Below are 41,120 nucleotides of genomic sequence, written 5' to 3' on the forward strand. Positions count from 1 at the left end.
GGCCCGGAGGTGGGCAACCCGCCGCCCAGCCCGCCGCCGCTCCCGGGCAGGGCGCCCCCGCCGCGGGTGCCTGGCCCAGCGCCGCCGCTCCCGGCCAGGGTGCCGCCGGGGCCTGGCCGAGCGCGGCCGCTCCCGGTCAGGGCATCCCCGCCGCGGCGCCCGCCCCCGCGCCCGCGCAGGCGGCCCCCGTACAGGCGGCCCCGCCGTCCCCCGGGATGGCGGCCGGAGCCGGCCAGGTCCAGGCGATGTGGCCGAGCGTCCTGGAGGCAGTCAAGAACCGCCGCCGCTTCACCTGGATCCTGCTCAGCCAGAACGCCCAGGTCACCGGGTTCGACGGGACCACCCTCCAGCTCGGCTTCCCCAATGTCGGAGCCCGCGACAACTTCGCGAGCAGCGGCAGTGAGGACGTGCTCAAGTCGGTCCTGGCCGAGCAGTTCCAGGTCAACTGGAAGATCGACGCCGTGGTGGGCGGGGGTGGCGGAGGCCAGCCCGCGCCCCAGGCCCCCTACTCGGCCCCGCCGGCGCCCGCCTACAACCCGCCGCCCGCCGCCGCTCCGGTCCAGCCCCAGGCCCCGGCGCAGGGGCACGGGCAGGGACAGGCCGCCGCCCCGCAGCAGCAGTACCAGCCGCCCCAGCAGCCCGCCCCCGCGCAGCAGCCTCCCGCGCAGCAGGCGCCCCCGCCGGTCGCCCCGGAGGACGACTTCGCGGAGGACGACGACCCGGACCTCGTCGAGAGCGCGCTGACCGGACACGACCTCATCGTGCGCGAGCTCGGAGCCACGGTTGTGGAGGAATACACGAACGAGTAGGGCCGTCTCATTGGGTGGCCGCACGAAAGGGAATCCGGAGCGCGGGCTACGCTTCATGGCGTGAAGGTCCTCGTCATCGGCGGCGGCGCCCGCGAACACGCCCTGTGCCGCTCTCTGTCCCTCGACCCCGACGTCTCCGCGCTGTACTGCGCCCCCGGTAACGCGGGGATCGCGGATGTGGCAGAGCTGCGGGACGTCGACCCCCTCGACGGCGACGCCGTCGCGCGCCTGTCCACCGAGCTCGGCGCCGACCTGGTCGTCGTCGGCCCGGAGGCGCCGCTGGTCGCCGGAGTCGGCGACGCCGTCCGCGCGGTCGGCATCCCCGTCTTCGGCCCGTCCGGAGAGGCCGCGCAGCTCGAAGGCTCCAAGGCCTTCGCCAAGGACGTGATGGCCGCCGCCGGCGTCCCGACCGCGCGCAGCTACGTGTGCACCACCCCGGAGGAGGTGGACGCGGCCCTCGACGCCTTCGGCGCCCCGTACGTCGTCAAGGACGACGGCCTCGCCGCCGGCAAGGGCGTCGTGGTCACCGAGGACCGGGCCGCCGCCCGCGAGCACGCCCTCGCCTGCGACCGCGTGGTCATCGAGGAGTACCTCGACGGCCCCGAGGTCTCCCTCTTCGCCATCACCGACGGCGTCACCGTGCTCCCGCTCCAGCCGGCGCAGGACTTCAAGCGCGCGCTCGACGGCGACGAGGGCCCCAACACCGGCGGCATGGGCGCGTACTCCCCGCTGCCCTGGGCCGACCCGAAGCTGGTCGACGAGGTCATGGAGAGCGTGCTCCAGCCGACCGTCGACGAGCTCCGCCGCCGCGGCACCCCCTTCTCCGGCCTGCTGTACGCCGGTCTCGCGATCACCGGCCGCGGCGTACGGGTCATCGAGTTCAACGCCCGCTTCGGCGACCCCGAGACCCAGGTGGTGCTGGCCCGGCTGCGCACCCCGCTCGCGAGCGTGCTGCTGAACGCCGCCAACGGCACCCTGGCCGCCGAGCCCCCGCTCAACTGGCGCGAGGACGCCGCCGTCACGGTGGTCATCGCCTCGCACAACTACCCGGGGAGCCCCCGCACCGGGGACCCGATCGAGGGCCTCGACGAGGTCGCCGCCGAGGACGGGCCCGACGCGTACGTGCTGCACGCCGGCACCCGCCGCGAGGGCGACGCGGTGGTCAGCGCGGGCGGCCGCGTCCTGTCGGTGACGGCGACCGGTTCCGATCTGGCGCAGGCCCGCGAGAAGGCGTATAAAGCCGTCGCGCGGATCCGGCTGGACGGCTCGCAGCACCGTACGGACATCGCCGCCAAGGCGGCCCAGGCCGGCTGAACACCGCTGACCAGCGGCTCCACGGACCCGCGGGCCCGGTGCGCACACCCTGCGCCCGGGCCCGCGGGCGCGTTCGCGTGCGAGTGCATCCAGCCGCGTTCGAACGCACCCAGCTTTACCCAAAGCCATTCCATCGGGTGATCTCACCCGGTCTGCCTGACGCCCGGCCAGACCCCAACTAGGGTGCGATGCCAAGCATTCCGGCACTTGGCCCACCGGCATTGCGATGTCAGTGGCGGGTGTCACAGTGGGGGAGTGAGCAACGCCGCCGCAGGGCAGAGGGGGTGAGGTCCGGCCGTGTCCGGAACCGGTTCGATCATGGAAGTGGGCGTGCCGTCCGCGCGTTCCCGAGCCCTGGCCGTGCTGCGCGTGCGCAGCAGGGCCCTGGCCCTCGGGCTGCTGCCCGCCGCCCTCGCGGTGGTGCTGGTGAGCGCCCGTATGACGGGCCGGCTGGCCGGTGACCCCTGGCCCGTGGTGACCCTCGTCGTCTGTGCGGTCGCCGCTCTGGTGCTGCTCGTCGGCGGGACCTTCGCCGCGGTGGTGCTGAGGGCGAGCCCCGCCGTGACGCCCACGGTGCCGCTCTCGGAGGACTCCGCCCCCGATCTCTACCGGCTCGTGCGGGACCTGGCCGACCGGATGGACGTCCCGGCGCCCTCCGCGATAGCCCTGACCCCGGACTGCGACAGCTGGCTGGAGGACCGCTCGCACGCGGCCCACCGCCGCGATCGCGCTCGCGCTCGCGCATCCGCCGGTACGGCCGACCGCACATCCGCCGGCACAGCCGGTCCTGCCGGCCCGGAGACCGAGCCGGGCGCCGCCCCCGTGCTGGTGATCGGCTCGCCCTTCCTGTGGTGGATGCGGGTCGCCGAACTACGGGCCGTCCTCGCGCCGGTCGTCGCCGGCACGGGACCTTCCGCGCACCCCGACATAGCCGACGCCCGCGGCTTCGTTCGCGGGCTGGACGCCGCGGTGGACGTGGGCAATCGGCCCGGCCTCGGCTGGATCGCCGCGCCGGCCCGGCTGCTGCTGCGGCTGTGCCGGGTGGACGCGGCCGAGATGGAGCGCGGGGTGGCCGCGGCCGCCTCCGAGCGTGCACAGGGTGTGGACTACGGGCTGCGCATCGTCGCCCAGGAGCAGGTCGGCCTCGCCTACGCGGGCTGGGACCGGCTGTTGACCCGGGTCGCGCTGCCCGCCTGGCGTATGGGTCGCTGGCCGGCGCACCTCGACGCCGGGGTGGTCTCCGCGCTCACCGAACTGTCCCGGCGGGACCGGCTGGCCGACGGGTTCACCTCGCGGCTCGGCGAGCGCCCCGCCTGCGATCTGCTGGAGCGCCCCGGGGTCGTCGACGAGGCGGCCTCCCTGCTGGCCGCGCGGCTCTTCCACGGCGGTCCGGCCGAGGCGGGACCCGACTGGTCCCCGGTGGACTGGGCGGCGTATCCGGAGGAGGTCGTGGACCGCAAGTGGCGCACGGAGGCGGCCCGCCTGCACGCCGCGCTCGACGCCCTGACCGTCCCGGCGGGTCTGCGGGCCGGTTCCCCCGGAGCCGCGGGCTCCACCGCCGTCGCGGCCCCCGGCTCCCCGGCGCCCGCCACGGTGGACGGCTTCGCCGGGCCCACGCTGGACCGGGTGCTGGGCTACCTCACGGACCCCGCCGGAGCGGGCGCGGCCGGCGAGACGCTGGCCGGACGGCTCAGCGGGGACCTGGCCCGCGAGGAACGGGCCACCGGTGCCGCGCGGCCCCCGGCCGCGAAGGCGCAGGGCGCGGACTCCGTACCGCTCTTCCCGCTCCAGCCGCCGCGCAGCGCGCGGGACCTGCTGGCCGATCACGTCACGGCGATGGTGTGCTGCGCCGCCGTGGACTCGGCGGGCGCCGCGCCCGGCCTCGACTGGCTGGACGGACCGGTGCTCCTGGTCGGCGGCGCCCGCCGCTCCGACCTGGCGCCGCTCGTGCTGTGCCTGGTCGAGGACGGGGACCCGGAGCCCCTGCGGGACTGGCTCGCGGAGCTCGGTGTCCGTCCCGAGAAGCCCGTCCGCCTCGTCTGACGCCCTCCCCCATCGGATGACGGATCGCACGCACAACCGGATCCCAATGTTCCGGTCACGTCAATTCGCGACGAACGGTGACGGACTGAGTGCGTTATGTGATGTGCTGGGACCGGCTCGATGCATGCCCGTACGGGGGAGCGAGGGAGGGGAGCGATTCATGGGTGCGGACCAGATCCGGCGCTGGGAGTCAGGTGCGCTCGCGCACGCGGTGACCGACCCCTTCGGACAGGGCCCCCTGCCCTGGTTCCGGGGGAGCGAGCTCTACTTCGACGACACCGGCCAGGTCGTCCCCTGGTACGTGGACCCGGCCGCCGCGGCCGCCGGCACCGGCCAGATCCCCCGAGCCCGCGGCGCCGGCGGCCCCCGTACCGCCGACGACGTGCACCGTCAGATCAAGGGCTTCGCCTCCACCGGCGCCGTGGCCCCCGGCGAGGCCATCGACTTCCACATCACCGTGGACCCGCCCCAGCAGTTCTCGGTCGACGTCTACCGGATCGGTCACTACGGCGGCGACGGCGCCTCCAAGATCACCACCAGTCCCCGGCTCTCCGGAATCGTCCAGCCGGCCCCCCTGACGGCCGACCGGACCGTCTCCTGCCACCACTGGTGGCTGTCCTGGCGCCTCCAGGTGCCCTCCTACTGGAGCATCGGCGCGTACGTGGCCGTCCTGACCACCGCCGACGGCTACCGCTCCCACATCCCCTTCACGGTCCGCGACGACCACCCCGCGGACCTGCTGCTCCTGCTCCCCGACATCACCTGGCAGGCCTACAACCTCTACCCGGAGGACGGCCGCACCGGCGCCAGCCTCTACCACGCGTGGGACGACGAGGGCCGCCTCCTCGGCGAGCAGGACGCGGCCATCACCGTGTCCTTCGACCGCCCCTACGCGGGCGCGGGCCTGCCCCTCCACGTCGGCCACGCCTACGACTTCATCCGCTGGGCCGAGCGCTACGGCTACGACCTCGCCTACGCCGACACCCGCGACCTGCACGCCGGCCGCGTCGATCCCACCCGCTACCGCGGCCTGGTCTTCCCCGGCCACGACGAGTACTGGTCGGGCCCGATGCGCCGCACCGTCGAACGCGCCCGCGACAACGGCACCTCGCTCGTCTTCCTCTCCGCCAACACCATGTACTGGCAGGTCGAACTCGCCCCGTCCCCCTCCGGGGTCGACGACCGGCTCCTCACGTGCCGAAAACGCCGCGGCCCCGGCCGCCCCAGCCTCTGGCGCGAAGTGGACCGCCCGGAGCAGCAGTTGCTCGGCATCCAGTACGCGGGGCGGGTCCCCGAGCCCGCGCCCCTGATCGTGCGCAACGCCACGCACTGGCTGTGGGACTCCACCGGCGCCGGAGAGAACGACGAGCTGCCCGGCCTGGTCGCCGGCGAGGCGGACCGCTACTTCCCGCGCACCCAGCTCCCCGAGCACCAGGACCGGATCCTGCTCGCGCACTCCCCGTACCTCGACACCGAGGGCCACCGCCGCCACCAGGAGACCTCCCTCTACCGGGCCCCCAGCGGCGCGCTGGTCTTCGCCTCCGGCACCTTCGCCTGGTCCCCGGCCCTGGACCGCCCCGGCCACGTGGACGAGCGGGTGCAGCGCGCCACCGCCAACCTCCTCGACCGCATCTGCAAGAGGGACTGACCAGGGAGGTCACGGCACCCCCTGGCCGGAGCGCGGGTCCCGGTACGCCAGAATGGTCCCGCGCTCGTACAGAACCACAGGGAGACCCCGTGTCCGGATTCGTCGAAAAGCCCGAGCCGGTTCAGGTGCCCGGCCTCGTCCACCTCCACACCGGGAAGGTGCGCGAGCTCTACCGCGACGAGGACGGCCGTCTCGTCATGGTCGCCAGTGACCGCCTGTCCGCCTTCGACTGGGTACTGCCGACCGAGATCCCGGACAAGGGCCGCGTGCTCACCCAGCTGTCCCTGTGGTGGTTCGACCAGCTCGCGGACCTCGTCCCGAACCACGTCATCTCCACCGACCTGCCCGCCGGCGCCCCCGCCGACTGGGCCGGCCGCACCCTGATCTGCAAGAACCTGAACATGATCCCGGTCGAGTGCGTGGCCCGCGGCTACCTCACCGGCTCCGGCCTCGCCGAGTACAAGCAGACCCGTACGGTCTGCGGGCTCGCGCTCCCCGAGGGGCTGGTCGACGGCTCCGAGCTGCCCGGCCCGATCTTCACCCCGGCCGCCAAGGCCGAGGTCGGCGAGCACGACGAGAACGTCTCGTACGAGGAGGTCGCGCGCACCGCCGGCGCCGAGACGGCCGCGCTGCTGCGCCAGGCCACCCTCGCCGTATACGGCCGGGCCCGGGACATCGCCCGCGAGCGCGGGATCATCCTGGCCGACACCAAGTTCGAGTTCGGCTTCGACCCGGAGGACGGCACCCTCGTCGCCGGCGACGAGGTGCTGACCCCGGACTCCTCCCGTTTCTGGCCCGCGGACCAGTGGGAGCCGGGCCGCTCGCAGCCCTCCTTCGACAAGCAGTACGTCCGCGACTGGCTGGCCTCCGACGCCTCCGGCTGGGACCCGAAGAGCGAGCTGCCGCCGCCGGCCCTCCCGACGCAGGTCGTCGCGCAGACCCGCGCCAAGTACATCGAGGCGTACGAGCGCCTGACCGGCCAGACCTGGTCCTGACGACGAAGAAGGCCCCGATCGATGATCGGGGCCTTCTTCGTTCTGAGCGGACAACGCGACTCGAACGCGCGACATCCACCTTGGCAAGGTGGTGCTCTACCAACTGAGCTATGTCCGCACTGCGCCGTGGCGCGAGAGCAACTATACCCAACCTCGCTCGCGTGCGAGACGCACCGCCGTGTGACGGTTCTCGGCGCCGAGTTTCGTGGCCGCCGAGGACAGGTAGTTCCGTACGGTCCCCTGGGACAGCGAGGCCCGCTCCGCGATCTCCGCGATCGGCGCCCCGTCCGCCGCGAACTCCAGCACCTCCGCCTCCCGCGCGGTCAGCGGAGAGTCCCCCGCGCTGATCGCGTCGGCCGCCAACTCCGGGTCCACATAACGCCCTCCGGCGTGCACGGTCCGGATCAACTCCGCCAGCCGCTCCGCCGAAACCGTCTTCGGGGTGAAGGCCCGCACCCCCGCCGCGAGGGCCCGCTTCAGGTGCCCCGGACGGCCGTGGCTGGTCACGATCATGGTCTTGCAGTCGGGGAGTTCGGTCCGCAGGGTTGTGGCGACACTCACACCGTCCGCCCCCGGCATCTGCAGGTCGAGCACCGCCACGTCGGGCCGGTGCGCCCGCGCCATGGCGAGCGCCTCGGGCCCGGAAGCCGCCTCCGCGACGACCATCAGGTCGCATTCCAGCGAGAGCAGCGCCGCCAGCGCGCCCCGGATCAGGTGCTCGTCGTCGGCGAGCAGTACGCGTACGGGGCTCACGCCCGCACCTCCAGTCGTTCGTCGCGCGGGCCCGGGATCTCGGCGCGCAGCCGGAACCGGCCGCCGTCCACCGGCCCCGCCCGCAGGGTCCCGTCCAGGGCCGCGAGCCGCTCGCGCAGCCCGGCCAGCCCCGATCCGGGGGGTCCCGCGGGCACCTCGGGCGCACCGTCGTTCTCCACCACCAGCGTCACGGAGCCCTCCGCGGGCGCGGTGAGCCGGATCAGGCAGCTCTGCGCGTCCCCGTGCCGCAGTACGTTCGTCGTCGCCTCCCGCACCACCCAGCCGAGTGCGGACTGCACCTCGGCGGGCAGCGTGCGGCCGGCCTCGAAGTCGACCCGGCAGTCCATTCCGGCAGCGGCCAGCACCCCGCGGGCGCCCTCCAGCTCCACGGCGAGGTCCGCCTCGCGGTAGCCGCGTACGACGTCCCGGACCTCGCGCTGCGATTCCCGCGCGATCCGCTGCACCTCGATCATCTGGTCCACCGCCTCGGGCCGTTCGCGCCGGGCCAGTTGCACCGCCAGCTCGCTCTTGAGGGCGATCACCGCCAGGTTCCGGCCCATCACGTCGTGCAGGTCCCGCCCGAACCGCAAGCGTTCCTCGGCCACCGCGAGCCGCGCCTGGGCCTCGCGGGCGTGGTCGAGCTCGTAGACCGTCCGCAGCAGCCAGGCCGAGAACCCGCAGGTGGCGCTGAAGAACAGGCAGCCCAGCAGCACCCCGAGGGAGTACCCCAGCGCGTATCCGGCCTTCATGCCCAGGGCGAGTACGGCCGCCCCCGTCGCGGCCGCCGCGGCCGGGGCGACGTAGCGCATGTTCCGCACCGACCGCATGCACAGCACCAGCGATCCGGCGGTGAAGCAGGTGAGCCCCGCCACCAGCGTCGGCGCGATCGCCGGCTCGTCGATCTTCCCGGTCGCCTTCAGCGTGAGGACGACCAGGACGGCCGCGGCCGTCAGGGCGGCCGTGGTCACCGCGAGCCGAGTGGGGCGGTCGCGCCGCCCCACCACCCAGCTGAGCGCCTTGGAGGAGAGCACCCCGCACAGCACCGCATGGGCGCACAGCATCAGGAAGAGCGAGAGGGGCAGAGCCAGGGCGGAGGGGTTCTCGGCGGCGGAGGCCAGGGGAGCCACTCCGAACGACGTGATCTCGATGAGCACGAAGAGGTGGAACGACCACCGCGTGTACAGCTCGACCTTCCCCGCACTCCCGCGGTTCTTCCACCAGCCCGTCAGCTTCGACACGGTCCCGGTCCCCCAACTCGCTCTAACGGCGCGGTTCCCAGCGGAACCACCGCTGGACAGCAAACAGGGTGATCATGATCCAGGCCAGCTCGGAGACCGCGCTTCCCAGCAGGTCCCCGCCGGCCGCGCCGCCGCTCCAGCCGGCCCGCACCAGCTCCATCACCCCGCTCAGCGGCAGCAGTTCGCACACCCGGGCCACGGAGTCCGGCAGCGAGTCCACCGGCACGAACAGTCCCGAGCCGAGCGCGGTCACCAGGAACAGCGGCAGCGTGGTGAGGCCCGCGCTCTCCACGGTGCGGGTGAAGGAGCTGGTCAGCGCCGCCATCGCGGCCAGGATCACGATGCCTCCGAGGACGGCCGCCACGAGCAGCAGCGGATTGCGGGGCATCCGCACGTCCAGGGCGATCGCCCCGGCCACCGCGAGGACGACCACCTGGCAGAGCGCCAGCACGGCGGCGGGCAGCGCGGTCCCGGCCAGGATCTCCAGGTCGTTCGCCTCGCCGGTACGGAGCCGCTTGAGCACGAGCTCCTCGCGCCGTGCCACGTAGGCCGAGACCAGGCTCATGTACACGACGAGGGCCAGCACCAGGCCGATCCCGCCGGTCAGCGTGGCTTCGCCGAGGGCCGCCGCCCCGTCGATGCCGGTCAGGGAGGAACGCAGGATGAAGACCATCACCAGCGGCATCAGCAGGGCCATGGTCAGCGTGGCCCGGTTGCGCACGAGCAGGGTGAGCTCGCTGCGGCCGAGCGCGAGGAGCCGCCGGGGGTTCATGCGCAGGCCCGTGGCCTTCGCGGGGTGCAGGCGCAGGTGCAGGGTGTGCATGTTCATCGGGTTCCCGCCTTCTCACGTCGGTTCTGCGCGATCTCCAGGAAGGCCTCCTCCAGGGAGGCGGACCGGGCGTCGAGCCCGGCCAGTTCCACGCCGGATTCCCGGGCCCAGCCCAGGAGTTCGGTGAGGTCCGCCTGGAGCCGGTCGGTACGGATCTCCACGCACGGCCCGTCGGCGGCCGCGCGCAGCGCCAGGGGCAGGGAGGCCGCGGGCACCCCGTCCGGCAGGGTGAAGCGGATCCGCGAGGGCCGGGTCGCCGTCACCTCGTCGGGGCGGCCCGACAGGACGATCTCCCCCTCGTGCAGGATCGCCAGCCGGTCTGCGAGCTCCTCGGCCTCCTCCAGGTAGTGCGTGGTCAGCAGCACCGTGGTGCCCTGCGCCCGGAGCTCCCGTACCAACGCCCAGGTGGCCCGGCGCCCTTCGGGGTCCATGCCGGTGGTCGGCTCGTCCAGGAACAGCACCTCGGGCCGGCCCAGCAGGGCCGTCGCCAGGTCGAGCCGCCGCCGCTCGCCCCCGGACAGCTGCTTGACCCGTACGGAGGACCGCGCGGTCAGCCCGACCATGTCCAGCACCTCCGCCGCGGGACGGGCGCCCGTGGTGACCCCGCCCCACATCCGCAGGGTCTCGGCGACCGACAGGTCGGAGGGGAAACCACCCTCCTGGAGCATGACCCCGGTGCGCGGACGGACCTCGGCCCGCCGGGTGTACGGGTCGAGCCCGAAGACGCGGACCCGCCCGCCGGTCGGCGCGGCCAGTCCCTCCAGGAGTTCCACGGTGGAGGTCTTGCCCGCGCCGTTGGTGCCGAGCAGGGCGAAGACCTCGCCCCGCGCCACGGAGAAGGAGACGCCTCGTACGGCCTCGAAGCCTCCGGCGTAGCCCCGCCGCAGGTCCTGGGCGTCGATCACGGTGTCAGTCATGACTCAAGGCTCGCGGCGCCCGGGCCGGGTCGGCAGTGCGCGCTGTCACGACCCGCGATGACATTTGTCAGGGTGATCGTGGTCGCCGTCATGCGCGGGGGAATACGAAGAAGGCCCCGATCGCAATGATCGGGGCCTTCTGCATACAGAGCGGACGACGCGACTCGAACGCGCGACATCCACCTTGGCAAGGTGGTGCTCTACCAACTGAGCTACGTCCGCATGCAGTGCACTGCCGGGGCAGTACGTGCATCACTCTACCCGATCCACCGTGGTGGTCGGAAAGCGATACAGAGCGGGTGACAGGGATCGCACACTGCGCCTTCCCCCTGGAAGAGGGATGTTCTGCTACTGAACTACACCCGCACGACCTTCGGGGCCCGGCCTCTCGGCCTCGCCCCTCGGCGTGATCCAGACTCTAGCGGACCCATGGGGGTGGATGGCAAATCGGCTCTCAGTGGGCGGCGTTGTACGCCTCGTAGATCTTCTTGGGGATGCGGCCGCGCGGCGGTACCTCGAACTGGTTGGACCGGGCCCAGGCCCGGACGACCGCCGGGTCGGGGGCGACGGACGTGTGCTTGAACACCTTCCCCGAGCGGGACTGGCGGCGGCCGGCGGCCACGAACGGGGCCAAGCTCTTCCGCAGTTTCTTTGCGTTCGCCACATTGAGGTCGATCTCGTAGGACTTTCCGTCCAGAGCGAACACGACCGTCTCCGCCGCTTCTCCGCCGTCGATGTCATCGGAGAGCGTGACCACTACGCGCTGCGCCACGGATATCGGTCCCTTCGGTGCGACGCCGCCACCCGCTGACGTGCGGCGATGTCGCCTGTGTGGATGTTTCGGGGCAATGCATCTTTCAACCGGAATCCCGGGTGATTCCTTTGTACCCCGATTCCCATTGCATTGCGAAGCCCAGTTAATTCTCTCCGCGTGTCCCGCCGCAATGCCGGGCACGTGTTTTTCCGGGGGATTTTGCGAAGCGTTGGTGAAGCCGAAACTGGCCGGTGATCACGGCCTCTGGATATCTACCCGCGTAGAAATTTTGGCCGGGTACGCTGATGGAACCGCCTTCGCACCAACCACAACACGGGAGTGCCAGTGGCACGCGTCGTAGTCGACGTCATGCTCAAGCCGGAGATCCTCGACCCCCAGGGCCAGGCGGTGCAGCGTGCACTGCCGCGCCTGGGCTTCGCGGGGATCGCCGACGTCCGCCAGGGGAAGCGCTTCGAACTGGAGGTGGAGGGCCCGGTCGACCAGGCCGCCCTCGACCGCATCCACAAGATGGCCGAAACGTTCCTCGCCAACACCGTCATCGAAGACTTCACCGTGAAGGTCGAGGCCTGACGGTGACCACTCGCATCGGTGTCGTCACGTTCCCCGGAACGCTCGACGACCGTGACTCGCTGCGCGCCGTCCGCCTCGCGGGGGCCGAGCCGGTCTCGCTTTGGCACCGCGACAAGGACCTGCACCAGGTCGACGCGGTCGTCCTCGCGGGCGGCTTCTCCTACGGGGACTACCTGCGCGCCGGAGCCATCTCCCGCTTCTCGCCGGTGATGGAGACCATCATCGAGCAGGCCAAGGGCGGCATGCCCGTCCTCGGCATCTGCAACGGCTTCCAGGTCCTCACCGAGGCCCACCTGCTGCCGGGGGCGATGCTCCGCAACAACCACCTCCACTTCATCTGCCGCGACCAGAAGCTGCGGGTGGAGAACGCGGAAACCGCGTGGACCGGCGACTACACCGCCGGCCAGGAGATCTCCGTACCGCTCAAGAACATGGACGGCCGGTACGTCGCCGACGAGCGCGTGCTCGACGAACTGGAGGCCGAGGGCCGCGTGGCCTTCCGCTACGTCGACGTCAACCCGAACGGTTCGCTGCGCGACATCGCCGGCATCACCAACGCCGCGGGCAACGTCGTCGGCCTCATGCCCCACCCCGAGCACGCGGTCGAGCCGCTGATCGGTACGGGCCGCACCGACGGCCTCCCGTTCTTCACGTCGGTCCTGAAGAAGCTGGTCAGCGCATGAGCCTCGACACCGTCAAGAACGCCACCGAGACCCCGGACGCCTCCCAGCCGTGGAAGGAGCTCGGCCTCAAGGAGGACGAGTACGCCCGGATCCGGGAGATCCTCGGCCGCCGGCCCACCGGCGCCGAGCTCGCCATGTACTCGGTCATGTGGTCCGAGCACTGCTCGTACAAGAGCAGCAAGGTCCACCTCGCCCAGTTCGGCAAGAAGGCCCCCAAGAACGACGCCATGCTCGTCGGCATCGGCGAGAACGCCGGCGTCGTCGACGTCGGCCAGGGCTACGCGGTCACCTTCAAGGTCGAGTCGCACAACCACCCGTCGTACATCGAGCCCTACCAGGGCGCGGCCACCGGCATCGGCGGCATCGTGCGCGACATCCTCGCGATGGGCGCCCGCCCGGTCGCGGTCGTCGACCCGCTGCGCTTCGGCGCGGCCGACCACCCCGACACCAAGCGCGTCCTGCCGGGCGTGGTCGCGGGCATCGGCGGCTACGGCAACTGCCTGGGCCTGCCGAACATCGGCGGTGAGGTCGTCTTCGACGAGTGCTACCAGGGCAACCCGCTCGTCAACGCCGGCTGCATCGGCGTGATGAAGCACGAGGACATCCACCTCGCCAAGGCCTCCGGCCCCGGCAACAAGGTCATCCTCTACGGCGCCCGCACCGGCGGCGACGGCATCGGCGGCGTCTCGGTCCTCGCGTCCGAGACCTTCGACGACACGAAGCCCACCAAGCGCCCCGCCGTCCAGGTCGGCGACCCCTTCCAGGAGAAGCTCCTCATCGAGTGCACCCTGGAGATCTTCAAGGAGAAGCTGGTCGCGGGCATCCAGGACCTCGGCGGCGCCGGGCTCTCCTGCGCGACCTCCGAGCTCGCCTCCGCCGGTTCCGGCGGCATGCGGGTCGAGCTGGACACCGTCCCGCTGCGCGACGCGACGCTCTCGCCCGAGGAAATCCTCATGAGCGAGTCGCAGGAGCGCATGTGCGCGATCGTCGAGCCGCAGTACGTCGACCGCTTCATGGAGATCTGCGAGAAGTGGGACGTCATCGCCACCGTCATCGGTGAGGTGACCGACGGCGAGCGCCTGGAGATCTTCTGGCACGGCGAGCAGATCGTGGACGTGCCCCCGGGCACCGTCGCCCACGAGGGCCCGGTCTACAACCGCCCGTACGCGCGCCCCTCCTGGCAGGACGCGCTGCAGGCGGACGACGCCGGCAAGCTGCCGCGGCCGCAGACCTCCGAGGAGCTGCGCGCGCAGGTCCTGGCGCTGGTCGCCTCCCCGAACCAGGCCTCCAAGTCCTGGGTCACCGACCAGTACGACCGCTTCGTGCAGGGCAACACCGTCCTGTCGCAGCCCGAGGACGCGGGCATGGTCCGCATCGACGAGGAGTCCAACCTCGGCGTGGCCATGGCCACCGACGGCAACGGCCGCTACGCCAAGCTCGACCCGTACACGGGCGCGCAGCTGGCGCTGGCCGAGTCCTACCGCAACGTGGCCGCGACCGGCGCCAAGCCGCTCGCGATCTCCGACTGCCTGAACTTCGGCTCCCCCGAAGACCCGGACGTCATGTGGCAGTTCGCGGAGGCCTGCCGCGGTCTCGCGGACGGCTGCCTGGAGCTGGGCACCCCGGTGACCGGCGGCAACGTCTCGCTCTACAACCAGACCGGTGACGTCGCCATCCACCCGACCCCGGTCGTGGCGGTCCTCGGCGTGATCGACGACGTCAACCGCCGTACGCCGATGGCGTTCTCGGAGGCCGGCCAGCTGCTGTACCTGCTGGGCGACACGGCCGAGGAGTTCGGCGGCTCGGCCTGGTCGCAGGTCGTCCACGACCACCTGGGCGGCATGCCGCCGAAGGTGGACCTGGGCCGCGAGAAGCTGCTGGGCGAGATCCTGATCTCCGCCTCGCGCGACGGCATGATCGACGCCGCGCACGACCTGTCGGACGGCGGCGTGATCCAGGCGCTCACCGAGTCCTGCCTCAAGGGCGGCAACGGCGCGCGCGTGGTGGTCCCCGAGGGCCTGGACGCCTTCACCTTCCTCTTCTCCGAGTCCGCGGGCCGCGCCATCGTGTCCGTCCCGCGCAGCGAGGAGCTCCGCTTCACCGACATGTGCGGCGCGCGGGGCCTGCCGGCCGCGCGCATCGGCGTGGTGGACGGCGAGGAGATCGAGATCCAGGGCGAGTTCACCCTCCCCCTGGCCGAACTCCGCGAGGCCCACGAGGCGACGATCCCGGCTCTGCTGGCCTGATCGCGGCATCCACCCGAGCCCCCGTCCGGTCCTTCCGGGCGGGGGCTCGGGCGTACCCCGGGCGCTTCCGGTTGGTAGCGTCGCCCGAGTCGTCGCATCTGCAAGATCATGGGGGTTGGGATGTTCGAGCCGATGGCGCCGTCCACCGGCGGTCCACTGCCGGATCGTGGCCGATGGCGAAATGTCGCCAATTTGCTCCTGTGCATCGCGGCTGTGGGCGGCATCGCCTTCGGCGGCTGGGCCCTGTACGGCTCCTACCAGTCGTGGCAGCAGCGTGGGGAGAGCCGTACCGCGATCCGGGAGGCCTGCGCGGACCTGGTCGACCCCGACGCGGTCATGCGGCTGGACGGCGGCCGTGACCAGGTGGGGCCGAGCGAGGTCAAATCCAGGAGGCGGCTGGACCTCGACCAGCTGCCGGACGAGTGCGTACTGGTGGCCGCGCAGGAGCAGGACGGCAAGACCGTGCGGCTGGTGCACTTCGGCCTGAAGGTGCATGCGCTTCCCCAGCAGGGACTGCACGTGCTCGACCCCGACGACGATCCCTTCAACCCCGGGATCCACCGACGCGCCGGCGAGGACGTCACCGACCAGGTGAGCGATCCGCTGCCCGCCCCCCTCGGCGACGGGAGTGCCGGGTCCTATTCCGCCCGGACCGTCTCGGTGACGGCCGGCTGTGCGCGGTCCGCGGCCGGCACGACCGCCTTCCGGGCCTCCGCGACCGCCCGGTACGGAGACCCGACCGACAAGGAACGCAAGGCCCTCGCCTCGCTCGCCCGAACCGCGGCGGTCAAAGCCGCGGAGCGCGCCGGCTGCACCGTCACCCCGCCCGAACTGCCCACCGCCCTGGCCGCGCAGGGGCGCACGCTCGGCCCCGCCGAGCAGGGCACCGGCAGCTGTGCCTGGTACGCGTCCTTCCTGCGCGGCCGCCAGGACCGTGAGCGGCTGCCCGACAAGGCGCTCGGCGCGCCGCTGTCCGAGCACGGGAGCGAGTCCTGCGTGCTGGCGCTGGACACGGAGACCCGTACCGGCATCCATGCCCGGCTCGTCGCGGACGGGGTGAAGACCGGAGGCCCCACCGACCGCTGGACCAACCCCTGGTGGCTGCGAACCTTCGCCTACTTCGGTGACGACGCGGCCGGGACCGAGGTACAGCCCTTCACCAAGAAGGCCACCCCGATCGCCGCCGGCCAGGCGGGGCGGGACTACCTGGTCCTCTACGCCTCGGCCACCTGTCAGGGCCGCCCCGCCGTCCTCGGCATGACGACGGCCTACCGGTACGACGAGGTGCTCGGCCCGCGCCTCGACGAGGTGTTCAAGGCGTACGCCACCGAGACGTCGACGCGGCGCGGCTGCACCGGGCTCGTGCTGCCCGGGCCCGAGTAGGGTCGGGGCATGCCGCCCGCCAGGAAGAAGCAGCGCACCTACGACCCCGCCAAGATCCGCGCCGCCGTCACCGCGCAGTTCGGGCATGTCGCCGACGGGGTACGGGCGTTGACCCCGGACCGGTTGGCGCGGCCCAGCGGGCTCGGGGAGTGGACCGTCGCCGACCTCGCCGCGCACGTCGCGTGGATCGCGGACTCGCTGGCCGGCGGCCTCGCCCGGCCGCCCGGCGGGGTCGCCGAACTCTCGGCCGTCGAGTGGCCCTCCGTCACCGCCTCCCTCGCCGGGAAGATCTCCGAGGCGGCCCGGGAGACCCTCGCCGGGGCCCCGCTGCCCGAGCTGTACGACAACGCCGCCGAGCGGATGGCGCGGGCGCTCGCCGCGAATCCGACCGGCGGCCGCGTACTGTCCCTGTGGATCGGGAACATGACCCTGGCCGACTTCCTGGTCACCCGGACCGTCGAGCTGGTGGTCCACACCGACGACCTCAACCGGGCCGCCGGGCTGGACATCCCCATCGACCGGCAGGCGCTCGCCGCCTGCACCCGGCTGCTGGCCGACGCCCTCGCGCTCAAGGCGCCCGGCGGATCGGTCGAGGTACGGGTGCCGCCCTTCGCGGTGGTCCAGTGCATCGAGGGCCCCCGCCACACCCGCGGCACCCCGCCGAACGTGGTGGAGACCGACCCGCTGACCTGGCTCCGGCTCGCGACGGGCCGTACGGGATGGGCCGAGGCCCTGGACGCGGCGCAGGTCCGGGCCGGTGGTGAGCGGGCCGACCTCTCCGCGTTGCTGCCGCTGATGAGCTGACGGGTGGAACCGCCGCGGCGCCGGCCCCGTCCCAGGGGCATGCGTAGATTCCGGTACGTCCACGCCACCGCGGCCCTCGCGGCCCTCGTACTCGCCCTCACCGGCTGCGGCCGGGCCGAGGAGGCCGGCAGCGTCGCCCCGCTCCCCGACGTCGTGGGGAGCTGGTCGGTCGAGTCCCTGACCACCGGGGGCCGGACGCTGCACGCGCCCGAGGCCGCCGACGTCGAGCTCGGGCACGACAAGGCCACGGGCAACTACGGCTGCAACGGCTTCACGGCGGAGGTCGTCCACGACGGGACGTCCTCGTTGACCGTCACCCCCGGCGCGACGACCGCCATGGCCTGCGAGGACCAGGCGTTCGAAACGGAATTCGCCAAGCTCTTCAAGGGCCGGCTGACCATCGACCGGGGCCCCGACCGGCTCACCCTGAAGACCGCCGACGGGAGCACCATCGCCATGACCCCGAAGCCTCCGGTCGCGGACGCCCCGCTCACCGCCACCGAGTGGATCGTCGACGCCACCGTCAACGGCGACACCGTGGCCTCCCTGCCCCAGGACGCGGCCGGCAAGGCCCGGTTCACGATCACCGACGGCACCGCCGGCGGCACCCTCGGCTGCAACCGCTTCAGCGCCAGGGCCACCGTCGACGGATCCACCCTCGCCTTCGGGCCGATCACCTCCACCCGGATGGCCTGCGAGGGCGACGCGGGCGCGGTGGAGCGGGCGCTGACCGACCTGTTCGGCAGCGGCCCGCTCACCTGGAAGATCCAGGAGCGCACCCTCACCCTCGTCGCCCCCGACGGCAACGGCCTCACCGCGAAGGCGGCGTCCGCCGTGGAGTGACCGCGGCAAAGGTCAGCCCGGGTACGGCAGCAGGCCCGCGTTCAGGCCCTCCCAGGCCGCCCGCAGCTCCGCCAGCCGGGCCGGTTCCACCGGGGCCTTGTCGGCCTGCTCGCGCACGTCGGCGGCCAGGTTGAACAGCTGGTCCTTGCCCGACTTGCCGCGGTAGTACTTCCAGTCGCCGCGGCGCAGCGCCCGCTCCCCGCGCACCCGCCAGAAGAGGTTCCGCTCGGCGACCTGCTCGCCGCGCAGCAGGTAGCCGGCGAGGCTCGCCCCGTCCAGCGGGTACGCCCGGTGTGGCCGGGTCCCGGCGAGCTCCAGCAGGGTCGCCGTCCAGTCCGGGCTGAACACCGGGACGTGGCTGACCTGGCCGCCGTCCAGCCGCGCGGGCCAGCGCACGATGTTCGGCACCCGGATCCCGCCCTCCTGGAGCGAGGCCTTGTTGCCGGAGAGGGGCCAGTTGTAGGAGAAGCGCTCGCCGCCGTTGTCGCTGGAGAAGACCACCACGGTGTCGCGGGCCTGCCCGGAGCGGTCGAGGGCGCGCAGCACCTCGCCGATCGAGCGGTCCAGGTCCTCGACCATCTCCTTGTACTTCGCGACCGAACCGCCGTCCTGGTGCCACAGGGCGCGCCCGTCGCCCGCCTTGATCCGCCGGACGATCTCGGCGCTCTCCTCGGTGTCCCCGTCGGCGATCCACGGCCAGTGCGGGGTGGTGAAGTTGAGGTTCAGCAGCCACGGCTTGCCACCGTGGTCGCGGGCGACGTACTCGCTCGCCCGCTCCGTGATGATCCGGGTGTAGTAGCGCAGGTCCTGGTACGTGGCGTCGCCCTCGTACAGGTCGTACTCGCCGCCCAGGCCCAGCTTGGAGTAGTACTCCAGCGCCCCGCCGAAGTTGCCGAAGAACTCGTCCCAGCCGGACTTGGTCGGGCTGTAGTCCGGCAGGTAGCCCGCGTGCCACTTGCCGATCAGCGCCGTGGCGTAGCCGGACTCCTTCAGCAGCGAGGCCAGCGTGGGGTGGGTCGGCTCCAGGCCCACCGACTTGTCGGCGATCGGCTCGGCCAACCCGCCCTTCGTGCGGCCCGGGTAGCGGCCGGTGTACAGGCTGAACCGGGTCGGCGAGCAGGTCGCGGAGCCGGAGTAGGCGTCGGTGAAGCGGACGCCCTGGCGGGCGAGGCGGTCCAGGTTCGGGGTCTTGATGTGCGGTGACCCGTACGAGGACAGGTCGGCCCAGCCGAGGTCGTCCCCGAGGATGAACAGGATGTTCGGCCGCCGCGACTGCCGCCCCCGCGCGGCCCGGAACTCCCGCTCCTCGGGTCCGGCGGCCTGCGCCGGCGAGGCACTGCCGAGCCCCACGGCCGCCGCCGCGGCGGTCACTCCGACAGCGCCGCCGAAGGCACGGCGGGACAGGTTGTTCTCGTACGAAGACACAGGTACTCCAAGGCATGGCGGCGCGGCCGGCCGACGACGGCGCGGGACGGCGCGCGGCATCGACGGCAGGAGGCGGCGAACGGCGGAAAGAGCCGGAAGGGCGGCGGGGGAACGCAGCGGAAAGGGGGCGCGGAGCGGCCGAAAGGTCAAGGCCTGCCTGGACCCGGACGGGGTCAGAAGCAGGAAATGCTCAGCCGGGGATCACTGTGCCGCGCCGCATGGCTACGGGCGACAGATGGCGCTCGCTACACGGACCAGGTCTACGTGGCGGCGCTCGACGAGGGTGACGGAACGGTCACCGAGAGGCTGCATGGGTCGAGAGCCTGTACGAGCACTCTTGTAGCTGTCAACAAAGCATCCGAATACCGAGACGCAGGTGTGCCGTCACCCTCTGTGCTGTGACATTTCCCGGCGGTCGCGAATTCGGACCAGTGGTCGATCTCGCCTACACTCGGGGTGTGCCTCGTGGTGATGGACGACTCAACCACGACCTGCTCCCCGGCGAAAAGGGCCCCCAGGACGCTTGCGGCGTCTTCGGTGTCTGGGCTCCGGGTGAAGAGGTCGCCAAGCTCACCTACTTCGGACTGTATGCATTGCAGCACCGCGGACAAGAGTCCGCGGGAATCGCTGTGAGCAACGGTTCCCAGATCCTCGTCTTCAAGGACATGGGACTCGTTTCCCAGGTCTTCGACGAAACCTCCCTCGGCTCGCTCCAAGGTCATATCGCGGTCGGTCACGCCCGCTACTCGACCACCGGAGCCTCCGTCTGGGAGAACGCTCAGCCCACCTTCCGTGCGACCGCCCACGGCTCCATTGCCCTGGGTCACAACGGCAACTTGGTGAACACCGCCGAGCTCGCCGAGATGGTCGCCGACCTCCCGCGTCAGGACGGCCGCGCCACCCAGGTGGCCGCGACCAATGACACCGATCTCGTGACCGCCCTGCTCGCCGGCCAGACCGACGACGAGGGCAAGCCCCTGACCATCGAGGAATCGGCCGCCAAGGTCCTGCCTCAGGTCAAGGGCGCCTTCTCGCTCGTCTTCATGGACGAGGGGACCCTCTACACCGCCCGTGACCCGCAGGGCATCCGCCCGCTGGTCCTCGGCCGCCTGGAGCGCGGCTGGGTGGTCGCGAGCGAGACCGCGGCCCTCGACATCTGCGGCGCCAGCTTCGTCCGCGAGGTCGAGCCGGGCGAGCTCATCGCGATCGACGAGAACGGTCTGCGCACCTCTCGATTCGCGGAAGCGAAGCCCAAGGGCTGTGTCTTCGAGTACGTCTACCTGGCGCGCCCGGACACCGACATCGCCGGCCGGAACGTCTACCTCTCGCGCGTCGAGATGGGTCGGCGCCTGGCCAAGGAAGCCCCGGTCGACGCCGATCTGGTGATAGCGACGCCGGAGTCGGGCACGCCCGCAGCCGTCGGATACGCCGAGGCCAGCGGGATTCCGTACGGCTCCGGCCTGGTCAAGAACGCCTACGTGGGCCGGACCTTCATCCAGCCCTCGCAGACGATCCGCCAGCTCGGCATCCGCCTCAAGCTCAACCCCCTCAAGGAAGTCATCCGGGGCAAGCGCCTGGTGGTCGTCGACGACTCGATCGTCCGCGGCAACACCCAGCGCGCCCTCGTGAAGATGCTCCGCGAGGCCGGCGCGGCCGAGGTCCACATCCGGATCTCCTCGCCGCCGGTGAAGTGGCCGTGCTTCTTCGGCATCGACTTCGCCACCCGGGCCGAGCTGATCGCCAACGGCATGACGGTCGACGAGATCGCCACGTCGCTCGGCGCGGACTCGCTCTCGTACATCTCACTCGACGCGATGATCGAGGCGACGACCATCCAGAAGCCCAACCTCTGCCGTGCCTGCTTCGACGGCGAGTACCCGATGGAGCTGCCCGACCCGCAGCTCCTGGGCAAGCAGCTCCTGGAGAACGAGTTGGCCGGCGGCACGGACGCCGCCGACGCGCTCCGCCGCCCGTAGTCCGCGGCTCCCTCCCCCAGGCCTCGTCCTCGTCTGGGGGACCCCCAGGCTCAACCTGCGCCGGGCCCTGTCTTTGAGGCTTCTCCCAGGGCCCGGCATCAATCGCAGTAACGACACGAAAGCTCTCTCCTGTCATGACAGAGAAGACCACCGGTGCCAGCTACGCAGCCGCGGGTGTGGACATCGAAGCGGGAGACCGCGCCGTCGAGCTGATGAAGGAGTGGGTGAAGAAGACGCAGCGCCCCGAGGTCCTCGGTGGCCTCGGCGGCTTCGCCGGTCTCTTCGACGCATCCGCCCTCAAGCGCTACGAGCGCCCGCTGCTCGCCTCGGCCACCGACGGGGTCGGCACCAAGGTCGACATCGCCCGACAGCTCGGCGTGTACGACACCATCGGCCACGACCTGGTCGCGATGGTCATGGACGACATCGTCGTCTGCGGCGCCGAACCGCTCTTCATGACCGACTACATCTGCGTCGGCAAGGTCCACCCCGAGCGTGTCGCGGCCATCGTCAAGGGCATCGCCGAGGGCTGCGTCCTCGCCGGCTGCGCCCTGGTGGGCGGCGAGACCGCCGAACACCCGGGCCTGCTGGGTCCGGACGACTTCGACGTGGCGGGCGCCGGCACGGGTGTCGTCGAGTACGACCGGCTGCTGGGCGCGGATCGCATCCGTACGGGGGACGCCGTCATCGCGATGGCTTCGTCCGGCCTTCACTCGAACGGGTACTCGCTGGTCCGGCACGTCCTCTTCGACCGGGCCGGGATGTCCCTGGAGCAGGAGATCGCGGAGCTCGGCCGGACCCTCGGCGAGGAGCTCCTCGAGCCCACCAAGATCTACTCGCTGGACTGCATGGCCCTCACCCGTACGGCCGAGGTCCACGCGTACTCGCACATCACCGGCGGTGGCCTCGCGGCGAACCTGGCCCGGGTGATCCCGGACCACCTGCACGCCACGGTCGACCGGTCCACCTGGACCCCCGGCGCGATCTTCGACCTGGTCGGCAAGGCCGGACAGGTGGAGCAGCTGGAGCTGGAGAAGACCCTGAACATGGGCGTCGGCATGATGGCCGTCGTTCCGCAGGAGTCGGTGGACGTGGCCCTGACCGCGCTGGCCGACCGGGGCGTCGACGCCTGGGTCGCGGGAGAGATCCTGGACCGCGGCGACCGTACCGAGGGTGCGACCCTCACCGGTTCCTACGCGAGCTGAGCAGCACTGAAACCCGGCCCTGGGCAATGCCCGGGACCGGGTTTCAGTTTTTGATCTTTTGGTGCAGACGCCCTGGAGCGTCAAGCGCCGCGACGCTGTGCCGACGGACCGGACTCTTCGTCCTCGTCGTCGTCATCGCTGTTGTACAGATCCGCGTACTTGGCGTACGGGTCGTCGTCGTCCAGATCGTCATCGACTTCGACCGGCTCGCTGATAGGCAGCGGCTCTGTCGGCGATGCGCCCAGCTCATTGGCCAGACGCGAGAGGTCAGTCCCGCCGCTGTTGTACTTCAGCTGGCGGGCGACCTTTGTCTGCTTGGCCTTGGCCCGGCCGCGCCCCATGGCTCGACCCCCTCGGTGACGGGGCTCGACGGCCCCAGAGTCTGACACGCGTTCATGGTTCGGAGCGGGCTCTCCGTGGAGAGACCGTCCGTAGGGGTTTAACGGTACCTGCTTCCGCGGCCATACGGTACGCCGCCCGCATGACGCGCCCCGGTGCAGAACCAACAAGGCGCCCCGTCCTCGCTGGTCAACCGCGATTTTAACGCTTTCCTGGCCCGCGACCCGCCGAAGTGCAGTGAGTTCTGTCTCCCCACACCCCGGCGGGCGCGCGCCCAAGTGCCCCGAGAGGGGTCAGACCGCGCGGGCGCCGCGCGCGTCGGCCATCCGCTGCTCCGCGATCCGGTCGGCTGCGGCGGCCGGCGGGATGCCGTCCGTCTTCGCCCGAGCAAAGATCTCCAGGGTGGTGTCGAAGATCTTCGTGGCCTTGGCCTTGCAGCGGTCGAAGTCGAAGCCGACGAGCTCGTCGGCGACCTGGATCACGCCGCCCGCGTTGACCACGTAGTCCGGGGCGTAGAGGATCCCGCGGTCCTCCAGGTCCTTCTCGATCCCGGCGTGGGCCAGCTGGTTGTTGGCCGCACCGCAGACGATCCTGGCCGTGAGGGCCGGCACGGTGTCGTCGTTCAGGGCACCGCCGAGCGCGCAGGGGGCGTAGATGTCCAGGCCCTCGACGCGGATCAGGGCGTCGGTGTCGGCGACCGCGGTGACCTTGCCCGGGTGCTTGTCGAGGATCCGCTGCACGGACTCCTCGCGCACGTCCGTGATCACGACCTCGGCGCCGTCCTCCAGCAGGTGCTCGACCAGGTAGTGGCCGACCTTGCCGACGCCGGCGACGCCGACCTTGCGGCCGCGCAGCGTCGGGTCGCCCCACACGTGCTGGGCGCTGGCGCGCATGCCCTGGAACACACCGAAGGCGGTGAGCACCGAGGAGTCGCCCGCCCCGCCGTTCTCGGGGGAGCGGCCGGTGGCCCAGCGGGTCTCGCGGGCCACGACGTCCATGTCCGCCACGTACGTGCCGACGTCGCAGGCCGTCACGTAGCGGCCGCCGAGGGACTCGACGAACCGGCCGTAGGCCAGCAGCAGTTCCTCGGACTTCAAGACGTCGGGGTCGCCGATGATCACGGCCTTGCCGCCGCCCAGGTCGAGACCGGCGAGGGCGTTCTTGTACGACATGCCGCGCGAGAGGTTGAGCGCGTCCTGGACGGCCTCCTCGTCGGAGGCGTACGCGTGGAAGCGCGTACCGCCGAGGGCGGGGCCCAGGGCGGTGGAGTGGATGGCGATGACGGCCTTGAGGCCGGTGGCGCGGTCCTGGCAGAGCACGACTTGCTCGTGTCCGCCCTGCTCCGTACGGAACAGGGTGTGCAGGACGCCGTCGGTCATTTCGGTCACGGTGGTGACTCCCATGGAAGAGATGCGGCGGAATTCACGCCCGCCCTGCGGGTGGGGGAGAGCGTGCTGGGAGCAGAGTAAGACCTACGGGGCGTGCGGGGGTGACCTGTCCGGAGATCGGAACCCTCCCGGAGTACGAGGGGGTGTCCGGAGTACGCCGGGGCCGCCGGGGGGAGTACGAGAGCGTGAGCGAAACCCCCGATCCCCCGCTGCCCTCCGTGCGCTCGGCGCCGACCGTTCCGTACGCCTCCTACCTGCGCGTCTACGAGCCCCTCGTCGCCTTCCCCGAGGCGGAGCGCGCGCACTGGGCGGATTACGCCCGGCGCGGGGTGACCCCGACGGCGCAGGACGAACTGCGCCGGTCGCTCACCGACTTGGTACGGGTCCCGGTGGTGGGGGTGCCGGCCCACGAGAGCGCGGACGCCTTCACGGCGGAGGTCGACGGGGTGCTGCTGGTCTGCCCGTGGCGGACCAGGCTGCGCGGCTGGCTGGCGCTCCAGGAGCTGGTCGAGTGGTTCCCGCTCCCGGTGCTCGACGCGGCGCTCCCGCCGGCGGCCCGCCGCAGGACCACGGAGGAGTACGAGCGCTGGCGCGAGCGGAACCCGGACGCCCGGCCGTGGATCCGTACGGGGGTGTGGCAGGTCCCGCTGCGCTGGTTCGTGCTGGTGGCCGACGAGGAGCGGGAGTACCTGCCGGGGACGCGGCTGCGCTACCGGACGCCGATGGTGCAGGCCCGGCGCCGGCTCGCGCGGGCGCTGCGGACGCTGCGGGAGGCGGAAGGCTACGGGATGCTCGCCGACGGCCTGGTGGAGGTCGGGAGCTGGCTGGAGGAGTTCCACCCGAAGTCGATGGTCGAGCTGGACTACGGCGGGCTGCTGCACGCGCTCCCGGCGGACCGGCTGGAGGCCGACCGGTCCGCGGGGGAGCTGGCGGCGGGGGTCGCGGCGCTGCGGGCGGGTGACACCAGAGGGGCTGCCGACGCTTATGAGGTGTTGGCGGAACGCTGGAGGGCGGTCCGGGAGAGACTGTTCGCGAATTAGTGACGCAGAACTTTCCGGGCCCCGCGGGGCCCGTGGAGCCCCGTACCGTACCGGTGCGTATCGGTCGATCGGTCACAACCAGCTGATCAGAGGCCTGATCGTGGCATTCGGGACGTAGTACCAGGACCTACGTCCCGATACGGGCCATTGGCCCAAGCGTGACGGACCGCACTAACCACACCCTTGCGCCCTTCCCCTACCCTCGTGCCAAAATAGGACAAGGAGTCCGGGGAGGGTTCCTTCCGCCCAACTAAGGGCGGAATGCTCGGCATTGCGCTCTACGGGGGGTCTGACGACTCCTGATCGCTCTGTGACTGATCGTCACAGTGGGGTGACTGTCCGTTATGGGACGGTCCATCGGCTTCCGACCGCTGATGAACACCTCGGAGGGCAATTCCGTCGGTTTGGCCCTTGGGGCTGGACGGATGGTGTAGTTGTAGTGCCGAGGACAAGCCGTTCGTCCTATAACCGACTCGGCCCGCGTATGTCCATTTCGGGCAACGCGGGCCAAGGTGCAGAATTTAGAGGAAAGAACCGAGATGGTTCGGTTCTCCCGAGGAGGCCGCTCATGACCGCTCGCACCCCTGATGCCGAGCCGCTGCTGACCCCGGCTGAGGTTGCCACGATGTTCCGCGTGGACCCGAAGACGGTGACCCGCTGGGCCAAGGCTGGCAAGCTCACGTCCATCCGCACCCTGGGTGGACACCGCCGTTACCGCGAGGCCGAAGTTCGCGCCCTGCTTGCGGGAATTCCGCAGCAGCGCAGCGAGGCCTGAGGTTCAGCAGCACCCCGCAGAACCCCGTTTTAACGGGTCTATATCGGGTCCCCCAATCCGATGAAACCCACATGGCTTCATACGACGGATCCTGCCCCAACAGGCTCATGTCGTTCGATCGCGCTGGACTCCGCCGGGTCCAGCGCGATCTTTTTTATGCGCTGGTCAGGGCGTATCGGGCCGACCCGGGCAGTGCTGGCCGGGTAGGTGCCATTGCACATATTAAATCGAGGTCGCGTAGGGGTGCGATAAATGTGCGAGTCTCAAAAACTCATGTGGTGACTCCCGTCACAGATGATCACTCTTGTATTTCCGGCAATGCACCCCGTAAGGGGACGTGCGCGGCGGAGCGCATCATGCGAACGAGGGATTCTCCGGAACGCCCGGCCCGGGCGGCGGGCGGAAGACGGGCCGGAAGGGGGATCGCGCCCCGACCGGTCGGTACCGCATCCCTCTGTGAGGATTCATGCGGCCCCACGAGGGCTTATGCGCGCCCCTGAGGCCCCCTGTACGACGCCGGGGCCCCTCGGGTGACACTCGGGCGACCGATGGGCACTTTGGGCGCCCCAAAAGCCGGCCCAAGGCCGCCCAGGCGTCCGCGCCCCCCAACGCGTCAGGGCCCGTATCCCCTGGGGGATACGGGCCCTGACGTTTCTGCGAACCTGACGGGACTTGAACCCGCGACCTCCACCTTGACAGGGTGGCGAGCTAACCAACTGCTCCACAGGTCCTCGATTTGCGGCCGCTCGGCGGCTGCGAATCAGACTGTACCGCAGCTCAGGGGGTGCAGTCGAACCGGATCACGGAGCCGGTCATCGGGCCGACGGCGGGGCCGCCGCGTCCACCGCCTTCACGATGCGCTTGTCGGAGATCGGGTACGCCGTCCCGAGCGCGTGCGCGAAGTAACTGACCCGCAGTTCCTCGATCATCCAGCGGATGTCCGTGACCGCGGCCGGCACCGGCCGGCCCTTCGGCAGCTGCTCCAGGAGCCAGGCGTACTCGTCCTGCATCTCGTGGACCTTCTCCATGCGCGTGGTGTCGCGCTGGACGCCCGTGGGCATCTGCTGGAGCCGCCGGTCCGCCGCCACCAGGTAGCGCATCAGGTCAGCCAGTCGGCGCAGCCCGGTGAGCGTCACGAAGCCGGCGGGCATGAGGGCCGCCAGCTGCGTCTTCACGTCCTGGATGTTGGCGACCAGGGCCAGGCTGCTCGTGGACTTCAGCCGCCGCTCGCACGCCTGCCAGGCGGCCAGCACCTGCTGGACCTGGCTCACCGTCCGCACGGTGGTGTCCACCAGGTCGGCGCGCACCGCCTCGTAGAGCTTGCGGAAGCCCGCCTCGTCCCACGCGGGGCCGCCGTGGTCGGCGATCAGCTTGTCGGTCGCGGCGGTGGCGCAGTCGTCGAACAGCGCCTGGATGGAGCCGTGCGGGTTCCTGGACAGGGCCAGCTTCTGCTGGTTCGTCAGGTGGTCCGAGGCGAACTTCGCCGGATTCACCGGGATGTTCAGCAGGATGAGGCGCCGGGTGCCCAGCCACATCGCCTGCTGCTGCTCCGCCTCGGTGTCGAAGAGCCGTACGGAGACGGTCGCGCCCTCGTCCACCAGCGCCGGGTACGCCTTCACCGGCTGGCCCGCCCGCCGGGTCTCGAAGACCTTGGTCAGCGTGCCGATCGTCCAGTCGGTCAGCCCGGTCCGTTCCACAGACTCCCCGCCCGCCCGCTCGGCGGTGGCCGCGGCGGCCTTGGAGAGTGCCTGGCGGGCCTTCGGCTTCAGGCGCAGGCGCAGCGCCTCCAGGTCCTTGTCCTCGGCGAGGTTCTTGCGGCGCTCGTCGACGATCCGGAAGGTGATCTTCAGGTGGTCCGGGATACGGGTGAGGTCGAAGTCCTCTGCGGAAACGGGTACGCCGACCATCCGCTGGAGCTCGCGCGCCAAGGTCACCGGCAGCGGCTCCTGCAGCGGCACGGCGGTGTCCAGGAACCGGCCCGCGAAGTTCGGCGCGGGTACGTAGTGCCGGCGGATCGGCTTCGGCAACGAGCGGATCAGCTCGGTGACGACTTCCTCCCGCAGGCCCGGGATCTGCCAGTCGAAGCCCTCGTCGGTGACCTGGTTCAGCACCTGGAGCGGGATGTGGACGGTCACGCCGTCCGCGTCCGCGCCCGGCTCGAACTGGTAGGTCACCCGGAACTTCAGCTGCCCCTGCCGCCAGGTGTCCGGGTAGTCGGCCTTGGTGACCCCGGCCGCCTTCTCGGTCAGCAGCATCTCGCGCTCGAAGTCGAGGAGTTCGGGCTCGTCGCGCTTCTTGTGCTTCCACCAGGAGTCGAAGTGCGCCCCGGAGACCACGTGCTCGGGGATCTTCTGGTCGTAGAAGTCGAAGAGGGTCTCGTCGTCCACCACGATGTCGCGGCGCCGGGCCCGGTTCTCCAGCTCCTCCACCTCGGTGAGGAGCTTGCGGTTGTCGGCGTAGAACTTGTGGTGGGTCCGCCAGTCGCCCTCGACGAGCGCATTGCGGATGAACAGCTCGCGCGAGACCTCGGGGTCGATCCGGCCGTAGTTGATCTTCCGCTGGGCGACGATCGGCACGCCGTACAGCGTGACCTTCTCGTACGCCATCACGGCCGCCTGGTCCTTCTCCCAGTGCGGCTCGCTGTACGTGCGCTTGATCAGGTGCTGCGCGAGCGGCTCGACCCACTCCGCCTCCACCTTGGCGTTGACCCGCGCCCACAGCCGCGAGGTCTCCACCAGCTCCGCCGACATCAGGAACTTCGGCTGCTTCTTGAACAGCGCGGAACCCGGGAAGATCGCGAACTTGGCCGACCGGGCGCCCAGGTACTCGTTCTTGTCGGTGTCCTTGAGCCCGATGTGCGAGAGCAGACCGGCCAGCAGCGAGATGTGGATGCTCGTCTCGGGCGCGTCGGCCTCGTTGACGTGGATGCCCATCGTCTTGGCGACCGTGCGCAGCTGCGAGTAGATGTCCTGCCACTCGCGGATCCGCAGGAAGTTCAGGTACTCCTGCTTGCACATCCGGCGGAACGAGGACGAGCCGCGCTCCTTCTGCTGCTCGCGGACGTAGCGCCACATGTTCAGGAACGAGAGGAAGTCGCTGGTCTCGTCCTTGAAGCGGGCGTGGTTCTGGTCGGCCTGGGTCTGCTTGTCCGAGGGCCGCTCCCGCGGGTCCTGGATGGACAGGGCCGCCGCGATGACCATGACCTCGCGGACGCAGTTGTTCTTGTCGGCCTCGACGACCATGCGCGCCAGGCGCGGGTCCACGGGGAGCTGGGACAGCTGGCGCCCCATCTGCGTGAGCCGCTTCTTCGGATCCTTCTCCGTCGGGTCGAGCGCCCCGAGCTCCTGGAGGAGCTGTACGCCGTCGCGGATGTTGCGGTGGTCCGGCGGGTCGATGAAGGGGAACTTCTCGATCTCGCCGAGGCCGGCCGCGGTCATCTGGAGGATGACGGAGGCCAGGTTCGTGCGCAGGATCTCGGCGTCCGTGAACTCCGGGCGGGCGTTGAAGTCGTCCTCGGAGAACAGCCGGATGCAGATGCCGTCGCTGGTACGGCCGCAGCGGCCCTTGCGCTGGTTGGCGCTGGCCTGCGAGATGCGCTCGATGGGCAGCCGCTGCACCTTGGTGCGATGGCTGTAGCGGGAGATCCGGGCGGTGCCCGGGTCGATCACGTACTTGATGCCCGGGACGGTGAGGGAGGTCTCGGCGACGTTGGTCGCGAGCACGATCCGGCGTCCGGTGTGCTGCTGGAACACGCGGTGCTGCTCGGCGTGCGAGAGCCGCGCGTAGAGGGGGAGCACTTCGGTGAATCGGAGGTTCTTCTTGATCAGCGCGTCCGCGGTGTCGCGGATCTCGCGCTCGCCGGACAGGAAGACCAGGATGTCGCCGGGACCCTCGGCCTGGAGCTCGTCCACCGCGTCGCAGATCGCGGTGATCTGGTCCCGGTCGCTCTCCTCGGAATCCTCCTCCAGGAGGGGCCGGTAGCGGACCTCGACCGGATACGTCCGCCCGCTGACCTCGACGATCGGGGCGTCCCCGAAGTGTCGGGAGAAGCGCTCGGGGTCGATGGTCGCCGAGGTGATGATCACCTTGAGGTCGGGGCGCTTCGGCAGCAGCGTGGCCAGGTAGCCGAGCAGGAAGTCGATGTTCAGCGACCGCTCGTGGGCCTCGTCGATGATGATCGTGTCGTACGCGCGCAGCTCGCGGTCCGTCTGGATCTCGGCGAGCAGGATGCCGTCGGTCATCAGCTTCACGAAGGTCGCGTCCTGGTCCACCTGGTCGGTGAACCGGACCTTCCAGCCGACCGTCTGGCCGATCTCGGACTTCAGCTCCTCGGCGATCCGCTCCGCGACGGTGCGGGCCGCGATCCGGCGGGGCTGGGTGTGCCCGATCATGCCCCGGACGCCGCGGCCCAGCTCCATGCAGATCTTGGGGATCTGCGTCGTCTTGCCGGAGCCGGTCTCGCCCGCGACGATCACGACCTGGTGGTCGCGTATCGCCTCGGCGATCTCGTCCTTCTTCTGGCTGACGGGCAGGTTCTCGGGATACGTGACCTCCGGCATCCGCGAGGCACGGCCGGCCAGTCGCGCGGCGGCCTTCGTGGCCTCCGCGGCGATCTCGTCGAGCACGGCCTGCTTGGCCTCGGGCTTGCGGATACGGCGGGCGCCTTCGAGGCGGCGGCCGAGGCGGTGCGCGTCACGGAGGGAGATCTCACCGAGAAGCGTCTGCAGGGCGGCGAAGGAAGTAGACATACCTGATCGAGGATCTCACCTGGCCCCTCCGGGTGGCGAACGCATTTGTCGGGTGGACCCGTACCATTTCGGGACGAGTCCACCGCCCCCCTTTTCCGTGAGAGGCCCCACGTATGCCGAGCAGGTCACGCTCCGGAGCGTGGTGCCTCCCGATGGTCGCGGTGGCCCGGGCGTGCCGGTCCGGGCCGGCGATCGGGAGCCGCGCGGCCCCGCCCGGCGGCGGGGCTCCTCGCGGCCTCCCGCGCGCGGGTCCGTGATGCCAGGGGGTGTCCCCAGGGCCCAGGCCGGCACCCGCCGGCCCGGACGGGGACGGGTGTGGGCCGGGGCGTCCCCGCAGGGCGCCGAACGCAGCCACCCTCGGCCCTCCGCCCCCTGGAAACGTTCGGCGCCCGAGGAGACGCCCCGGCGCGCGCCCGGCCCCGGCCGGGCCCAGCCAAGTCCCGCCCGAGCGGCGCAGCCAACCGGCGACCGCCCCGGCCGGTCCCGCCAGCCCCCTCACCGGCCCGACCCCGTCCGGGCCCGCCCTTTTCACCGGCCGTCCGGGCCCGCCCTCTCACCGGCCCGATCCGAAAGACCGCGACAGCCTCCCGCAGCCGTCGCCGGTCCGCCCCTCACCCGTAGCTCTGGAGCACGCACCCGCATGTCCTCTCGTTCGTCCTCTTCCTCCTCCCGCAAGCCCCTCCTCATCTCCGCCGGGGTCGCCGTCGCCGCCGTCACGTTCGGGATCGTGTCCTGGCAGGCCACCGCCCCAGCCGAGAAGGGCTCCCGCGGGTCCGCCGCGGCCGCCGCGCCCCGGACCGACCCCGCCGCCGCGCAGCTGAAGGCGCTCGCCCGCCGCGAGGCCGGCGACAAGCTCGCCGTGGGCCGCGCCGACGCGCCCGTGGTGCTGATCGAGTACTCGGACTTCAAGTGCGGCTACTGCGGGAAGTTCGCCCGCGACACCGAGCCCGAACTGGTGAAGAAGTACGTGGCGGACGGCACCCTCCGCATCGAGTGGCGGAACTTCCCGATCTTCGGCGCCGAGTCCGAGGCCGCGGCCAAGGCGGCCTGGGCGGCCGGGCAGCAGGACCGGTTCGAGCAGTTCCACGCGGCCGCGTACGCCGAGGGGGCGAAGGAGAAGGGCTTCGGCGAGGACCGGCTGGTGGAGTTGGCCCGCCAGGCCGGGGTCCCCGACCTGGAGCGGTTCAAGGCGGACATGGCCGGGGAGCAGGCCGCGGCGGCCTTGAAGAGGGACCAGGACGAGGGCTACGGCATCGGTGTCACCTCCACCCCCTCCTTCCTGGTGGGCGGCAAGCCAATAGCCGGCGCGCAGCCGCTCCAGGCCTTCGAGGCCGCCATCGCCGAGGCCAAGACCCAGGCCAAGGCCGAGGCGGCGGCGGCGAAGCAGTGACCGACATCGGATACCTGGCCGCCCTGCTCGGCGGCCTCCTCGCCCTGCTCAGCCCGTGCAGCGCCCTGCTGTTGCCCGCCTTCTTCGCGTACTCGATCGACTCCCCCTCCCGCCTCCTCGCCCGCACCGGGATCTTCTACGCGGGCCTCGCGAGCACCCTCGTACCGCTGGGGGCGGCCGGTTCGTACGCCGGGCGGTTCTTCCACGGCAACCGCGAGGCCCTCGTCCTCGCGGGCGGCTGGCTGATCATCGCGCTCGGGCTCGCGCAGATCCTCGGCCTCGGCTTCGCCTCGAAGCGCATCGCGGAGTTGTCCGGCCGGATCCGGCCGACCACCGCCCTGTCGGTGTACGCCCTCGGCGCGGTCTACGGGCTGGCCGGCTTCTGCGCCGGCCCGATCCTGGGCAGCGTCCTGACGGTGGCGGCGGTCAGCGGCAGCCCCGTCTACGGCGGCCTGCTGCTGGCCGTCTACGCGCTGGGGATGGCCGTGCCCCTGTTCCTGCTGGCCCTGCTCTGGGAGCGGTTCGAGCTCGGCAAGCGGCGCTGGCTGCGCGGCCGGGCCGTCACCGTGGGCCGCTTCGAGCTGCACACCACCTCGCTGCTGTCCGGGCTGTTCTTCATCACCCTGGGCGCGCTGTTCCTCGTCTACGACGGGGCGAGCGCACTGCCGGGGCTGCTGGACGTGGACGACTCGTACGCGGTGGAGGCGTGGGTCCAGTCGGTGGCGGACGCGGTCCCGGACCAGGTGCTGCTCGGACTGGTCGGAGCGGGGGCGGTGGCCGTCGGGCTGGTGCAGTGGCGGCGCGGGACCCGGCGGGCCGAGAGGGAGACGGAGTAACGCAAGAAGCCCCGTCCGATGGACGGGGCTTCTTCACGTGGTCGGGGCCGGGGTCGAACCGGCGACCTATCGCTTTTCAGGCGATCGCTCGTACCAACTGAGCTACCCGACCAAGGAACCGTTTCCGGTTCCGGCGATCCTGACGGGACTTGAACCCGCGACCTCCACCTTGACAGGGTGGCGAGCTAACCAACTGCTCCACAGGACCTTGCAGCGTGCGAGAACAAGTCTCGCACACGGTAATGCGTACCCCCAACGGGATTCGAACCCGTGCTACCGCCTTGAAAGGGCGGCGTCCTGGGCCACTAGACGATGAGGGCTAAAGGCCCGCCGGGCACTTTTCAGCGCGTCGGGGACGTGAGAAGCATATGGGATCCGGGGAGCTATCGCCAAAACGGTTTCCCCCGCAGGCGGGAGTGGCGCCCGCCCGCGGGGGACAATGGCCCGGTGCTGGAGATGACGCGCGAGGAGTTCGAAGAGCTCGTCGCAGAGGCCCTGGACCGCATTCCGCCGGAGCTGACGCGGCTGATGGACAACGTGGCGGTGTTCGTCGAGGACGAGCCGCCCGCCCACGATCCCGAGCTGCTCGGGCTGTACGAGGGGACCCCGCTGACGGACCGCGGCGAGTGGTACGCCGGGGTGCTGCCGGACCGGATCACCATCTACCGCAACCCCACGTTGCGCATGTGCGAGGACCGGGAGAGCGTGGTCGCGGAGACGGAGGTCACCGTGGTCCACGAGATCGCCCACCACTTCGGGATCGACGACGAACGCCTGCACGCCCTGGGGTACGGGTGACCCGGCCGGTCCCCGGCGCCGAGGCGATCGACCCGGACGTCGACCTCCACGTGCCCGCGCAGGGCGCCGAACCGCAGGGCCGGGTGCTCGCGGCGGTGGCGGCGGGCGGGGCCGTCGGGGGCACGGCGCGGTACGGGATCTCGCTGCTGTGGCCGGCCGGGCCGGGGGACTTTCCGTGGGCGACCTTGTGGATCAACGTGGCCGGGTGTGCGCTGATCGGCGTGCTGATGGTGCTGATCAGCGAGGGCGGGCGGGCCGCGCCGCATCCGCTGGTGCGGCCGTTCGTGGGGGTCGGGGTGCTCGGCGGCTTCACCACGTTCTCCACCTACGCCGTCGATTTCTCGCGGCTCCTGGACGAGGGTGAGGCGGGCACCGCCCTGGCGTACGCCGGGCTCACCGTGGTGGCGGCGCTGGGCGCGGTGTGGGCGGCGGCCGCGGTGACGCGGCTCGCGGTCCGGGGGCGGCGCCGGCGGGTGCCCGCGCGGTGAACTGGCTGCTCGTGGTGGTGGGGGCGGCCGTCGGCGCGCCGCTGCGCTACCTGACGGACCGGGCGGTGCAGGCGCGCCACGATTCGGTGTTCCCGTGGGGGACCTTCGTGGTGAACGCGGCCGCGTGCCTGCTGTTGGGGGTGCTGACCGGGGCGGCGCTGGCGGGGGCGGCCTCCTCGCGGCTGGTGCTGCTGCTGGGGACCGGGCTGTGCGGGGCGCTGAGCACGTACTCGACGTTCTCCTACGAGACGCTGAGGCTCGTCGAGCGCGGATGGAAGTTCCTGGCCGCGGCGAACGTGATGGCGTCGGTGCTGGTCGGGCTGGGCGCCGTACATCTCGGATCACAGGTGGCCCGGCAGCTGTTCGCCTGAGGGCGTGTCCCTTACGGGTCAAAGGGAGTTGGGCACATTGACCCGCTAGAGGACGCCGCCAGTCGACGCCGCTAGTCGACCCACCCTCAGGCTCCGGAGGTGCCCTGTGCGCCAGTTGTCCGCTCCCCTCCGACTGGCCGTCACCGCGCTCGCGGTCGCGGCCGCGGCGGGCTGCATGAGCGTCGGACAGGACGAGGCGAAGCCCGGGCCCTCCTCGTCGGCGGACCGCCGGGGCGGCGCCGCGGCGGGCGGAGGTTCCGCTTCCGGGAAGGGCGCCGGGGTGCACGGCAGTGGCCGCGGCGCGAAGGACGGTACGGGGAACCAGGACGGCAAGACCGAGGGCGACGGCAAGGCCTCCGGCGCGACCGGTGCCTCGCCCGGCCCGGGCGCGCCGAGCGGGCAGCCGGGCGTTCCCGTGCCGTCGGCCGGCGCGGGCGGCGGCGCGGGCGGTCAGGGGCCCCAGGAGCCGACGACGGGCGGATCCGGTGGTTCCGGCGGCTCGGGCGGCGCCGGTGGATCGGGAGGTTCCGGTGGATCGGGCGGCTCGGGCGGCTCGGGCGGCGGCCAGCCGTCGGCCGGCCCGACCCCGCAGCCGCCGGCCACCACCCCGCCTGTGACGGAACCCACTCCGACTCCGTCCACCCCGCAGCCGGAACCCAGCGACCAGCCGGCCCCGGATTCCGGGGCCTAGGTCGCAGGCAATCACGGGCTGACCTCCCCCGGGGATCCGGCATCGTTGCAGGTCAGAGGGTATTTTCCTGGAGTGACTTGCCAGACCCCGGGGAGGGTGCGTATGGTTATAGATCGTTTGATCCCATTGCCCGGCGCCGAATCCGAAGAGCGCCGCGTGGCGCGTACTCTCCCTAGCCGTGGCTGACCGCATTGAGGCGGTCGATTTGCGATTCACGGAGTTTGGGCGCGTGCCGAGACTCCGGAAGGTTTCGCATTTCGCATGTCCATTTCCAGTTCTGACCGTGCCGTCATGCCCGAGAACGACTCGAACGAGATCGTCGCAGACGAGATCATCGAGGCTCTTGAGGCCGACGTGACGACCGACCAGTCCATCGACCCCGTCGACTTCGACGACGAGGCCGACACCTCCGCCGCCGGCGCGGACGCCGAGGCCGACGACGCCGACGCCGAGCCCACGATCACCTTCGCGGACCTCGGTCTGCCGGAGGGCGTCGTGCGCAAGCTCGCGCAGAACGGCGTCACCACCCCCTTCCCGATCCAGGCCGCGACCATCCCGGACGCCCTGGCCGGCAAGGACATCCTCGGCCGTGGCCGCACCGGCTCCGGCAAGACGCTCTCCTTCGGTCTGCCGACCCTGGCCACGCTGGCCGGCGGCTTCACCGAGAAGAAGAAGCCCCGCGCGATCATCCTCACGCCGACCCGTGAGCTCGCGATGCAGGTCGCGGACGCCCTCCAGCCCTACGGCGACGTGCTCGGCCTCAAGATGAAGGTCGTCTGCGGCGGTACTTCCATGAGCAACCAGATCTACGCTCTGGAGCGCGGTGTCGACGTCCTCGTCGCCACCCCGGGCCGTCTGCGCGACATCATCAACCGCGGCGCCTGCTCCCTGGAGAACGTCTCGGTCGCGGTCCTCGACGAGGCCGACCAGATGGCCGACCTGGGCTTCCTGCCCGAGGTCACCGAGCTGCTCGACCAGATCCCCGGCGGCGGCCAGCGCATGCTCTTCTCCGCCACCATGGAGAACGAGATCGGCACCCTGGTCAAGCGCTACCTGTCCAACCCCGTCACGCACGAGGTCGACAGCGCGCAGGGCAACGTCACGACCATGACGCACCACGTCCTCGTCGTGAAGCCGAAGGACAAGGCGCCGGTCACGGCCGCCATCGCCGCCCGCAAGGGCCGCACCATCATCTTCGTCCGCACCCAGCTGGGCGCCGACCGCATCGCCGAGCAGCTCGTCGAGGCCGGCGTGAAGGCCGACGCGCTGCACGGCGGCATGACGCAGGGTGCCCGCACCCGCGTCCTCGCGGACTTCAAGGACGGTTACGTCAACGCGCTCGTCGCCACGGACGTCGCCGCCCGCGGCATCCACGTCGACGGCATCGACCTGGTCCTGAACGTGGACCCGGCCGGCGACCACAAGGACTACCTGCACCGCTCGGGCCGTACCGCCCGCGCTGGCAAGTCGGGTGTCGTGGTCTCCCTGGCCCTGCCGCACCAGCGTCGCCAGATCTTCCGCCTGATGGAGGACGCGGGCGTCGACGCCTCGCGCCACATCGTCCAGGGCGCCGGCGCGTTCGAGCCGGAGGTCGCCGAGATCACCGGTGCGCGTTCGCTGACCGAGGTCCAGGCCGACTCCGCGAACAACGCCGCGAAGCAGGCCGAGCGCGAGGTCGCCGAGCTCACCAAGCAGCTGGAGCGCCTGTCGCGCCGTGCCGTGGAGCTGCGCGAGGAGGCCGACCGTCTGGTCGCCCGCTCCGCGCGTGAGCGTGGCGAGGACCCGGAGGCCGCTGTCGCCGAGGTGGCCGAGGCCGCCGAGGCCGAGGTCGCTGCCGCTGCCGCCGCCGCTGCCGCCGAACTGGCCGCGCAGGAGCGCCGCGAGGAGCAGCGCGCCCAGCGCGACGACCGCGGCAACTTCGAGCGCCGCGACAACCGTGGCGGCGACCGCGGTGGTGACCGTGGCGGCTTCCGCCGCGACGACCGTGGTGACCGTGGCGGCCGTCCGTCGGGTGGTTTCAACCGTGACGACCGTGGTGGCGACCGTGGTGGTTTCCGTCGCGACGACCGTCCGTCGGGTGGCTTCCGTTCCGGTGGCGACCGTCCCGCCGGTGGTGGCTTCCGTCGCGACGACCGCCCCTCGGGTGGTTTCAACCGCGATGACCGTGGTGGCGACCGTGGTGGTTTCCGTCGCGACGACCGTCCGTCGGGTGGCTTCCGTTCCGGTGGCGACCGTCCGTCCACGGGCAACGGCACGTACAACCGTGACGACCGCACCTCCGGCGGCTTCCGCTCCGGTGGCGGCGACCGCCCGTTCAACCGCGACCGTCGTGACGACCGTCCGTCCGGTGGCTTCCGCTCCGGCGGCGCCGGCGACCGCCCGTACGGCCGCCGCGACGACCACCGTCCCTCCGGTTCCGGTTCCACCGGCTCCTTCGGCGGCCGCCGCGACGACAAGCCGCGCTGGAAGCGCAACGGCTGACGGTCGGTTCTGATCTGATCGCCTGACAGGGCCCCTACGACTCGCTCGTAGGGGCCCTTTCGCGTGTCGACAGGCCGGGCAGCGGATACCCGATCGGCTGACGGGCGCTCTGCGGCTATGCTCTGGGGTGAGCACGTGGAGGGCCATTAGCTCAATTGGCAGAGCAGCGGACTTTTAATCCGTTGGTTGTCGGTTCGAGTCCGACATGGCCTACACCTCGCGGGCCCGGGGGAACCCTTCCTCCGACCCGGCACCGAGCGCCCCATCCGGTTTCCACCGGGTGGGGCGCTCGGTCGTTCGCGGGCCGGGCGCTCAGGGGCGCGCGGAGTCCCGCCGGTTGGGCTGGGCGTGCGCCAGGAGGAACTCCGTCGCCCCGGCGATGGCCTGGGCGTAAGTGGCGTGCACGGCCTCGGACTCCGCCTCCTGCTGGTCCGCGGCGGTGGCGTCGTACCACCAGGCGTCGGCGTCCGGGTCATGGTGGACGACGGCGGTACCGCCCGCGTAGCGAAGCGGGATGGACTCACTGGCGGACCTTTTGACCACCGCGTGGGGCCACTTGAGGCGTGCGGACTGGCGCTTGATGCCGCCCCAGGCCGCTCCGAGTTGGGTGTAGTTCGCTCCGCTGCGGCCGGCGACGGTGGCGGCGCTCTCCGCCAGCCGGTCGACGGACCGCTTGGCTTCGTACAGCGCCCGCAGCAGCGACAGTTGCACATCGGGAGCGGCCATCAGCGCGGGGTCGAACGGCTTGTCGGCGGTGCGGTAGGCCAGCGCGCGCGTCGAGATCCGTTCGGCCAGTGCGCGGACCGCTGCGAGCACTTCGTCGTCCATGGCGAACGTGTCGTCCTCGGTGGGCTCGCTCCAGGCGGGCTCCACCTGCGTCATGACGGTGGTCCAGAAGTTCTCGTCGTTCTTGTCCGGGGTCGGGATCGCTACCGAATCATCCATGCGACAAGATTATCTGTCGAGAAAGGGCACGACAAGGAAAACTGTCAGCGAGTCGTCCGGTGGTGATCACTCGCCGGGGTGGACCCCAACGCCCAGTGAGCGCAGTACGGCCCGGTCCTGGAGGGCGCCCCGTGAACCCGGCGGGACACTGTCGCCGCCCGCTCCACGGGGACCGCGGGCAACGACGAGAGGCTGAGGGGTCTGCATGCCCATGTTCACGAAACGGCTGCGAGCGGCGTTCTGCCGGTTCGCGGCCCTACGCAGGCGGTCGCGGGTCGGCCGGGCCGGGGCCGTGGCGGTCGCGTGCCTGGCGCTCGTACTGGCCCTGCCCGGAACCGCGATGGCCGCCCCGGGCGACCTGGACCCGAGCTTCAGCGGCGACGGCAGGGTGCTGACCGACTTCGGCAGCACGGACAGTGGCAGCGAGGCGGCGTTGGCGCCCGACGGCCGGCTCGTCGTCGCCGGCTCGGCCTACGACGACGTGACGGCGGGCGACTTCGCGGTGGCCCGCTACAACCCGGACGGCAGCCTGGACACCGGCTTCGGCGGTGACGGCAGGGTGACCACCGACATCTCCGGTGTCGGCATGTGGGACGACGCCTACGGGGTGGCGGTGCAGCCCGACCACAAGGTCGTCGTGGTGGGCAGCAGCTGGATCGAGTACGAGAACTGCTGCTGGTTCACGGTGGTCCGCTACAACGCGAACGGCACCCTCGACACCACCTTCGGTGGTGGCGACGGCATCGTGACCACCGACTTCGGCGGTGGCCCGAACGAGGCCTACGAGGTGGCGGTGCGGCCCGACGGCAGGATTCTGGCCGGGGGTACGTCCGGCGGCCGCTTCGCGCTCGCCCAATTCACCCCCGACGGCAGCCCGGACACCACCTTCGGCGGTGGCGACGGCGAGGTGACCACGGACCCCGCGCCGTTGAGTGCGGAGGAAGGGGGCATGGGCCGCACCATGACGTTGCAGGCCGACGGCAAGATCATCGCAGGTGGCAATGTCGGTACGACCCGCTTCGACTTCGCCCTGATCCGCTACAACAGCAACGGCAGCGTGGACACCACGTTCGACGGCGACGGCATCGTGAGGACCGATTTCGGTGACTACGAGGGCGTGGAGGCGCTGGCCGTGCAGTCCGACGGCAAGATCGTCGCCGCGGGCGGCGACGACATGGCCCGGTACCTGCCCAACGGCAGCCTGGACACCACCTTCGACGGCGACGGCAGGGTGACTCTCCCGGCCCCCGTCAACGACATGGCGCTGCCGTCCGACGGAAAGATCGTCCTCGCCGGAAGCAACGGGCCCGGCGGCGACTTCGCCGTCCTCCGGCGCGGCCCGAACGGCAGCCCGGACACCACCTTCGGCGGTGGCGACGGCATCGTGACCACCGACTTCGGCGGCTCCGACCAGGCGCGCGGTGTGGTCCTGCAGTCCGACGGGAAGATCGTGGCGGCTGGTGCGGGCGGCCCGGACGGCGACTTCGCGCTGGCCCGCTACGAAGCCGGCGGCACCGCACCGCCAACCCCCCCACGGGCGGACCTCTCGGTCACCAAGTCGGGCGCGACCCAGCTCGCCCTCGGCAACCAGGTCACCTACACCGTGCGGGTGGCCAACGCAGCCGGGTCCACCACGTCCGCCACCGGCGTCACGCTGGCCGACACCCTCTCCGGAGCCGGCGCCACACTGGTGTCGGCCACGACCACCAGTGGCAGCTGCACCACCACCTTCACCGGCGCGAACTGCACGCTGAGCTCGCTGCTTCCGGGCGGGAGCGCGACGGTCACCGTGATCGTCGAACCCAGGTCGACCGGCACCATCACGAACAGGGTCACGGTCAGCGCCACGGAGGAAGACCCGGTGTCGACCAACAACACCGCCACGGCGACGACGGCCGTGAACAACAGCCGAGGCTGCACGATCATCGGCACCAGCGCGGGTGAGACGATCGTCGGCACCACCGGCAACGACGTGATCTGCGGCCTCGGCGGCAACGACACCATCCGCGGGGGCAACGGCTCCGACGTCCTCTACGGCGACGTCGGCAACGACAACGTCGACGGCGGATTCGGCAACGACACCCTGTACGGCGGTGCCGGAAACGACACCCTGACCGGCTACTACGGCTCCGACCAGCTCAACACCGTCGACGGCGTGTCCAACAACGACACGGCCAACGGCGGCCCCAACTCCGACACCTGCACCACGGATTCGGGCGACACCCGCATCAGCTGCCCCTGAGCGGCAGACCCGGCCCCGCGGCAGAGCCGCACCCCCCGGGCGGGGGCGCACCCCCCCCCCGCAGGGGGGCCGCCCCCCCCCCCCCCCCCCCCCCCCCCCCCGAGGGCGGGGGGGGGGTGAGGGCGGGGGCGG

The 41,120-nt window shown here is 71.4% G+C and carries 33 protein-coding genes, 8 tRNA genes and 1 pseudogene; 24 read left to right on the forward strand and 18 right to left on the reverse strand.

The window, feature by feature from the left end:
• The 5 genes and pseudogenes from ACFV9H_RS24055 to ACFV9H_RS24075 all read left to right on the forward strand — a co-directional run.
• Positions 1-809, forward strand: a pseudogene (locus ACFV9H_RS24055) (DNA polymerase III subunit gamma and tau); the annotation flags it as partial.
• Between the two features lie 60 nt (positions 810-869).
• The gene (gene purD / locus ACFV9H_RS24060) at positions 870-2,123 is read left to right on the forward strand and encodes a phosphoribosylamine--glycine ligase (protein ID WP_385401654.1); all 1,254 of its coding nucleotides are present in this window, start codon (positions 870-872) and stop codon (positions 2,121-2,123) included.
• Positions 2,124-2,420: 297 nt separating this feature from the next.
• On the forward strand, positions 2,421-4,166 hold the full coding sequence (locus tag ACFV9H_RS24065) for a hypothetical protein (RefSeq protein ID WP_385401657.1): 1,746 nt from the start codon (positions 2,421-2,423) through the stop codon (positions 4,164-4,166).
• 160 nt (positions 4,167-4,326) lie between these two features.
• The gene (locus ACFV9H_RS24070; protein WP_385401659.1) at positions 4,327-5,814 is read left to right on the forward strand and encodes a N,N-dimethylformamidase beta subunit family domain-containing protein; all 1,488 of its coding nucleotides are present in this window, start codon (positions 4,327-4,329) and stop codon (positions 5,812-5,814) included.
• 89 nt (positions 5,815-5,903) lie between these two features.
• Positions 5,904-6,809 carry a phosphoribosylaminoimidazolesuccinocarboxamide synthase gene (locus ACFV9H_RS24075; protein ID WP_385401661.1) on the forward strand — a complete coding sequence of 302 codons (906 nt, stop codon included), beginning with the start codon at positions 5,904-5,906 and terminating at the stop codon, positions 6,807-6,809.
• Between the two features lie 45 nt (positions 6,810-6,854).
• Here the strand turns inward: ACFV9H_RS24075 and ACFV9H_RS24080 are convergent.
• The 8 genes from ACFV9H_RS24080 to ACFV9H_RS24115 all read right to left on the reverse strand — a co-directional run bounded on the left by ACFV9H_RS24080 (position 6,855) and on the right by ACFV9H_RS24115 (position 11,318).
• Positions 6,855-6,927: transfer RNA gene (locus ACFV9H_RS24080), tRNA-Gly, on the reverse strand.
• Between the two features lie 23 nt (positions 6,928-6,950).
• The gene (locus ACFV9H_RS24085) at positions 6,951-7,562 is read right to left on the reverse strand and encodes a response regulator (protein WP_385401663.1); all 612 of its coding nucleotides are present in this window, start codon (positions 7,560-7,562) and stop codon (positions 6,951-6,953) included.
• Positions 7,559-8,800, reverse strand: coding sequence for a sensor histidine kinase (locus ACFV9H_RS24090; RefSeq protein ID WP_385401665.1), 1,242 nt, complete (start codon positions 8,798-8,800; stop codon positions 7,559-7,561). The genes ACFV9H_RS24085 and ACFV9H_RS24090 overlap by 4 nt, the downstream gene beginning before the upstream one ends.
• A 22-nt stretch (positions 8,801-8,822) precedes the next feature.
• Complete coding sequence (locus tag ACFV9H_RS24095; protein ID WP_385401667.1) at positions 8,823-9,629, reverse strand: ABC transporter permease; 807 nt, start codon at positions 9,627-9,629, stop codon at positions 8,823-8,825.
• Positions 9,626-10,546: an ABC transporter ATP-binding protein gene (locus tag ACFV9H_RS24100; RefSeq protein ID WP_385401670.1), complete on the reverse strand. Its 921-nt coding sequence runs from the start codon at positions 10,544-10,546 to the stop codon at positions 9,626-9,628. Before ACFV9H_RS24100 ends, ACFV9H_RS24095 begins: the two co-directional genes overlap by 4 nt.
• A 149-nt stretch (positions 10,547-10,695) precedes the next feature.
• Positions 10,696-10,768, reverse strand: a tRNA-Gly gene (locus ACFV9H_RS24105).
• Positions 10,769-10,840: 72 nt separating this feature from the next.
• A tRNA-Gly gene (locus tag ACFV9H_RS24110) sits at positions 10,841-10,912 on the reverse strand.
• An 88-nt stretch (positions 10,913-11,000) separates the two neighbouring features.
• Positions 11,001-11,318, reverse strand: a complete 318-nt coding sequence (locus tag ACFV9H_RS24115; RefSeq protein ID WP_385401672.1) for an Lsr2 family protein — start codon at positions 11,316-11,318, stop codon at positions 11,001-11,003.
• 327 nt (positions 11,319-11,645) lie between these two features.
• Between ACFV9H_RS24115 and purS the strand changes: the two genes are divergently transcribed.
• The 6 genes from purS (at position 11,646) to ACFV9H_RS24145 (ending at position 17,850) form a co-directional block, all read left to right on the forward strand.
• Entirely contained in the window at positions 11,646-11,891 is a 246-nt protein-coding gene (gene purS / locus ACFV9H_RS24120) for a phosphoribosylformylglycinamidine synthase subunit PurS (RefSeq protein ID WP_365172338.1), read from the forward strand.
• Between the two features lie 2 nt (positions 11,892-11,893).
• Positions 11,894-12,574, forward strand: a complete 681-nt coding sequence (gene purQ, locus ACFV9H_RS24125) for a phosphoribosylformylglycinamidine synthase subunit PurQ (protein ID WP_362802551.1) — start codon at positions 11,894-11,896, stop codon at positions 12,572-12,574.
• The gene (gene purL, locus ACFV9H_RS24130) at positions 12,571-14,820 is read left to right on the forward strand and encodes a phosphoribosylformylglycinamidine synthase subunit PurL (RefSeq protein WP_385401674.1); all 2,250 of its coding nucleotides are present in this window, start codon (positions 12,571-12,573) and stop codon (positions 14,818-14,820) included. The genes purQ and purL overlap by 4 nt, the downstream gene beginning before the upstream one ends.
• Before the next feature lie 192 nt (positions 14,821-15,012).
• Positions 15,013-16,203, forward strand: a complete 1,191-nt coding sequence (locus tag ACFV9H_RS24135; RefSeq protein WP_385401676.1) for a hypothetical protein — start codon at positions 15,013-15,015, stop codon at positions 16,201-16,203.
• Between the two features lie 9 nt (positions 16,204-16,212).
• On the forward strand, positions 16,213-17,007 hold the full coding sequence (locus ACFV9H_RS24140) for a sterol carrier family protein (RefSeq protein ID WP_385401678.1): 795 nt from the start codon (positions 16,213-16,215) through the stop codon (positions 17,005-17,007).
• Between the two features lie 39 nt (positions 17,008-17,046).
• A complete protein-coding gene (locus tag ACFV9H_RS24145) occupies positions 17,047-17,850 on the forward strand; it encodes an META domain-containing protein (RefSeq protein WP_385401680.1) in 804 nt (267 codons plus the stop codon).
• Between the two features lie 12 nt (positions 17,851-17,862).
• Here ACFV9H_RS24145 and ACFV9H_RS24150 read toward each other — a convergent pair whose 3' ends face one another.
• Positions 17,863-19,344 carry a sulfatase-like hydrolase/transferase gene (locus ACFV9H_RS24150; RefSeq protein WP_385401746.1) on the reverse strand — a complete coding sequence of 494 codons (1,482 nt, stop codon included), beginning with the start codon at positions 19,342-19,344 and terminating at the stop codon, positions 17,863-17,865.
• A gap of 153 nt (positions 19,345-19,497) precedes the next feature.
• Positions 19,498-19,587, reverse strand: coding sequence for a putative leader peptide (locus ACFV9H_RS24155; RefSeq protein WP_376657969.1), 90 nt, complete (start codon positions 19,585-19,587; stop codon positions 19,498-19,500).
• Between the two features lie 146 nt (positions 19,588-19,733).
• On the opposite strand from ACFV9H_RS24155, the gene purF reads away from it, so the two are divergent.
• Complete coding sequence (purF, locus tag ACFV9H_RS24160) at positions 19,734-21,251, forward strand: amidophosphoribosyltransferase (protein WP_365172331.1); 1,518 nt, start codon at positions 19,734-19,736, stop codon at positions 21,249-21,251.
• Between the two features lie 134 nt (positions 21,252-21,385).
• Entirely contained in the window at positions 21,386-22,456 is a 1,071-nt protein-coding gene (gene purM / locus ACFV9H_RS24165) for a phosphoribosylformylglycinamidine cyclo-ligase (RefSeq protein ID WP_385401684.1), read from the forward strand.
• A gap of 80 nt (positions 22,457-22,536) precedes the next feature.
• Here the strand turns inward: purM and ACFV9H_RS24170 are convergent, their stop codons facing one another.
• Both ACFV9H_RS24170 and ACFV9H_RS24175 read right to left on the reverse strand, forming a co-directional pair.
• Complete coding sequence (locus ACFV9H_RS24170; protein ID WP_031141582.1) at positions 22,537-22,797, reverse strand: DUF3073 domain-containing protein; 261 nt, start codon at positions 22,795-22,797, stop codon at positions 22,537-22,539.
• 291 nt (positions 22,798-23,088) lie between these two features.
• Positions 23,089-24,183 (reverse strand): Leu/Phe/Val dehydrogenase, encoded by a 1,095-nt coding sequence (locus tag ACFV9H_RS24175; protein WP_385401686.1) that lies wholly within the window; start codon positions 24,181-24,183, stop codon positions 23,089-23,091.
• Between the two features lie 185 nt (positions 24,184-24,368).
• On the opposite strand from ACFV9H_RS24175, the gene ACFV9H_RS24180 reads away from it, so the two are divergent.
• Both ACFV9H_RS24180 and bldC read left to right on the forward strand, forming a co-directional pair.
• Positions 24,369-25,223 (forward strand): hypothetical protein, encoded by an 855-nt coding sequence (locus ACFV9H_RS24180; protein WP_385401688.1) that lies wholly within the window; start codon positions 24,369-24,371, stop codon positions 25,221-25,223.
• A gap of 568 nt (positions 25,224-25,791) precedes the next feature.
• Entirely contained in the window at positions 25,792-25,998 is a 207-nt protein-coding gene (bldC, locus tag ACFV9H_RS24185; RefSeq protein WP_003949541.1) for a developmental transcriptional regulator BldC, read from the forward strand.
• A gap of 657 nt (positions 25,999-26,655) precedes the next feature.
• Here bldC and ACFV9H_RS24190 read toward each other — a convergent pair.
• A tRNA-Asp gene (locus tag ACFV9H_RS24190) sits at positions 26,656-26,729 on the reverse strand.
• Between the two features lie 81 nt (positions 26,730-26,810).
• Positions 26,811-30,746, reverse strand: a complete 3,936-nt coding sequence (gene hrpA / locus ACFV9H_RS24195) for an ATP-dependent RNA helicase HrpA (protein WP_385401691.1) — start codon at positions 30,744-30,746, stop codon at positions 26,811-26,813.
• A gap of 640 nt (positions 30,747-31,386) precedes the next feature.
• Here hrpA and ACFV9H_RS24200 point away from each other — a divergent pair.
• Positions 31,387-32,136 carry a DsbA family protein gene (locus ACFV9H_RS24200; RefSeq protein ID WP_385401694.1) on the forward strand — a complete coding sequence of 250 codons (750 nt, stop codon included), beginning with the start codon at positions 31,387-31,389 and terminating at the stop codon, positions 32,134-32,136.
• Positions 32,133-32,972, forward strand: coding sequence for a cytochrome c biogenesis CcdA family protein (locus ACFV9H_RS24205; protein ID WP_385401697.1), 840 nt, complete (start codon positions 32,133-32,135; stop codon positions 32,970-32,972). The genes ACFV9H_RS24200 and ACFV9H_RS24205 overlap by 4 nt, the downstream gene beginning before the upstream one ends.
• A gap of 38 nt (positions 32,973-33,010) precedes the next feature.
• Here ACFV9H_RS24205 and ACFV9H_RS24210 read toward each other — a convergent pair.
• The 3 genes from ACFV9H_RS24210 to ACFV9H_RS24220 all read right to left on the reverse strand — a co-directional run bounded on the left by ACFV9H_RS24210 (position 33,011) and on the right by ACFV9H_RS24220 (position 33,292).
• Positions 33,011-33,084, reverse strand: a tRNA-Phe gene (locus ACFV9H_RS24210).
• A 22-nt stretch (positions 33,085-33,106) separates the two neighbouring features.
• A tRNA-Asp gene (locus tag ACFV9H_RS24215) sits at positions 33,107-33,180 on the reverse strand.
• A gap of 39 nt (positions 33,181-33,219) precedes the next feature.
• Positions 33,220-33,292 (reverse strand) — tRNA-Glu (locus tag ACFV9H_RS24220).
• Between the two features lie 127 nt (positions 33,293-33,419).
• On the opposite strand from ACFV9H_RS24220, the gene ACFV9H_RS24225 reads away from it, so the two are divergent.
• The 6 genes from ACFV9H_RS24225 to ACFV9H_RS24250 all read left to right on the forward strand — a co-directional run bounded on the left by ACFV9H_RS24225 (position 33,420) and on the right by ACFV9H_RS24250 (position 38,014).
• A complete protein-coding gene (locus ACFV9H_RS24225; protein WP_365172323.1) occupies positions 33,420-33,770 on the forward strand; it encodes a metallopeptidase family protein in 351 nt (116 codons plus the stop codon).
• Positions 33,767-34,258 carry a CrcB family protein gene (locus tag ACFV9H_RS24230; protein ID WP_385401700.1) on the forward strand — a complete coding sequence of 164 codons (492 nt, stop codon included), beginning with the start codon at positions 33,767-33,769 and terminating at the stop codon, positions 34,256-34,258. Before ACFV9H_RS24225 ends, ACFV9H_RS24230 begins: the two co-directional genes overlap by 4 nt.
• A complete protein-coding gene (crcB, locus tag ACFV9H_RS24235; RefSeq protein WP_385401702.1) occupies positions 34,255-34,629 on the forward strand; it encodes a fluoride efflux transporter CrcB in 375 nt (124 codons plus the stop codon). The genes ACFV9H_RS24230 and crcB overlap by 4 nt, the downstream gene beginning before the upstream one ends.
• A 115-nt stretch (positions 34,630-34,744) precedes the next feature.
• Entirely contained in the window at positions 34,745-35,320 is a 576-nt protein-coding gene (locus ACFV9H_RS24240) for a hypothetical protein (RefSeq protein ID WP_385401703.1), read from the forward strand.
• A 291-nt stretch (positions 35,321-35,611) separates the two neighbouring features.
• On the forward strand, positions 35,612-37,801 hold the full coding sequence (locus ACFV9H_RS24245; RefSeq protein WP_385401704.1) for a DEAD/DEAH box helicase: 2,190 nt from the start codon (positions 35,612-35,614) through the stop codon (positions 37,799-37,801).
• A 140-nt stretch (positions 37,802-37,941) separates the two neighbouring features.
• Positions 37,942-38,014 (forward strand) — tRNA-Lys (locus tag ACFV9H_RS24250).
• 99 nt (positions 38,015-38,113) lie between these two features.
• Here the strand turns inward: ACFV9H_RS24250 and ACFV9H_RS24255 are convergent.
• A complete protein-coding gene (locus ACFV9H_RS24255; RefSeq protein WP_385401707.1) occupies positions 38,114-38,746 on the reverse strand; it encodes a hypothetical protein in 633 nt (210 codons plus the stop codon).
• A gap of 205 nt (positions 38,747-38,951) precedes the next feature.
• On the opposite strand from ACFV9H_RS24255, the gene ACFV9H_RS24260 reads away from it, so the two are divergent.
• Positions 38,952-40,988, forward strand: a complete 2,037-nt coding sequence (locus tag ACFV9H_RS24260; protein WP_385401709.1) for a calcium-binding protein — start codon at positions 38,952-38,954, stop codon at positions 40,986-40,988.
• The last annotated feature ends 132 nt before the right edge of the window (positions 40,989-41,120 follow it).

This window comes from Streptomyces sp. NPDC059874, assembly GCF_042731135.1.
Classification (GTDB): domain Bacteria; phylum Actinomycetota; class Actinomycetes; order Streptomycetales; family Streptomycetaceae; genus Streptomyces.

Coding starts and splice junctions, on each gene's coding strand:
- hrpA (WP_385401691.1), bottom strand. CDS start 30,746: ATGTCTACTTCCTTCGCCGCCCTGCAGACGCTTCTCGGTGAGATCTCC.
- ACFV9H_RS24145 (WP_385401680.1), top strand. CDS start 17,047: ATGCGTAGATTCCGGTACGTCCACGCCACCGCGGCCCTCGCGGCCCTC.
- purM (WP_385401684.1), top strand. CDS start 21,386: ATGACAGAGAAGACCACCGGTGCCAGCTACGCAGCCGCGGGTGTGGAC.
- ACFV9H_RS24255 (WP_385401707.1), bottom strand. CDS start 38,746: ATGGATGATTCGGTAGCGATCCCGACCCCGGACAAGAACGACGAGAAC.
- bldC (WP_003949541.1), top strand. CDS start 25,792: ATGACCGCTCGCACCCCTGATGCCGAGCCGCTGCTGACCCCGGCTGAG.
- ACFV9H_RS24095 (WP_385401667.1), bottom strand. CDS start 9,629: ATGAACATGCACACCCTGCACCTGCGCCTGCACCCCGCGAAGGCCACG.
- ACFV9H_RS24140 (WP_385401678.1), top strand. CDS start 16,213: ATGCCGCCCGCCAGGAAGAAGCAGCGCACCTACGACCCCGCCAAGATC.
- ACFV9H_RS24070 (WP_385401659.1), top strand. CDS start 4,327: ATGGGTGCGGACCAGATCCGGCGCTGGGAGTCAGGTGCGCTCGCGCAC.
- ACFV9H_RS24200 (WP_385401694.1), top strand. CDS start 31,387: ATGTCCTCTCGTTCGTCCTCTTCCTCCTCCCGCAAGCCCCTCCTCATC.
- ACFV9H_RS24155 (WP_376657969.1), bottom strand. CDS start 19,587: ATGCAGCCTCTCGGTGACCGTTCCGTCACCCTCGTCGAGCGCCGCCAC.
- ACFV9H_RS24260 (WP_385401709.1), top strand. CDS start 38,952: ATGCCCATGTTCACGAAACGGCTGCGAGCGGCGTTCTGCCGGTTCGCG.
- ACFV9H_RS24245 (WP_385401704.1), top strand. CDS start 35,612: ATGCCCGAGAACGACTCGAACGAGATCGTCGCAGACGAGATCATCGAG.
- ACFV9H_RS24170 (WP_031141582.1), bottom strand. CDS start 22,797: ATGGGGCGCGGCCGGGCCAAGGCCAAGCAGACAAAGGTCGCCCGCCAG.
- purL (WP_385401674.1), top strand. CDS start 12,571: ATGAGCCTCGACACCGTCAAGAACGCCACCGAGACCCCGGACGCCTCC.
- ACFV9H_RS24100 (WP_385401670.1), bottom strand. CDS start 10,546: ATGACTGACACCGTGATCGACGCCCAGGACCTGCGGCGGGGCTACGCC.